The following is a 55,776-nucleotide window of genomic DNA, read 5'->3' on the forward strand; positions in this document are numbered from 1 at the left end:
ATAACGATCTTTCTTATCTCACTGCAAGTTTTACTGGCAAGAAACCATCCATGGTTACCATCTGCCATCCGTCAAATTGGCATAAATCGCGATTCACTGAATAAAGGTATTGGAAAAGCCAAACCGGCGGTAACCCATGTTGATAAACTTCTTATGCCGCGCTGGTTTTTTATGCGGCAGTTTGTTTTCAGAAGTCTCATAGCTCTGAGTTGTGCTATTTGCGGGCTGATGATGGTACCGTTGGAATTGGTCCCTTTTTTAGGATTAATTCCAGCTGTCGCTATTTTCATTATGGCAGTAGGGATGGCGACTGATGATGGCGCCGTAGCACTTTTGGGGTTGTCTATCGCAATACTGGGTATTGTAATGGGAGGACAGCAGCTTATTTCGTTAATGAGTTGACCATCACTGATTCACGGGCTGATAGCAGTGCATCAATTCCACTGGCTGGCGTGGGCTTACCGAAAAAGTAGCCCTGGCCGGTATCGCAGTTTAAACTTCGCAGTAGCGTGACCTGATTCTGCTGCTCAATCCCTTCGGCAACCACGCGGATATCCAGATTATGACAAAGCGTGATCATGGCCTCGACGATGCGGGCATCTTTGGTATTCTCAGCAATGTTCATAATAAATGCGCGATCCAGTTTTATGGTATGCACATTGAGTTCCCTTAAATAAGCAAAAGAACTCATGCCGGTACCAAAGTCATCAATTGACGTTTTCAGTCCCAGGCGGTTGAAGGCATTAATCATCCGCTTGCTCACCGCGACATCGACCATAGTGGCACTTTCGGTTAGTTCAAATTCTAACAGGGAAGGCGTAATACCACTGCTGGCCAGCAAGCGTTCTACAAATGGGACGAAGGCACTGTCCATCAGGTTATAGGCAGACAAGTTCACCGCTACGGGCATCGGGGTGCCCCGATCTTCCCAGGTTTTGATTTGATTAACTGCCCACTCGACCGTATAGCGTGTGAACGCATGAACTATCCCGCTTTGTTCTATCAGTTCAATAAAATGTCCCGGTGGCAACACACCCTCATCGGGATGGTTCCAGCGGGCTATTGCCTCAACCCCTGAAAGCTCGCCATTGGTCAGATTAACCTTGGGCTGATAATAAAGCTCAAATTGTTTTTGCTGAAGCGCGGAGCGCAACTGACTACGAAGTGTCACCTCAACGGTACTATTGTAGGCCAGTCGTTCATTGTAGACCTGAATACCCAAACGCATGCGTTTGGCTCTTAACATGGCATTTTCGGCATTCTGAACCAGAGTTTCCACAAGGTGACCGTGCTCAGGTGCGCACGCTACGCCGATACTACAACCAATCTCGAATGCGCTCTTGCCGATATTAAGCGGTTCCCTGCATTCATACAGTAGCGTAAAGGCACGGTTCATGACTTCATCACTAGGAATGTTGGGGATCCAGATAACAAATTCATCGCTTCTGTAGCGATATAACTGCATGGTATTGTCAGACATCAGCCGTAGTCGCTGGGAGAACGCTTTAAGTAGCTTATCTCCCATGTCGTGGCCCAATGCATCGTTGATGTCTCTGAACCGGTCAAGATCCAGGAACATAAACGCGCCCTGTTTATCCTGTATATCCAGGCTGGTAAGCAGCGCATTGCGGTTATAGAGCTTGGTGAGGTTATCTATCAGCGCCATCTTTTCAAGGTTTCGGTTTGCCGATTCAAACCGTCGCGCAATAAACGCTGACATGATCAGGGCAGACCATACTGATAGCCAGAATGTCAAAAATGCGGCGACAGATAATCGACTGATAACGCGCTCTGATATTTTTTGCATATCAACAGAGCGCCAGATAACGGTAAGCGGCTTGCCGGAAGGAAGGACATTACTGTGCACATAGTATTCCTCACCGCCTTCGTCAAAAAAACCGGATTGCTTTAACGGCTGAAGATACGTTTGCGGCGCCAGACGTGGGTCGCGGTACAATTCCTGATTATCCAATTCGATGATGAGAATATCCTCGGCCAGGATGGATAAATCTCTTGGCACAAGAGAAAGGGAAGAAACGGGGTTGTTATTATCAATAACCGGGGCCAGTAGCGTCTGAACGTCAGCATACTGGTCTTCAAATGCCTGTCGTTCCAGATCTCTTTCCATCTCCAGCAACAGGCTGTAACCGACATAACAAAATATAGTGATAACCAGCAAAGACAGAAGAATTGAGCCGAGCAAAAGTCGCCTTCTCAAACTGCTGTCACTTTTTACCAGCTCTAGATTATCCGGCATGACTCACTCATTGCGGTTGAACATATTTACGCTGCACATGTTCTGACGATAAACGTTATCAGTGTACATCAGATAACATTTTGATACTCGTTGAAAGTCCTGCAACCCGGTAAAGACTGAATCAGCCTTCATAATACGCTCACTGCTTATTGTTTTGTTATATGCTTGTGCCTGTTGTTTATAACGTGAATAGCAATGATCTTCAATCGCTGTGCGATAAAACGGTGGCTGTACCGGGTAACTGCATCGACTGAAAGCGTAACTCGCCGATGAATGCTCTTGCTGCAGGGCCGAGTCTGTCGCCGTCCTGAAAACTTAAATTCAATAACGCTTTTCGGTGACTGCCAGCTGCCAGGGGCAGGGGAGCAAGCTTGTTAGCTTTCAGACTGTCCTGAATCATCGCAATGGGAAGCCAAGCAAAACCGAGCCCACGCTCTATCATATCAATAGACGTGCGCACATGAGACACTGTCCAGCGCTGTTCTGCACCCAACCAACCTACATCGGCACGTCTGTCACTGGAACTGTCACGAACAACAATCTGGCGATGTGACTTGAGATCTTCTGCACTAAGGGTTCTGTTCAGCTCATGCAGCGGATGACTGGGGTGAGCAACGAGGATAAAATCAATTTCGCATAACTCTTCGCTGAATCCATTCGCTAAAGGAAACGGGGAAATCGCGATATCGACTTTTCCCTGTTGCATTAAATCATTGGCGCCGGATAGCACCGTTTCCATGATTTCAATTCTCAATAACGGATACTGGGAAGATACCTCAGATAATACCCGATACAACATCTCGGCAGGTAAGATAATGTCAATGGCAATCGTAAGTTGGGTCTCGACACCATGTTGGAGGCTGGCGGCAACAGCTTCCATTTTCTGTGCTTCTTCAAGTAAAAATGTCGCCCGGCGTAACATCAGCACCCCGGCATCTGTCAGTTTGACCTTACGACCATCATTTTCAAATAACGCTACGCCTAAAGCATCTTCCAACTTGTGAACGGCATGATGAACGGTCGACTGACTCTTGTGGACGAGCTGCGCAGCCTGGTTAAAGCCGCCAGCGTCGACCACCGCTTTAAACATGCGCCATTGTTCAAGTGTCGCCTTCAGCATTATCTTTTAACTTATAAACGATGAAATTATTAAATGGATAATGCCTTGTTTAACAGTGTTTTTCTACTTGCTATCACTGCGCAATTATTGATTAAAAGCATCCTGTATATCTTTTATATCACTGACGATAGCAGACACATTGGTATAGCCCATATTTATCATCTGCTCGGCAGCAAGCCGCGCTCTGACGCCAGTGGCGCAATGCAGGTATAGCGGCTTGTCAGGGTTTTTGAATTGGTCAAGTGCTTTCATTTCAAGCACTCCCCGGGGAATCGTAAAAGAACTACTTACCGGAGAATCAGCCAGCTCCGACGGTTCTCTGACATCAATTAAGGCACCTTTGTTCTCCGCAAGCTCTTGTTTCGCTTCTGTTGCAGTAACAGTGCGTAACGATTCGGGTAACTGCGCCAGCCGTTCCTGAATGCTTTTTAACATACATCCTCCTTCGTTTTTCTTAACCGATAAAGTCATTAGAAAATTCTTATTTGATCAATGTCTAAGCATGATTCAGCCAGATATCTTTAGACTGCTGCTTTTGTGCGATAAATGCACTTGTGCAGCTTGAGTGCTTCGCGTTTCAATATGGCTTTAAACAAATTAGTGTTGCCTTCATGTCTGCTATTTCCGAAACACAAAATAATGAATTCATTTTAGAGTATGTCAGTGAGGCAGAGCAATTCTTCAAATTGCTTGCAAATAAAACACGACTGACAGTGTTGTATTCACTGACCGATCAGGAACTGTCGGTTTCTGATTTACTCACACGAATTAATGTTACTCAACCGGTATTATCCCAACATCTGGCTTTACTTCGCGAAGCTGGCGTTGTCGCTACCCGGCGTGAAGGTCAGGTGATATTCTATCGTCTGACAGATAAACGTGTCCTTCAGACGATAGGCTTGATGAGCGAATTTTTCGACGACTCTTCACAGTAATAATTAAACCAGCTTAGCGGGATCTAACAGCGACTTTAGCTCTTTCTCTTCCAGCGACGTCATTTCTTTCGCAACGTCAAGAATATCCCGCTTTTCGTCATAGGCACGCTTGGCAATCTCCGTGCCTTTCTCATAACCTATCTTTTGATTAAGCGCTGTTACCAGAATAGGGTTTTTAGATAACACTTTCTCAAGCTGCGCTTCGTTAACCGTGAAGGTTTCTATGGCTTTTTCAGCCAGATGCTCACAACTGTTGGTCATCAAGTTGATAGCCAGCAATAAATTTTGCCCGATAAGGGGCAACATTACGTTAAGCTGGAAGTTACCGGATTGACCGGCGACCGATATGGCAGTGTGATAGCCCATAACCTGAGCGCACGCCATGGCAACTGCTTCGGGAATGACCGGGTTAACTTTTCCCGGCATAATAGAGCTGCCAGCCTGAAGTTTCGGCATTTCAATTTCTGCCAGGCCTGCTAATGGCCCACTGTTCATCCAACGCAAATCATTGCTGATTTTCATTAAAGAGGCTGCCAGTGTGTTTAACTGACCAGCCAGCTCAACGGCTGTGTCCTGCGCTGAAATAGCGGCGAAATGATTATCTGTTACAGAAAACGAGATATCGAGCTGTCGACTCAGCGCAGCGCAAACCCGCCCGCCAAACTCTTTGTGAGTATTAATTCCGGTACCTACCGCAGTACCTCCGATTGCCAGCCGGCTTAACCGCAGCAGGGTATCCTCGAGGCGCTGCTGATTCTGCATGATTTGCGCACGCCACCCGGAAAGCTCCTGACTCAACTTCACAGGCATCGCATCCATCAAATGTGTCCGGCCTGTTTTAATAACGTGGTCTAACGCTTTCATACGCGTCTCAATGTGGTCGGCCAAACTGCGCATGGCCGGCAACAGACGTGCCTGAATTTGCATCGCTGCACTTACATGAATCGTAGTAGGAATGACATCGTTGGAGCTTTGCCCCATATTGACATCATCATTCGGGTGTATTTCCTGATTTGAATATCGCGTCGCTAAGGAGGCAATCACCTCATTGGCGTTCATATTGGTACTGGTACCCGAGCCGGTTTGAAAAACATCAACCGGAAACTGCGCATCGTGTTTGCCCGCAGCAACCTCCATCGCTGCCTTGTAGATAGCCTCTGCGGTGTTGTCGTCCATTTTACCCAGTTCCTGATTCGCCGTCGCACAGGCTGCTTTAAGATAACCTAAAGCGTGAATAAAAGGCGCGGGCATCCCGTGCTGACTAATGGCAAAATTCTCACACGCCAGCGATGTCTGTTTCTGATACAAGATTTCGCTCATATTGTTACTCCGCTTTTAACAGAATTGACTCCAGGTAGCTGGCATCTGCCAGTTTATCCATGTCGATTTCTGGTTTTTCCATGAGTTGATCATGCGTGAGATTGACGTGAAGTTTATGGCTGGACCAGTCGATGGTATCGATATCTTTTGGCGAGATCGCGAGCTTTTTGCCTCCGGGCAGCCAGTTGTTCGTATCGATAACCAGTAAACGCAATGCCCACCCGGTATGATCGAAAATAAAGTCAGTAATATGACCGACATCTTCGTCCAGCGTAGCTACGTCGTAGCCATGGACTTCGCTGCATGAGCGCAGATGATTTGCCGGTTCCCCGGCATCTTCGGCCAGTGTTTGCTGCATTTCTTTATCTGCCAGCTCTGTAGGGTGTGCAAAATCGCCCCAGGCTCCCGGACCAATCCAATAGTAGCCATAGCCAAAATATTTAAATAATGTTTCTTCGTATTCTCTTGAGAGCGGCTTATGCTCGTCAATTGAGGGGCTATCCTTTAATTCCTGTGACGACATGTTTATCGCCAGCCACTGTTCGTCAGTGTTAACTTTTGAAACTGAAATTGGCGAAATAACCACTTTACGGCTCATCGGTAACCAGCTATTGGTATCCGCGACCAGGTATCGGGCAACAAAATCCTGATCGTCGAAAAGAATATCTTTACAGCCGCCTATATCACCGTCAGTAGCGTGAATAGAATAGTGAGTAATCTGTTTGTGCGAAATCATGGCTTCAATCCTCCAGATGTCTGAGCGCCTTAAGGAATAAAATGCGGCGCTGAAGCGACTTATGATTGAATTCGTGGCGGCATCCGACAAAGATCACACACAGGCAGTATTAACGCAGGGATTGCGTGGAAGTAAAACGAGGAAGATTCTTTACAGCAGAAAGGATGGATGCGGTCCTGCGGACCGCATCTTTGGTGTACAACAGGAACGCTAACCTGCTACATCATATTCTTCACTGACATAGTCATCGTCGTAATCAGCCTGGTTACTGGCGCTGCTGTGTAACGTATAAAAGTGTCGTTTACCGCGTGCCAGCTGAACGTATTTTTGCCACGCTTTTTCAAGGCTGTTGTGAGCAGGCACCTGGCCTTTGGTAAAAGCAACAAAATGAGACTCATCATCGCCTTCTGGCGCAATGGTTTCATTCTCCAATGCCAACAGTGTATTACCGTAACGGGTAAGCAGGTCAGCTTCAGAAATACTAAAGTCACCAGATTTCCTGAAGCCATAAGGAAATTTGGCTCTGTCCATAAATGGTTTAGGTGCAATACGGATATCAGGTGTGTTCATGTTCATCTCGCATAAAATAAGTTTGCAAGCGAACTTTTAGGTCAAATTTCAAAAAAAATGAAACAAAAATTTTTGTTCTTATCGGGAAAAATTTTTACTTGTCAGTTTTTAGTGGCAAAAGGCACTATAATGCCCTGCGTAGCAGAGCCGAAGGCGATCAGATCAACTGATAAAAAACGTATCAGGTTCGGGAAAAGATTATGATTTATAGAACAAATGTTTTTATCGTTACGATAATTAATATTTGTTTTAAATTTGTACAGCGGCGCAGATAATAACCTTGTCGTTCACTATTTTGAGATTGTAATGAGCAAAGACTATCGTTACCAGCGAGAAGAATGGGACTCGGTAGAAGACGATGACCATTTTGGAAAGAAAAAATCGGTTCGCCGTAACCCAACGAAAGAGCGTCAGAAGCGTGATGAGCTTAGACGCGAAAAGCAGAAAAGATTGCATCAGGAGAGTTATTAGACAATATCCTGACTTTCTTAGCGCTTTATGAGTTTACAGGTTTACAAACCTGAGTATATGTGACAGCTTTACGGGCAGGTTTTACTATTGCCCGTGAAGCATGGACATTCGCTTTTTATCTACCTTTATTGAAGTCGCTAACACGCGGCATTTCGGTAAGGCAGCAGAAAATCTGTTCTTAACACAGTCTGCTGTCAGTGCCCGTATCAAATTACTCGAAGAATATTTTCAGACCACTCTGTTTATCCGGCATCGAAATAGTATTCAGCTAACGCCTGCGGGTGAAAAGTTGTTGCCGTTTGCCCACCAGTTGAGCGACACATTAAAAGAAGCAAAGCGTGAACTTCAGCTTCAGTCAGGTGAATATATTGTCTGCGGTGCGACCCAGCTGGCCAGTGAATTGCAATTAAGCAGTACCTTGTCGGGCATACACGAGCATTTTCCTGACTGGTCGGTAAAAGCTGAAATCCTGACGCTTGATAATCTGTCTCGGCAGTTACATGAACGGGTTATTGATCTTGCTTTTTCATCAGAGCCGCTGAAATCTGAAGAGGTCATTTCACATCAGGTAAGTGCCGAACCTCTGGCCCTATATGTGGTGGGCAGAACGTCTGAAGAAATTGATGCCAATGACTATGTAGCTATCGAGTGGGGCGGTAAGGTCAGAGATCTGATTTGCCAACAATGGCCGCAGTTGCGTGATGCAAAGTTACGGACAAACTCACTCAGGCTTGGTTTAAATGCTATCGAAGAAGATGGCGGTTGTGCGGTTTTTCCTGTGCGCTTTGCACAGCAACTTTCCCATTTGTCTCTGCGCCAGGTCCATGCCCTTGATGACGTTCAGGCGTGTGTTTATCTGAACCGCCTTAAATCGGTCAAAAGGCATGCATTAACGACAGTGGTCGAGACTTTGTTTCCCTCCCATAAGACAATGGCGGTATAATTAGCCATTAACATTCGTGTTGTGCTTCTGTGCTCAGCGTGATCTGAGACCGTTTTTAGAAGTAGAAAGACAATATCGCATTACACAGCGGTTACGCGTTATCGCAAGTTTGCCCTGTCACCAATTGATATCATAGGAATTATTTATGGCTCTAGATGAACATCCCCTGTTGGGAGTGAGTGCCGCATTGCGTTTGCAAGAGACCGTTTCGGGCATCAAAGACAATCAAAAGGTCTGGATTTTGAAAGATGCAGATGGCTGCGTCATGTTAAGTACTGAAGATGAAGATGGCGTACCAGTCTGGCCTGACGCTGGCTTAGCGTTGCTATGGGCGACTGAAGACTGGGCGGATTGCGAGCCAATGGCGGTGACACTGGAAGATTGGCTTAAAAAATGGACACCGGGTCTGATGCAGGATGAACTTTGTGTCATGGTATGTCCTGTTCCCGGCGAAGACGGTGAAGTCATGGAGCCCGATGAGCTTGCTGAAAAGCTGATGTAGTTTGTCGAACGAGGTTATTAAAAGCCACTGAGCGTATCAGTGGCTTTTTTGTTTATCGCATAACGTTGCTGCGCTCTTTCATCAGCCCATGCGCTGAACTTTTTCCGCTCAGGGCCCGTTTATTACTTTTAATACAACAGGATAACGGAGCAGATATGTATACAGAACAACCAACGATGGCAGACTTGTTCACACAGCTGGGGCTTGATTCCAGCGAAGAGGGAATGGATGCTTTCATTGAAGAGCATAAAGGCATGAATCAAAGCCGACATATCGAAGAGGCACCGTTCTGGAATGACTCACAGGCAGCGTTTCTTAAGCAGGCCATCGATGAAGATGCGCAATGGGTGGTCGTCATTGATGAGCTAAATGCGTTATTGCACCATGATCACGCTTAAGCCATAAACCATCGGGACACGATTGATTACGGTAAATTCGGGATGAATTTACCGTGGCAACAAATTTACACATTTTAGTCTGCGGTTTTAGCCTTAAAGACTGGGCGCGTTAGTCATTACACGGTAGTATCACTCGGATGACACTCGAATAAGGAACTGTAATGTCTAAGAAAATAAGCTACCTGGCTGGCGCGATGCTTCTCGCCGGAACAGGCAGCGCACTCGCCAAAGAAGGCATGTTTACGCCTGAACAGCTTCCTCAAATCAGCGCAGATTTGAAAAAAACAGGATTAGAAATATCTCCCGAATCATTAAGTGATTTGACCGACTTTCCGATGGGCGCGATTGTATCGCTCGGCGGCTGCTCAGCATCCTTTGTTTCAGACAAAGGACTGGCCGTTACAAACCATCACTGTGCACGTGGTTCAGTTCAATACAACTCCACCGCTGAAAACAACTATCTGAAAAACGGTTTTCTGGCTAAAAAGATTGGCGAAGAGTTGCCCGCTGCGCCCGGGACGAGGATGTATGTCACCGTCGAATTCTCTGATGTCACAGACAAAATCCTCGGCAAGCTGGACGAAAAGGTAACCGGCAGAGAACGTTTTGACGCAATCGTGGATATGCAAAAGCAACTTATCCAGGAATGTGAATCAGAGCCGGGCTATCGCTGCTCAGTGCCTTCTTTTTATAACGGTAAAGAATACAAGCTGATTAAACAGCTTGAGATACAGGATGTTCGTATTGCCTATGCGCCTGCCGACTCAGTCGGTAAATATGGTGGGGATATTGATAACTGGATGTGGCCGCGCCATACCGGCGATTTTTCTTTTTACCGTGCTTATGTCGGAAAAGACGGTAAGCCGGCTGAGTATGCAGAAGATAATGTGCCTTATCAGCCTGAGCATGTGCTTAAGGTTTCTGCCGCTGGACTTAAAGACGGTGATTTCGTCATGGCTGCAGGCTATCCTGGTTCAACAGACCGCTATGCACGACTGGTCGCAGTTAAGCACACCTTCAACTGGTTATATCCTACCTACATTGACCTGATTGAAACGTGGATCGATACCATTGAAAAGGCGGCGCCAGAAGCCAGCGATGCGCGTATTAAGTATGAAGCGACGCTGGCTGGTCTGAATAATTTTCTGAAAAATACCAAAGGACAGATTGCTGGCGCTAAACGTGTCGGACTTGTTGAGCGACGTGAACAGCGTGAACAAGCGCTCAATAAGTGGCTGTCTTCTGCCGGCATGCGTGAATCGCAACTTGAAACAATTGCAAAGCTGGATGAGGTAGAAAAGCAGCAGTCGGCGTTAAGCAAACAAACGTTCTGGTATCGTAATATCACGCGTCCACAACTACTTAGTGCTGCGCAACGTCTTTATCGCAACGCTATCGAGCAGCAAAAACCTGATGCAGAGCGTGAGCCGGGCTATCAGGATCGCGATCAGAGTCGTTTGAAGGAAAGCATGCAACGCATTGAAAGGCGGTTTGACTCAAACGTTGATAAAGCAGTCTGGGCTACCTTCATCAAACAATACCTGCAACAACCTGCCGATGCGAGAATCGCTGCGTTTGATGAGGCATTGGGATTATCGGCTGATACGTCTTCTGCACAAGTTGACGAGATTCTGGCTGACTATTACAAGCAAACAGAAATGAACCAGGCGGATTATCGTCTTGCGTTAATTGATGCAGCACCGCAGGCGTTCAAAACCAGTGACGATCCGTTTGTAAAACTGGCTGTCGCGTTGTACGACACTGAGATGGAAAACGAAGATCGTGCGAAAAGTCTATCGGGCGAGTCAAAAGCACTGACCCCGGGCTATATGCAGGCAATTATAGACTGGCAGAAGTCGCAGGGTAGTCTGGCTTATCCTGATGCAAACAGTACGTTGCGTGTCACATACGGTAACGTTTTGGGTGGTTCACCAAAAGACGGGTTAATTTATGAGCCTTTCACCCGTCTTCAGGGCATCCTTGAAAAAGACACCGGCGAATCGCCGTTCAATGCACCGGAAAAACAGCTGAAACTGATCCGGGAAGAGACGTTTGGCCCTTACAAAATGGCGTCGATAAACAGTGTGCCGGTTAACTTTTTAAGCGATCTTGACTCTACCGGTGGGAACTCTGGCTCAGCGACGATGAACGGACGCGCTGAACTGGTTGGTCTGTTATTTGACGGCACCTTTGAAAGCGTCAACTCTGACTGGGATTTCGATCCTAAGACCACCCGCACGATTCATGTAGACACCCGCTACATGCTGTGGGTAATGGAATATGTTGATGGTGCAACTAACCTTATCGAGGAAATGGACGTAGTTAAATAAGGCGTCTGTAAGTCTGATAAAAGGCAGAGCGTTGGCTCTGCCTTTTTTATGGCATACAGTACGGCACCGGTATTTCTCTGTCATGTTACACTCACCGTCGACACCGTTTACTGAATATGGGCGTTAAGGAGGCATCTATTTCTACACTTACACCAGGTCCGGACGATTTGTGGTTCATTCCGCTTGGCGGAACCGGAGAAATCGGCATGAATATGAACCTGTACGGTCATAACGGGCAATGGTTGATGGTAGATTGCGGCGTAAGTTTTGATGAGCCATTGGTTCCCCCTTATCAGGACACTTCTCCGTCTGCACGCTTTGATATTGTTGCACCTGATCCCTCATTTATCGCACAGCAGAAAGAAAAGCTTTGTGGCATGGTGATAACGCATGGGCATGAGGATCATGTGGGCGCCGTTCCATACCTTTGGCCGAGATTGCGCTGTCCGGTTTACACCACTGCATTTACTGCCGAAATTTTGCAGCGTAAGCTTGCTCAGACCGGATTAAAAGATAAGGTACCGATCATTATCGTCGATGCGCTTAGTGAGCATCAGGTTGGTCCTTTTTCGCTTAACTGGCTGGCAGTCACCCATTCCATTCCTGAGCCATACGCACTGAAAATATCGACGCCGGCAGGCAGCGTTTTACATACCGCTGACTGGAAAATTGATGCGCAGCCGGTAACCGGTAAACCATTTGATGCGACCCTTTACCGACAGTTGGGCAGCGAAAATATCCTGGCGATGGTTGGCGATTCGACCAATGCCACCAAGCCCGGTTTTTCGGTTTCAGAGCGAAACTGCTTTGACGGCTTACTGGCTACTATCCGGCCCCTCGAAGGGCGTGTGGTGGTAAGCTGCTTTGGCAGTAACGTCGCACGTCTTATCTCGCTGGCACACATCGCTGTCAAAACCGGTCGCTATATGGCATTGTACGGCCGTTCTTTGCTTAATATGTATAGTATCGCGCGAAGGCTGGATGTTTGGCCTGACCATCTGAAACTGATTGATCCCGATCACGCCGGCTATTTACCACCAGCTGAGGTGCTGGCCGTTGCTACCGGAAGTCAGGGAGAGCAGCGGGCAGCTCTTGCTCGTATGGCCCGTGACGACCATCATCAGCTTTCTTTAGATAAAGGTGATACCGTCATTTTTTCCAGTATTGTCATTCCCGGTAATGAGCAACTTGTAGGTGCGCTCATCAGTCAGCTTAACGGGCTTGGTATTACCACAATTACCAGTGAGGATAGCCAGTTGCCCATCCATGCCAGCGGGCACCCCTGCGCAGAGGAATTAAAGCTGATGTATAGCTGGGTGAAGCCGCAAATTGCTATTCCGGTGCACGGTGAGCCAGAGCATTTGGATGCTCATGGGCAGGTCGCCAAATCCGCGGGCGTCCGAAAGCGGTATGTTGGCAGAAATGGTGACCTTTATCGGTTAGCACCTGTGACAGGTATTCGTCGGCAGGTAGTGCGCACCGGTAGGGTGCCTGTAAAAGCCTGAACCTCAAATAATTCTGCAGATTTGTTCATTCTCGACAATAATAAAACATCAGCATTCGCTGATGTTTTATTATCAAGGACTGTGTATGAAGAAGTTAATTAAAATTGCGGCGATAATTAGTACTGGGTTATTATCATTTGGTGCATCGGCACAAAAGGATGTTGAAACAGACTTATCATTTTCGATGAAAACAGTTTGCAAGGCAGTCCCACTTACGTGCGGTGTATTTCCCAGTGGCGATGGATTTGGTAGTGAGATGCCAAAGGATCCACCCAAGAAAGATCCCTGATTCTTAAAGGTAGTTTGTAAAAATTTGGACTTTATATTTCTTGATGTTACCTCTGTATTCTGGCCGTTGTTTTATACAGCGGCCTTGTTAGCGTATTCACTTTCAGTACGCAAAGTTACCCTGTTTTCCTTTATTTTTCTTGGCACTCTGGTGGTTGAGGCGCTTCACTTCGGCATAGAAAACTATGTAAAGAGTCTTAATTCGATGGAGGTGTTCTCCACACTGGGTTTTTACACCTGGTATCTGGGATTCGGAGCCTCTAATTTACTGTTTGCACTGAGCATCCTTTTACTGCGTGGGTATCTGCCGGTTATCCCAGTCCCTGTCACACGCTATTTTATCGCAATCTATACGCTGTTAGGTTTTTTACACTTGTTTACATTGCTTGAGCGCTTATCCTTGCAATCTGCACTGGTGGCAAACAGTTATCCGATGGCGATCGCATTGCTAACGCTGCTTAAGATGGCGGGACTTATCGGTTACGCCCTCTATGAAGTAGGAGCATCGCTTTACCGAAAAAAGCAGCGGGTAGATTTTCGCTATTAACACCGCGCATTCGATTGTGATATAAATCACCTTTTTGTATTAACATAAAGTTGCAGTGACATTGCCTGCAATCTCGTATAGTTTTAAATCAGATGTCGTTGTCTTTCTCACCGTTAAGGTAGCTTGTGATTAGTCCTGATACCGCTAAGCCTGTACAGCTTTGTAATTATCGTCCATTTCTTTACGGCGTAATGGTTGCAGCGCTGTTGTTGTTTGAAGTGGTATTTTCAGGAGCGATTGCCGCCGCACCCGTTATAAAATCTTCATCTATTCCTACCTTATCTACGCGACAGGGACTGAGTCAGGATTCTATTAATGATATTCTTATCGATGACACGGGCTATGTGTGGATCGCCACTCAGGGCGGACTGGACCGGTGGGATGGTCATCATCTGATAAATATCGGTGGTCCTGACAATATACTGGTTAATGCCAGCGTAGAGAGACTTTACCTGGATTCACATGACCAGCTATGGATAAGCTCGCTGGAATCCGGTGTGTTTACTCTGGATTTAACGACCAGTGAAGTTAGTCTGACAATCAACAGACCCGGTCTTTCTTCCTATCAGTGGGTTCAGGCTGCTGTCGATTTTAAAGAGGACAGCCACGGCGATTTATTTGTGGCGCTTGAACATGAGATCGTAAAGGTAAAACGTGAGGCAGGTTCTGAGGTTGTCTATTCACTGCCAGCGTCTTTGCGGCAAAATGAAGATATCATCAGAGCTATTTATCCGGCGTCTGATTATCTTTTTATCGCGACATCTGCCGGGCTTTATGCACTGAATCTTCATCACGACGAAGCGCGGGGAGCTCGTACCACAGAGCAGGAAGACAGGCAGGCGCAAAAAGTTGATTATCTGGGAGATATTCCCGCAGATGTAAACAATCAAAATGCAAAGTTTTTAATGGCCGATCAGCAAAACAGACTCTGGCTTGGTACCGTTAAAGGCTTGTTCAAGATTGATCTGACAACATTGCAAAACGATTTGGTTAATGCACGTCAACCAGAATTTGATGTCGTTAATAGTCAGCAAAATATCTGGCAGATAGTCCCTGATGGGTCAAATTCGTTTTGGCTGGCGACTAACGAGGGATTATTTTCGCTTAGAAAAGAGATATCAGGCAGCTGGCGCAGCATTCATATGCTCGAGGCGCAAAGTGGTGAGCGACAGCTGGCTAAAGCAAAAATTAAAACCATTGCCAAGGATAAACTCAATACGTTGTGGTTGGGAACTGAGATGGGCGGTGCAATGCTGTGGACACCGGACAACCAGAACATTACCCATATTCAGAACCTGGTGAGTGACCCTGAACCGCCACTGACAAATAATATTATCTGGTCATTATATGAAGACGATGAGGATATTTTGTGGGCGGGTACAGGTAACGGATTAACGCGGCTGGATCTAACGACGCTCGAGTCGTCTATGTTTCTTCATGATCCATCCGCGCAGTTTGATGAAGCTGAAATAGCGCAAATTCTGCCTGCCGGGAATAATAAACTGTACCTGAGAACCGCTGGGAAAGTTAAAATTTTCAATAAGTTAACCGGTGAGGCTGGTCCATTGCCGGTGAATAGCCAACAGGCAGCTGATATTCTTAAAGGCTGGATTTATGGCATGTCTGTGGATACACAGGGCCGGTTATATTTTTTATCACATAATTACTATCGCTACGATCCCTCCACACAGACAGTGGAAAAACTGGCGTTTTCAGATCCCCGGCTGCAAGACGGATACAGTGGATATTTTCTCGGAACGGCCGCCGAACTGGATAACAACATGCTGCTTTCAACCTCAGACGGAGTTTGGGCGGTGGATACCCAAACGCTGGAAACCCGTTTACTGTACGAGTACTTACCCGCTGAGAAGGCCAGTGATGCCTCTGCCACGTCGTGGGAAATTCAAGAGGGGATTCTGTGGCTGGGGTTCCCACGCTTTGGTCTGCTGGGGATAGATCTTGACTCGGGCAGAGTCATCCGGCGTTTCAATAGCGATAATCTTCTCAAAACGGATATTGTGTATGGTATTAAGGCTGACAAGCAGGGTAGTCTGTGGTTTAGCTCCCACCAGGGCGTATTTCGTTTTTCTCCGGAAAATCGTCTGATTAAAGAGTTCGTATATGGCCGGGAATTAAATGTATCAGAATTTAATGACGGTGCTGCGCTTATTCTTAATGATGGCAGAATTGCCTATGGTTCGACCGGTGGAATAGCGATCTTCGATCCCAGTGCGCTCAAGGATGGCACAGCTATTCAGCGACCGGAACAGCCCATGGTTATCAGCGGAGTTTCACTGGACTCCCGCGATTTGCCGTTACCGATGAAAAATCTGAGTAACAGTCATCTCGATTTGCATCACGACGATTTTGGGATAGAGATTCATTTCTCCTCGATTCTCGCTAGCTTTGATGCAGCTGATAATTATGTTTATGAGCTGAATCGCAACGGCCGCTTGCTGAGTCAGTCGGTTACCGCAGAAGGTAAAGCTGCGTTCGCATTCCTGGGACCGGGCGAATATCAGTTCAAAGTGGCGCCTACCACAGAGCGTTATGATTACAATGTCACGCCGGGCGTGCTGACGTTTACCATACCGTACCCGCCATTTCAGTCGCCACTTGCCTATACGGTATATGTGATTTTATTTGTTGCTGCTGCATGGGGATATGTTCGCTTCCGGCAAAAAGCGGTGGAACAACTTGCACGTACCGAGCGACAACTAAAAGTCATGGGCGAAGCATTCTCGCAAACCCGGGACTGGGTCATTGTTTTTGATGAGAAAATGCTGCCAATGGCAGTCAACCCGGCGTTTTGTCGTGCTTTGGGATTGTCTGAACATGACACCGCTGACGATGCGTTATCCCAGCTTTACCGGCGCAAACCGGCAATACGACAACAAATCTATGAGCCGCTGTTGTCTCTTGAACCCGGTGGCTTCATAAAGCGCGAAACGACCGTTCATGCTGCAGATGGTCGTCACCATGACGTGATCATCGACATCTCAGCCGTTGCAGACGACAGTAAGCCTGATTGCGTGGATTACTATCTAATGGTGTTCAGTGATATTTCAGAGCAGAAAGAGGCTGAACGTAAGTTGGTGAAAATGGCCAGCTATGACAGTCTCACCGGTCTTCTCAATCGCAATTTGCTACTTGACCGGCTATCACATGCCATCGACAACGCGCAGGAAGATGCCACAAAAGTGGCTGTACTGTTTATCGATCTTGACCGCTTTAAAGGTATAAATGACAGCCTGGGGCATGGCGTGGGGGATAAGCTACTTAAAGTCATTGCTGAGCGGATGATTAGCTTGTCCAGCCATCAGGATACAGTAGCAAGGCTTGGCGGAGATGAATTTGTCATCGTCCGGGAACGGGTTGAATGTACCGATACGCTCAGCTCCTTTGTGGCTCACCTGATTGAAACCGTTGAAACACCCATCGCCATTGATGGTGAAATTCTATGTATTTCCTGCAGTATCGGCATATCATTTTATCCTGACGATGCCGTCACGCCGGCGGAGCTGATTAAACAAGCGGACGTGGCAATGTATACCGCTAAAAAAGATACGGTTGATGGCTTCACGTACTTTACTGCTGAGATGAACGATCGTGCACGACAGCAGATGGTTCTGGAAAATCGCGTCAAACTTGCCTATCAGGAAGACAGGTTTTATAACCAGTACCAGCCAATTGTTGATGCCCTCAGCGGCAACATTGAGGGCGTTGAGCTATTGTTACGTTGCGATATGCCTGACGCCCCTATGACGCCGTGCGAATTTATCCCGGTATTGGAGCAGCTACGGTATATTGTGGATGTGACCCGCATGGCGATTGTGCGGGCGCTGGACGATTTGGCTTGCTGGCAGGAGCAAGGATTTCATGGCTATGTGTCTGTGAACATCTCTGCGCTTCAGTTTAAAGTAGAGCTGCATCTGGATGCGCTTAGAAAAATGATGTATGAGCGTAACCTGACCGAGCGTTCAATGCGTTTTGAAATCACAGAAGGGCTGCTGATGGAAGACAGTGAATTGGCGCAGGCACGCATCAAGGAGTTTCAGGATGCCGGCTTCCTGTTTTCTCTGGATGACTTTGGTACGGGATATTCCTCGCTCAGCTATCTGAAAAAGTTTCCGTTAGATGTGTTAAAAATTGATAAAAGCTTTATTGAGGAAGTCGATGCTGATCCGCAGGCTGCCGCATTGGTAAAAACGACCATAGAGCTGGCTAAAACATTCAATATGGAATGTGTGGCTGAAGGTGTGGAAACCCTTTCTCAGGCAGAAACCCTTCAGTTGTTTGGGTGTTACAATCATCAGGGCTATTATTATTCCAAACCTGTGCCGGCAGACCAGATTACTGCTCTTATCAAGCAGCACTGGTCTGAGGTATCTTCAGTTTAAGCCTTCAGCGTCAGGGGAATTGGCAGCTCATAAATGCGTTTGCCCGTGGCAGCAAATAAAGCATTGGCTAACGCGGGAGCAAAAGGCGGAGTAGGGGGTTCACCCACGCCCCCCGGCGGTGCATCGCTTTGAACAATATGCACGTCAATATTTTCAGGGGCATGTTGCATTCGCGCTACCTGATAATTGTGAAAGTTTGTTTGTGTCACCGCCCCGTCACTGGCGCTGATTTCACCGATTGCACAGCTTAATCCGAAAATGGCACCGCCTTCACACTGAGCCTTTACGTGTTCGGAGTTAACTATAGTGCCTGCGTCTATACAAATATAAGCATTTGGAATGCGCCAGCTACCGCTCTTATCAACAACCACTTCAACGACCGTTGCTACATAGCTTAGAAAAGACCGGTGAACCGCTACTCCAAGATGACGTTGGTTCTTTTCTCTGTTGTCCCAGTCTGCCATTTCCGTGGCCTTATCGAGTACCGCACGCAGCCGCCCTGTATCAATAGGATAGGTTTCGATCGGATCACCATAATTGTCATATTCAGCCCCTTCTTGGGCTAAATCGATATGACGCGGTTTGCCAATAAGCTGTTGCAGGTACGCCTTACTGTCTTTACCTGCTGCATGGGCCAGCACATCGGCAAATGTGTGAATGGCATACGCATGATAAACATTGGCAACCGAACGCAGCCAGCCTATCCGAACATGATTTTGGGCTTTGCCTTTTTCCAGTTGTATGTTTGGAATATCAAACGGATTGTCGATAAAACCTAATCTGAGTTCGCCGCTGCTGGGTGTATTAGCCTCAGTTGAGAAGGTGCTGCTTATGGTGGGAAAGACCGTGTTATGGTGCCACGCCGTCGCGTCACCATTTTGCGCTAAACCTGCGCGGATATGCTGGGCACTGACAGTGTGATAAAAGCCGTGTTGAATGTCGTCTTCTCTTCGCCAGACCACCTTCACGGGGCGCTTGGCCTGTTGCGCAAGCCAGGCAGCTTCGGCAGCAAAATCCGGTTTCGATTTTCTGCCAAAACCGCCGCCCAGCAATGTCACATGGATTGTGACATTTTCAACGGGAATCTTCAGCACCTCGGCAACCAGTGCTTGTGCAGCTTGCGGATTTTGGGTGCTGGTCCAGACCTGGGCGCTATCGCCTTCTACCCGGGCAGCAGCAGCCGGTGGCTCCATCGGTGCCTGCGCCAATAACGGGGCATAATAGGTTGCTTCTACGGTTTTGTGAGCACTTTCAAGCGCTTGCTTTACATCACCTCGCTGGCGAACCACTTCTCCGGTTTGGCGTGCCGTCTCCATGTGCGTCTGCTTTTCTGTCCGGGAGTCATATTGACTATGTTCATTCTCACTCCAGGTGATTTTAAGCGCTTTTACACCCTGCATGGCGGCCCAGGTATTCTCTGCCAGAACGGCAACACCACCCAGTGGTAAAAAATTTGCAGGCGCGCTTGCAGCCGGAAGCGTCATCACCGCTTTTACACCTTTCATGCTGCGCGCTTTTTTATCATCGACCGATTCGGGTTGCGTAAACATGACGGGCGGACGCTGAATGACCGCATAAAGCATATTCTCAATGGTAACGTCCTGACCAAATACTGTGGTACCTGCCTGGACGGCCTGCATATCTATGCTTCTTATCCCTTTGCCGACATAACGCCAGTCCTTACGGGCTTTAGGTTTGACCAGACCCTCTTCCGGCATTGGCAATGTCGCTGCAACGCTTACTAACGCTGAAAAGTCAGCAGTACGCCCGGTCTCAACATGCACTACCTGGTGATTACGGCACTGACAGCTGTCGGGCTCGACATTCCAACCTTTTGCTGCTGCCTGTTTTAACAGCAGTGCGGCGGTGGCCCCCGCCATCTGAAGACGGGCCAGATTGCGCCGTATACTGCGTGAGCCATCCGTATTCTGGTCGCCGTATTTCTCATCGCCGTCGGCCTGTAGTGTTTTAACCCGCTGCCAGTCTGCATCAAGTTCATCGGCAATGATCTGGGTTATGGCAGTTCGGATTTGCTGACCCATTTCTGAACGGTGACAGGTTACCTCCAGCGTGCCATCTTCAGTGATGGCGACAAACACATTGGGAGCCATATGCGCCGGCTGCGTTTCACCGGATGCCGCAAACGTCGCTTTAGGCAGCAAAGTGACACCCAGGGTTAATCCTGTGCCTACTCCCATTTGTTTAAGGAAGTGTCGGCGTTGCGCTGAATACTGGCTCATGACTGACTCTCCTTTGATGCCGCTTTAATTGCTTTGCGGATTCTGGGGTAGGTGCCACACCGACAAATATTACCTGACATACTTTGCGCTATCTCTTCATCTGATGGTGCCGCGTTTTTTGCCAGCAGTGCCGCTGCCTGCATCATCTGTCCGCTCTGGCAATAGCCACACTGGGGTACATCATTTTCTGCCCAGGCGACCTGGACAGGATGAGCATTGTTTTTGTCCAGACCCTCAATCGTCGTTATATGCTTGTCCTGAACCGCTGACATAGGCAATCGGCATGAGCGTGTGGCATCACCGTCGATATGGATGGTGCAGGCCCCACACAGCGCCATACCGCATCCATACTTGGTGCCCGTCAGGCCAATCTCATCGCGTAAATACCATAGTAATGGCATAGTCGGGTCGCCATCATATTTTTGGGCTTGGTTGTTCAGGGTAAATGTGATCATAGTGGGCTACCGTTTATTAGCGTTACTCTATCGGTACACGGTTTAAGAGAAAAATTCAATATAAAACCGGTTAGTCCTGGCCGATCTTTTTATATCAATAGGCCAGACTTATTTGCTTATATCTAAAGGAATTATGCGAATCTGCTTGAGACATAAAACATGCTTATTATATATTTGTAAAATTCGAGTAAATAAAATTGCTTCAAAAAGGAATACTTATGCCTCTGGATGTCGCTAATGAATCTGTATCCGATGTGACGGAAACACCGGTTACAATGCTTTACAAATGGGAAAAGGAGCGGCCAGATTCAGTATTTCTTCATCAGCCCCGCGATGGGCAAATGGACACTTATACCTGGCGTCGGGTAGCTAATGAAGCCCGTCGCGTTGCAGCCCGGCTGCAAAGCATGTCGCTGCCTCCCAGCAGCCGGATAGCCATTTTTGCCAAAAACAGTGCTGAATGGTTTATCAGTGATCTGGGCATCATGATGGCGGGACACGTTTCGGTCCCAATTTTTGGCTCCGCGGGAAAAAGTACTATTGAATATGTGCTAAAACATGCAGATGTTAAACTGGTATTTGTGGGCAAGCTGGATAACGCGTCAGAGCAAATTCCCGCTATTCCGGCGCATTATCATTCTGTTAGCTTTCCTTATGACGGCATTAGCGGCTCGCAAACCTGGCAGGATTTCATCGGCTGCGAGCCGATGTCAGCCTCACCGGAACCGAATCTTGGCTCCATGATGACAATTATCTATACATCAGGAAGTACCGGGCAGCCCAAAGGCGTCGTGCACACGTATCGTTCAATTTGCTGGGCAGCGAAAAACTGTCTAACCGCATTGTCGGTTGGCCATAGCGACCGATACCTGAGCTATTTGCCGTTAGCGCATATTACAGAGCGGGTACTCATTGAGCTGGCTGCTTTTTATGCTGCGCCTGAGGTTTATTTTGTCGAGTCTCTGGATACATTCCAAACCGATGTAAAACGATGCGAGCCCACCTTATTTGTGTCGGTGCCACGCCTCTGGACAAAATTCCAGATGGGAATACTGGCCAAAATCCCGCAAAAGCGTCTTAACTTTCTCCTATCAGTGCCAGTGCTCAACAAGATGATAGCGCGAAAAATTCGTCAGGGGCTGGGACTTGATAAAGCACGCTTCTGGGCCAGTGGTTCAGCGCCTTTGGCACCTGCGGTTATTCGCTGGTTCAGTAAAATCGGTATCAATATTTCCGAAGGGTGGGGCATGACCGAAAACAGCGCATATGGCACCGCCAGCGTTCCGTTTCGTCAGGATAAGATAGGGACCATTGGAAAAGCCTACGATGGGGTAGATATTCGCTTATCAGATGAAGGTGAAATACAGGTTAAATCCCCGTGTAATATGATTGAATATTATCTTGAGCCTGAGAAAACTCTGGAGGCGATGACGACCGACGGGTACTTAAAAACCGGCGATAAAGGCGAGATGGATAGTGAAGGCTACATCCGCATTACCGGGCGCCTGAAAGATATTTTTAAAACCGAGAAAGGTAAATATGTCACGCCGGCGCCGATAGAGGCTGCTTTTATGGAAAACCCATTGATTGAACAAGTTTGCGTAACGGGTACCAATCTGCCACAACCGATTGCACTGCTGGTGCTTAGTGAATCGGCGGTTGATCAGGACCGGGGCGATGTTGAACAGTCGCTCAAAGAAACGCTACAGGCAATCAATGCTGATTTGGAAAGTCACCAACGCATCGAACACGTCGTGGTATTGGAAGAGCCGTGGACGATTGAGAACGGCTTATTAACGCCAACACTGAAAGTGAAGCGCCATGTTCTGGAGTCCCGCTACGAAGATCTTATACACGCGAAGTTCGATAGCCGGGTCGAATTTGTAGACATGTAGTGTATGAAGGCTGGCATTCTCGCCAGCCTTACTTATGGCGAAACCCTGCAAAGTGTATTAGGCTGATTAAAAAACCAGCAGAGAGCAATCATGAACCTCATCAGGGCAGGACTTATCCTTTCTATACCTTTTGCTATTGCCGTACATGCTGCAACGGATTTGAAGATGCATCCACCCGGCTTTGTAATAAGATACAACAATGCGCTTACGATGAGCTGGAGTCGCAGCAACAATTAAATGATGAAATGCGACAGATGATCAACGGTGTTGTGGATTCAATGTGTAAACAATATCTGCAAAAAACTGACCAGCTAGAAGCTGGTGAAACTGAACAAGCCGCGGTCGCCTGTCTTGATTCATTATCAGCCCTAAGCTGCGATACATTGCAGGGTGGTCAGCCTTCTACACCGGCCTGTAAAAAGTATGAACAGATGGCGGGCCAGTCACAACCATAACAATTGGATTGTGACCGGCATCAGGGTTTCATGGTTTCTCTCTGTGGGCGCTAGACGGGATAGCGAAGTCTAAGTCCCTCGTACACATCGTCTGAATAACTGTCGCTGTTCATATCCAATTCATTGAGCACTTCTACCAGGTGCTCATTGTCTTCGCGTTCCTGCCACAACTTTTTATAGGTGCCGTCTTTATAGCCGTGATCCTGGCGGAAAAAATTGAGGACATTTTTACCCACATACTGACGATAGAGTTCTTCAGCAGACAGCTCGCACTGTGTTGCAATAAACATGAACAGTGGTACGCTGAAGCGCTTAGCGGCGCAAAGGCCTGCCATGAGTTCAAGGTTCTCGAGCAAGGATTGTTCCTGCCAATAATACGTTTGCCCGTCAAATTGCAAGCTTTTCTCTGACTGTGACAGGTCATGCGCTAGCGCCGCTGCTGATTCGCTGATATCGCCATTATAGCGGATGATGCAGTCTGAAAGGGCGAAATGCCAGATATCGACAAGTTCCATCTGTAACTGCGCGATATCTTTGGTTTGTGCCTTCCACCACTTCCAGCCATGATGTTCAATGGCTTCTACTGACTCGACCATCGCTGCGCGTAAATAAGCATACCCGGCCTGCAGCCACTGAGGGTTTACCTTGGCATTCATCTTTTCCTGCAGCACCAGCATGGTGGCAATTTGTTGTTCGGACAGCATAAACCTTAATTCCTGATAGATAATTTTCGTGAATTGTACCTATTCCCTTGAAGCGAGGAAAGCACCCTGACCAGCGCGAGAGCCTGGGCATTGAGTCGGGAAAGGCGTGCGCTACTTCGGTGCGTTTGCACTGAAATAGTCTGCATTGGTGATTAAAAATTTCATGCATGAAACTTAAGTTATTAATTTATAAGTCTAAATTTAAGAGTGTGAGATGGCATGCAAACTGAATTGCTCTTATTGTTATTTGTGCGGCGCTCCGGCGTTAACCCGACTGACATGCCAGGCAACGTGTTAATCGGGTTGTCGGTGCGCAGCCCATAACTCTGCCTGTACAGATTTTTCGTGTCCTGAGGTCTGTACAGGCTTTTTTATTCAGACAAAGAATTTCCGTATCTGGATGTCGCGGATTAAATGCCTTAACATGAGTAAAAAAGCACAAAAGAAGCCTGATTTGCTCGCCTTATATCCTTCCAACAAACTCGAACATTTAAGCTACTTGTTAAGTGCGCTGCTAAAACAGCAGCCCGGTGGCGTTCTACAATCTGAAACCATTCTCGTTGAAAGCCCCGGCATGCAGCATTGGTTAAACATGCAGCTAGCCAAAGAGCAGGGCATTGCGATAAACTTTGCGTTTCCGCTGCCCACCCGGTTTATGTGGAATACCGCCCGCACCGTACTGGGTGAGGATAAGGTGCCACAGCAATCTGCTTATCGCCGGGAAGTGCTGGTGTGGCGCATCGACAGACTTATCCAAAGTGCGGCATTCTGTGATCAGGCTCAAACAGCTCCCGTCTGTCGTTACTGGCAATCAGCAGGCAGTGAGGATGAGCAGAACGTCAGACGGTTGCAGTTCGCCGTAGCGCTGGCCGATGTGTTCGAGCAGTACCAGTTGTATCGTCCTCAATGGTTGTTTAACTGGGAGCTGGGCATTGCCAACCTTGAAAACAGCGACGATGAGCCGTGGCAGGCGCTTATCTGGCGAATGCTGGTTGACGAGAACCCACTGCATCCGGCGCGTTTACACCAACAGGCGGTTACTGCGCTCAGCGAGCAGGGTTGTAGTGACTTGCCCGCAAGGATTATCGTATTTGCTATTAATACCATGGCGCCTCAGCTTGTTGAGTTCTTTGATGCATTGGCGCATCACACAGATATACATATTTTTCATCTCAATCCTTCAGTCAGTTACTGGGGGGAGGTGAAAAGCGATCGTGAGCGCGCGTTGGCATTACGCCAGCAGGGTATTGCTGCCTGGCGGGAAAATACGCTGGATAACCCGCTGCTGGGAAATCTTGGCCAGCAAGGGCGCGATCTGTTCAACCTGCTGACCGCGCTGGATACCTTTGAGGTGGCTGCGTTTGACACCAGCGCACCAGAGGAGCAAAACAGACCGCCTTCGTTACTGAGTCAGGTCCAGCAGGATATCTTACATGGCTGTCACCCCGGGCAGGGATTTAGTGCCCAGGCTGGCGACCACAGCATAATGATTGTAAATACACACAGTGCATTACGGGAAGTGCAGGGTTTGCACGACAATCTGTTATATCTGATGCAAAACAACCCTGACATCAAACCCTCGGACATTGTAGTGATGTGTCCGGCTATCGAAGATTATGCACCGCTTATAGACGCTGTGTTCCATCGTGTGGGCACCGCCGCTCCTCAGCGTCAGGATCCGCCGCGCATCGTGTGCTCTATTGCTGACAGAACGCCGCTGGATGCAGATCCGCTGGTTGCCGCGTTTATCAGTTTACTCAGTTTGCCCGACAGTCGCTTTGAAGTAACAAAGATTATGGATTATCTGCGACTGGACGCTATCAGAGCCAAATTCAGTATTGATGCAGATGATTTGACTGTTATGCAATTTTGGCTGGAGCAGGCGCACGTTCACTGGGGCGTGGATGCGTCGCACAAACAGTCGGTATCAGACAATGCAGACGCAAAGTCTATGTTCAGCTGGTATTGGGGGCTGGAACGATTGCTGATTGGAATGGCGCTTAATGATGCCCCAACGCTAACCGGAGAGTTACTGAGTGTGCCTGATGTTGAGGGGCAACAAAGTGTCATACTCGGTAAACTGATTGCGCTGGTTGAGCGGTTGCGCTATTTCGCCAGTGCTTTAACAAAAAGCCGGACTGCTGATGAGTGGCACCTGTTTTTGACTGAACTTAAAGAAGCCTGTTTTATGCCGTCTGCCGAGCAGGCCGATAGCTGGGAAACAATAGGAAAAGCCACATCGGATGTTGCTGCACATTGCCGCGAAGCAGGATATGAAGAAAAATTATCGCTTCGACAAGTTCGCGATATGTTGGTGCGGCGTTTCTCTTCACCGGATGCGGGAAATCACTTTTTGACCGGGCAGGTCACGTTTTGTTCGATGCTGCCTATGCGCAGTATTCCCTTTAAAGTTGTTTGTGTATTGGGGCTTAATGATGGTGAGTTTCCGCGCCAGTCTACACCGGTCAGTATTGACCTGATGACAGAGGCGCCGCGCAAGCGGGGAGACCGGTCACGTCGACTTGAAGACCGGTACCTGTTCCTCGAAGCGATTATTTCAGCCAGGGAGCATCTTTATTTAAGTTATCAGGCCAACAGCGCGCAGGATAACAGCGAACGCCAGCCGAGCCTCGTGTTACAGGAGCTTCTGCGGATCTTAAGAACGGGGTACGGGTTTACTGATGCACACCTGCATCGCCTGTCGCTACATCCATTTAGTCTATCGCGATTCTCCGATGCGCGTCCCGGTTTTGAAAAAGGCTGGTTTCGACTGGCAAACGCGATCGCGACGCGGCATGCGCAGGCCACGCAGCACATAGCACCCTTGCCGGAGGCAAGTATACCTGAGCAGGTTGATGTGACTGCACTGGCCAGAAGCCTGAGTCAGCCACTTCGGCACTTTGCCCGGGAACAATTGGGCCTCAATCTTGATAATGCTGAGCCGGTGCTTAATGATGCAGAACCGTTTTCCGACAATCCGCTAACGCGCTATAAGGTATTAAACGAACTGACCGAGCAGCAGCTTGCCCGGATGTCGACATCACAGACCAAACAAATGGCCAGGTTCAGTGGCGAGTTACCGTCCACGCCGCTGACAACTGCATTGCTGGATAACTGGGAGATGGGGGCGCAATCCGTGTCTGAGGCAATCGATCTTAGCTCTGCACAAGCGCAAATGATGCAGGTCTCTCACCACGGTATTACGCTTAGTGCACGGGTGTGGGTAATGCCTGACAAGTTGGTGCTGTGGCACAGCGGTTCGCAAAATACCAAACGAAAAGTAGAGCAGTTTCTGACGCTGCTGGTGTGGAGTGCGAATGGCGCGGAACTGCCGCTGGAAGTGTATTTTCTTACCTGGGCGAAGGGCGTACCGGCCCCTCGCAAAGCCATTATGGCCCCTGTCGACCCACAACGGGCGAGCCAGCTGCTGGCCCGGTTCGTCGCGCTTTATGCAGATATTCATTGTGCGCCGGTTCCCTGCTACGCCGATGTTGCACTTACCCTGATTAAAAAAGCGCCAGAGCAATCGCTTGAACAGTGGCAACACAATGAGGGCGCGACATTTGAATGGCAGAAATTATGGCAGGGCAGTTTGGCAGCGCCGGGAATAAAAGATGATAACTATGTTAAATGGTTTTTCCCTGATGGCATGTCACTGGATGCGTTGCCGCTTGACACACTCGATGCGTTATACCGGCCATTGTCTGAAAACTACAAAGAGAAAAAAGTATGAGTAAGGGGGGAGAGCAAACCAGCGCCGCGCTGGATGTTGTGGCATTGCCCTTACACGGCAGGCATCTTATAGAAGCCAGTGCGGGTACCGGCAAAACATTTAATATCACCCGGCTTTATCTGCGCCTGTTACTGGAAAAGAAGCTAAGTGTTCAGCAAATTCTGGTAATGACATTTACCAATGCAGCCACTGAGGAAATCCGCGGCAGGATTGCGCAGACGCTGGATGCGGCCTTATCTTACTGGCAGGGACGACGCCAGCACAGCACGGTCGATGACGATCCGGTTTTTGAGCAGTTGTATATGCAATTTGCCGGTGAAGAGGCTGAGCAGGTGTTACAGGGCGCACTGCTTGAACTGGATGAGGCCTCGGTATATACCATCCACGGCTTCTGTAACCGGATCCTGAGTGAACTGGCGTTTTCCGGTGGTGCAGCGATGCAGCTGGCGCTGCAGACAGATACCCGGGAGCTCTATCTTCAGGCGACACGCGACTGGATCCGCTTTATGGCGGGTCAGGCTGAAGAATATGGCTTGCTGGTCAACGCGGGCTGGCATATCCCACAGCAGTTTCTGGCAACTTTTGAAAGTGCTATCCGAAGCAGTCTGACTCCCCACGTTGTTACTGAACAGGATATCAAGGCGCAGGCTGAGGCCGCTCTGTCAGATCAAAAAAATACGTTGCAACCTTTATTTGAACAGGTTCGCAATACGCTTGATGAACAGTATGATGTGATTGCGGATGCGCTGATCGACAATGACAAGAACCGTGCGTTACGAGTGTCACAATTTGAGCAGATTACAGAGTGGCTGGAGAACGCATCAGTTACCCCGGCACCCGCTGCGTTGGGTAAGTTTATTCACGGTAATCGTTTGCGTGGTAAAGATGAGCTCAAAGCATTACTGGCGCCGCTGAAGACGCTTGCGGCAGAGGTAAAGTCGGTTATCGATGCGGTTGAAAAGCAGCGCGACGCGCAACTGGATGCAGCGCCTGCTATGGGGGTGGCAGCGCAGGCTTTTATCTTTATTCGCACACATGTGTCGCGCCAGAAAGCCCAGCAGGGGATTGTTGATTTTGACGATCTTATTACTATGTTGGCACAAAAGACTGACCATGCGGATACGGAACTGGCCAGGGCCCTGCGCCGCAAATTTCCCGCTGCGCTGATTGATGAGTTTCAGGACACCGATGCTAATCAGTATCAAATTTTGTCGAGTGTTTATCCGCCGGGCAGTGAAACCGAAATATTGCTGATGATTGGCGATCCTAAACAAGCCATTTATGGCTTCCGGGGCGGCGATATTTTTACTTACCTAAAAGCCGGTAAAAGTGCAGATTATCGCTGGGTTATGGATACTAACTACCGGTCGGTACCGGCGATGGTGCAAAGTTATAACCGCTTATTCTTCGGCGCGCCGTTAAGCGGACCACCGGCCGAAGTATTTGGATTTGATATCCATTACGATCCAGTTAAAGCAGCGTCCAAGGCCAGCGCGAACAAAACACCGTTATCAGATCCGCAGTGTGACCGCGAGGCGCTGAACTACATTGCACTGGACATCGATCCTGCGCAGGACACGCCAGCTAAATTTGTCATGCAGCAACAACTTGCGCAGTGGATCGCTGCTGAAATCGTACGCTTACTTCAACAGGCCAGACTGGGCGAATCTCCACTTAAACCTCAGGATATCGCTATTCTTGTACGCAGCGCCAGCGAGGCAAAAGTTATACAGCAGGCATTGCAAAAGGCCGGCCTGGCCTCTGTTTTTCTGAGTAACCGGGAAAACCTGTTTGCCGCCGCTGAGGCCAGCGATCTTTACCGCGTGCTGGATGGCATCTGGCATTATAGCGACCACGGGCGATTATGCGCTGCACTGAGTAGCCCCATGTTTGGTTTCTCACATCAGACGCTTATCGACTTGCTTTACCATGAGAATGACCAGCTCTGGGAATCAGTGATGGAAACGGTCAGTCTGTTACGCCGAATCTGGCTACAGCGCGGCTGCATGGCACTAATCCTTCACCTGATGGAAGAGTCATTTACAGCAGGTGGCGATGAGATTGAGCGTCAGCTGACCAATTATCTGCATCTGTCTGAGGTGCTGGAACGTGAAGCCACCACGCGCGCGCAGCCTGAGCAACTTCTGATTTGGCTGCATCGTCAAATCAGTGAGCCGGACAGTGCGCAGGAGCATGTGCAGCGCCTGGAAAGTGATGCACATTTGATTCAGTTAATCACGCAGCACGGTGCCAAAGGACTGGAGTATCCGATAGTCTTTGTGCCGTTTGCCAGCGATTATCGCAATCCGGTCAAAATTGGTAATCAGCAGGTGACAATTTTCCGTTATTTCGATGACACTTCCAAAGCGCTGCGTTTACAGCTGGGCGCAACGCCCAGAGTCAGAGAACGTGTAACGCGGGAGGCCGATGCCGAAGCTATGCGTTTGCTGTACGTCGCGGTCACCCGTGCCGCCCATCGATGCTATCTGGGCGTTGCGCCATTTGAAAACCACCGGCAGTCTTCGCTGGCCATGGCAGCCGGTGTCGCCGGTTACGATAGCTGGGAGCAGGCAATTACCCGAATTAGTGAGGAGCCGGGTACGGCTACGGCGTTAATAACGGCTACCGGACAGTTTCAGTCTGAACTTGCGGGCTTGTCGGCGCATGAAAAGCCCGCGCTTCAGGTGGATACTTTCCAGGGAGATGTCAAAGAAGCATGGCGTCTGTACTCATTTTCAGCGCTGGCAAGAAAAGAAAGGGTGGTAAATCAGACACGGCGCGAGGCTGAATTGCAGGAAGTGCTGGTGCAGCCGACTGCGCTGCCTGAAACACTGCAAACGCGATTTGCCTTTCAAAAAGGCGCCGCTGCCGGCAACTTGCTGCACGATATTCTGGAGGTCACGGACTTCAGTGAACCTGACTGGTATGGTGCGTCGCAGACGGCCGTATTGGGTCCTGTAACCCAGCTTTTTGGTCTGGATGAAACGCAGAGTGAGGCGCTTTTCAACTGGCTGCAGGAGGTGCTCGATACGCCACTGAACAGTGATGGACTGACCCTTTCTTGTCTCAGTAAGACCGTTACGTTGCGTGAAGCTGAGTTTTATTTTCCTATGGCAAATGTCAGTCAGCAGCAACTCAATCAGTTTCTGGCCGATTACCGTCAGGAACAAGACCACGGGGCCCGTTTTTTTCCTGCGTTTGATACACATCAATTAGAAGGCATGATGCATGGCTTCATTGATTTGATCTTTGAATATGAAGGCAGATACTTTGTGGCTGATTACAAGTCTACTTATCTGGGCGATACGTTTAGTGATTATTTACCGGACAAGTTACGTCAGAACAATCAGCATCACCTTTACGACCTGCAATATCTGATTTACAGCGTAGCGTTGCACCGTTATCTGCAAAACAGCTTGCCTGATTACTCACCGCAGCAGCATTTTGGTGGCGTGTATTATCTGTATGTGCGGGGCATGCATCCGGCTAACAAAGACTTTGAGGGGGTGTACTATACATCCCTGTCGGTATCTCGGTTGCAGGCGCTTGACGACCTGTTCGCCAGCCAGGTAAATCAAGACAACACAGGAGAAGACGTATGCAACTGATTGCTTTTCCTGATACGTTCACCCAACTTGCTGATGTCGAACTTATCGATGGCTATTTTGCCTCGCAGTTCAGCTGTGACTCAGATACCGCGCATCAGCATTTGTGGTTTATGATTTTGGTGGCGCTGTCCTGTTATCAGCGTCAGGGACATACCTGCCTAAAACTCGACTTATTAGCGGATACCTGTCTTTTTGCGGACCGGGAAAGCGAACTTGAGGGCTGGCGGTTTCCCGCCCGGGATGTGCTTAATGATGCAGTTGAACACGCTGTAAACCAGTGCCGGTTTAACGAGGCGTTACGTGTCGAGGCCGGGCGATTATATACGCTGAGGTACTGGCAGTTTGAACATGATATTGCCGCTGTGCTTAGCAAACGCATCACGCGCGTGACGCTGGAACAGGAGCATTACGACCGGTTACAGTCGGTGTGGCCGGTTTTGTTCCCTGAAATTCAGGCTCAGCAACAAGACTGGCAGCAGATTGCGACAGCCGCAGCATTGCAGCAGCGCTTTACGATAATCAATGGTGGGCCGGGGACGGGAAAGACCTACACGGTTACACGGTTGTTGCTGGCGCTACAGTGTATGAATAGCCATGCACTGAAAATTCAGCTGGCTGCACCAACCGGAAAGGCTGCGCAGCGGATGAATGAGTCAGTGACCGGTGCACTAAATCAATTACAGGGGCGCCTTTCAGCTGATTTAATCAGCAGTGTGTCCACGGATGCGGTTACCCTGCACAGGCTGTTGGGCATTTCCCGTTATGGTGTGCATACACGGCATCACGAGGAATCGCCTCTACCATGCGATGTGTTAATCATTGATGAAGCGTCGATGGTCGACACCGCGTTGATGGCGCGCATTGTCAGGGCGCTGCCTGCGCATGCCTCGCTGGTACTGGTCGGCGATGCAGATCAGCTGCCGGCTGTGGAGTCAGGCAATGTGCTGGAGGCGCTTATTCATGGTACGCAGAATAACGGTATTTCGCCGGCGTTATCGACCCACCTCAATCATTTGAATCCGGCGTTGCCTGCACTCGCCGTCAGCGACCAGGCGCGCGACTATGTGCAAACCCTGAAAGTCAGTCAGCGCTTCAGTGGTGACCTGTCAGCGGTAGCAGGGGGGATCCGTCAGGGAAGTGCCGATGAAGCAATGGCTGCCATTTCGCGGCTAAATCCACTACCTGATAACATCATGACCGTTCCGGATGGGGTGAGCATGGTGTCGCCGGATAATTTTGAGAGTAAATTAAGCGTGATGGCGAAGCAGTGTTTTTCTGCTATTGCCCAAAGCAGCAGCGTTTCACAGGCATTGGAGGCTATGCAGGCATGCCGTTGGCTGACCTCAACCCGACGCGGTCCGCTGGGCGTTGAGCAACTCAACCTGCGCATCGAAGAGGCGCTGGGTGTGAGTACTGCAAATACGGGGAGTCGTCACTATAAGGGGCGGCCTGTCATGGTGACGCAGAATAATTATGCACAAAAGCTATTTAACGGCGACGTGGGTATCATCTGGCCAGATGATAATCATCAGTTAAAAGCATGGTTTGACACTGAAACGGGGTTAAGAGCGGTTAGCCTGAGTCGATTGCCAGCCGTGGAAACCGTTTACGCGATGACAGTGCATAAATCCCAGGGATCTGAATTTGCCAGAGTGCTGATGATTTTGGCGCCACCGCTCAGTAGCCAGATGGCAGCGCTTAATACGCGGGAGCTTCTGTATACAGGGCTTACCAGGGCCAAGCAGGCCTGTACGCTGGTTTGCACACAATCGCAGTTTACGCAGGTGGTGAAAACCCGTGTGCAGCGTCATTCAGGACTGGCTTCACTGATGGCCGATGCTGCTGCAAAATGAACACTGCAATCTGGCTGACAGTGAAAAGCAAAACAAATGCGATGTGTAATCTAAGCGATGACACCGAAACAACGTCATTGCGCGGGTCGGGGAAAGTATGAGCTGCCCGGTACTGAATAGCGTTGATAGTCTGATGGTTGTTCCCTGCAAAAAAAGACTGGCGCAGAGATCAGCTGCCAGCCATGCCAATGGCTGGCCGGCACTAACAAAAGCCATGGACTGATTAGCCCAATTTTCATTAAGTGTAATATCTGCACCGAATACCGGCTTGTCGGCAACCAGGACGGTAACCGGTATGTGACACTGTACCGAAGGCAAAACCAGTGGTACGGCTGTACGACCTGATTGAGCTAACTGGCGACCTCGTGATGGCAGAGGTCGAGGGGGCCGGATGCTGCGCATAGCTGTTACCCGAATAATAATGACCTGTTAAGCGTAAGCATTTTCCAGTGGTGTTGCGTTGATACAGATCAACCCTTTCTACCGCCCAGAGCTGAAGAGGCATATCGACTTAGTCGTGGACAGCTTCATAACAAATCCGCTAGGGTAGATGAAAAGCTGTTCACTCTGTCCACATCAAAGAAAACACAATTAAAAAGGATGATTATGTTGCGACAACAATCAGGACTTCGATCTGTATTGCAGTGCGTGCTTCTGGTAACAACCCTGACGGTAAGCGCAGGGGCGTTCGCAGAGCGTAAGGACCTGCAGTCATTTACTGAGACAATGACTGCTCAGCAAGGCTTCGTGCCTGTTTATTACGATGATGAAAGCGGGAAGCTGTATCTGTCAGTCAATAAATGGAATACGCCGATGTTGTTTCATTCAGCGCTGCCACATGGCATTGGCTCCAATGATATCGGTTTAGACCGAGGACAGTTGGGTGACACGCGCCTGGTACAGTTTGAGCGCCACGGTAAGCAGGTTTTTTTACGGCAGTTAAATACAACATTTCGGGCAAGTGCTGATAACCCGGCAGAAAAACAGAGTGTGACAGAAGCGTTCGCTGACTCTGTTATCGCCGGATTCGAGATTGTCGCGCAGGATAACGACACGGTGCTTATTGATTACACACCGTATCTGTTAAGTGATATCCATCAAATTGCCAAGCGTTTGAGTGATACCGATCAGGGTAACTATTCTATCGATAAAACGCGCAGCAGTGTGTTTATGCCGCGCACCAAAGCCTTTGACTCCAACACCGAACTGGAATCGATTGTCACATTCACCGGCACCGATGCCGGCGAATTTGTGCGACAGGTCACGCCGTCCCCCGACAGTATAACCGTACACTTGCATCACTCGTTTCTTGCCGCCCCGGATGATAACTATCAGCCCCGGGCGTTTCATCCTTACTCTGGTTTCTGGAAAACCCGGTTCTTTGATTATTCCGCCGCAATCAATGAACCGATGGAGAAAAAATTCATCACCCGGCATCGCCTTTTCAAAAAAGATCCGACTGCCAAAGCCAGTGAGCCGGTAGAGCCGATTATTTATTATCTTGATCCGGGTATTCCCGAGCCTGTTAAAACGGCACTGATGCGTGGCGCCAGCTGGTGGGATCAGGCGTTTGAAGCGACAGGTTATAAAAATGCATTCCAGGTAAAGACACTGCCGGAAAATGCCGACCCGATGGATGCGCGCTATAACGTGATTCAGTGGGTACACCGGGCAACGCGGGGCTGGTCTTATGGCAGTTCCATTGTTGACCCGCGAACAGGGGAAATTATCAAAGGTCATGTCACGCTGGGCTCGCTTCGTGTCAGGCAGGATTACCTTATTGCACTGGCGCTTAGCAGTCCGTTTTCTGACGAGCAGGCAGATACCTCAGCACAGCAGCAAATGGCACTGGATCGTATTGCACAGTTGTCAGCGCATGAGGTGGGGCACACTCTTGGACTGGCGCACAACTTTGCGGCCAGTGAAAATGACAGAGCCTCGGTGATGGATTATCCGCATCCGATGTTACGAGAGAAAAATGGTCGTATCGATTTTTCTTCAGCGTATGACACCGGTATGGGCGTATGGGATAACCATGCTATTGAATACGGCTATCAGGACTTTGGTGAAGACGCGAACACAAAAGAGGCACTGGCGCAGATCATTCAACGTGCGCAGGATAAAGATCTGTCGTTTAAAACGGATTTTGACACCCGCTCGGCGTCTTCAGCCTCAGCCAGCGGTCACATGTGGGATAACGGCGAGGATGTCCTGAACGCCTACGGACAAATCGTGGGGTTGCGCAAGAATGCACTACAGCGAATGGGTAATGCTACCCTGGAAGAGGGCCAGACCTATTCATCGTTAGAAGATAAACTGGTGCCGGTTTACCTGCTGCACCGCTATCAGCTTGCCGCCGTGGCCAAACAGGTGGGCGGGCTTAATTATCGCTACGAATTAAAGCAGTCCGGCAGTGAACCGGCGGGGCAAATAGTGGTACCCGCACAACAGCAAAAAATGGCGATAAAAGCCCTGATTACGGCGTCGTCACCGGCATTTCTGCAAATGCCTGAAAATCTGTTGTCACTCATCACGCCCACGGCTTTTGGCGATGATATAACCCGGGAACATTTTAACGGACGAATGGGAACACCGCTCGATCCTGTTTCTGCAGCTGAATCTGCTGCCGACTACAGCCTGCGTCTGTTATTGGATCCACAACGGTTAAACCGGTTGTCCTGGCAAGCCAGCCAGCAGCGTGCGCTACGCGGCGTTACCGCCGTTATTAATCGGATATTGCAACAACACTGGTATGAGCCTGAAGCGGACTATGGATTAAACCAACGTCTGGCAATGGTGTCACTCAATGCAATATTTAATTCGCTGTCATCGGAAACGTTGGCGCCGGAGGTGCGTGCTGATATTGACGTTGCCCTGATGAAATTCACCCGCTGGCTGGAAAAGGACAGCAAGCTGGCACAGGCAGACGTATTGCATGCTCATATGCAGCAATACTGGCGTACCGGAACATGGCCGCTGGCCTTTTCAGTAAAACCGCTACCGCCGGGCTCACCTATTTAACACTAAGGGGCAGTTATTGCCCCTTTTTTTATTCACTGGTAATGTCAAAGTACCGGGTAAACGCTTTGTACAGCTGCGTGCCACTGAGTACCGATGCAGAAGGAAAATGCAGTATCGGGATCATGTCGCATGGGGCGCTCACAGTAAATGTCGCATGCTCGTTATCTAGCTCATCAATATTCAGCACCCGGGCAAGTGTATCGCCGGTGCTGATCTTTTCACCGGGCCGGGCCACATACTCCACCATGCCGCCCCACTGTGTGTACAATGTGCGGTAATCTCTCAGGTAAACGCCAACCCGCCGCATCGTTAACGGCTGATACGGACAGTCTTCAATGACGCCGCGCTTACCCAGATAAGACAAAATGCTTTGCGCATCCTGCTTGCCGTCTTCAAACGCAATCACCTCCTGACTGCCCATTTCCAGTGTCATGGCTTCTACATTACAGCTCACCGTTTCCTGACGCTGGGTTGAAATAAGCGATTGCAGCGTCCACCACGGACAAAATGTGGCTTCGTCAAGCGCGCCGGCGAATTGATTCGGAATGAGAATGGTATGTGGGATATTGAGCAATTTGGCCGCATCAGCAGCATATTCGGGCAGGTAAACGTGACGGGTAGAGACCGGCCCGTTGTGTAAATCCAGTACAATATCCGCATCCACAGCGAGTAGCTGAAGTTTCAGGTTAAGCTGCTGGGCAAGACCCAGGCCCCAGCCCGACTGCAATTTTTCATTGATTGCTTCACGCCAGAAGTCCCTGAAGCGCTGCTTTACAGACGCTATACTTTCCTCGGCCGATACTGTTTCGGCAAAGGCGTGGACTTTTTGCTCATCGTAAAAGTAACCGCGGTTCCAGTTGGTGCCGTTGACCGGATCAAACCGACCCAGGGTATATTCACCAGCCTTGATATTTGTGCCTACCGGATTGCAGTTTGGTACCAGAATGATGTCACCACACACATCAAGCTGCTTCAGATATTGTATAAGCTGATAGATGACAACATTGCCCTGAACTTCTGCGCCGTGGATAGAGCTTTGTATGTACACGGTAGGGCCGGGTCGGCTGCCGGTAATGCGATAGACAGGAACGTTCATATTACGTCCCGATGCATTTTGTGCCACCACCATGTGGGACTTAACGATACTATTTTGCGTCATGGGAATCACTTTTTCTGACAAATGGGGCAATCTGATTTACGCGGGACCTGATACTGTTGCCACTGACCAGACAGGCCGTCAAACAGCTGTAAACTGCCGATTGGAGGCTGACCAATGCCGGCAATAACCTGCATGGCCAGAAGCGCCTGCTGTGCGCCAATAATTGCTACAACAGGTGCAAAAATGCCGGCTTCGGTACAACTAAGTGGCTTGTCATTTATCAATGCGCCCAGGCAGGCATAGCATGGTGAGTCAGGCGCATAGCAGGTAACAAACAACTGCCCTTCAAAGCGGATTGCCGCGCCACTGACCATGGGGGTTTTCACAGCAGCGCAGGCCTGATTTATTTCCATACGGCTGGCGAGGTTGTCGGTACAGTCAATCACAATATCATGCATGCTGACCTCATGGGCGAGGGCTTTTGCCGTCAACCGGTGATCTGTTGTATTAATCTGACAGTGAGCGTTTAGCTGTAACAGCCGATCCTTGGCCGCGACGACTTTAAGACGACCGACATCATCGTCGCCAAACAGAATCTGTCGCGGCAGGTTTGTCACCGCGACACTATCGTCATCCACCAGAGTCAGGTGACCAATACCAGCGCTGGCCAGAAGCTGGGCGGCACTACAGCCAAGACCGCCCATACCGATAATCAGTACACGGGCGTTGAGTAACTGCTCCTGACCGTCTATATCAATTTGAGGCAATACAATCTGACGGTTATACCGTAGCGCCTGTTCACGACTGATGGGATTTGTCATAGTGAAAAAATAAAATAGTGAAATAATTCAGAAAAACAAACGTATATGCGTTTGATTGGCATTCGTTTACGATACCATAATCTCATTCGTTCACAGAATCACTTTGCGAAGGGCTACATGTCTGAAACCATTACTTCATTAAATATTGCGGTGCTGACCGTGTCGGATACCCGCACTGTCGACAGCGATAAATCAGGGCAATATCTGGTCGAAGCGATCGAAGCAGCAGGGCACCGGTTAATTGACCGTGCGCTGGTAAAAGACGATATTTATAAACAACGCGCGGTGGTCTCTGACTGGATAGCCAGAGACGACGTGCATGCAGTCATTTCAACCGGGGGAACGGGCTTTACCTCGCGCGATGATACGCCGGAAGCCCTGCGGGTTTTATTTGATAAAGACGTCGATGGATTCGGTGAGCTGTTTCGTCAGATTTCCTATGAGGAAATCGGCACCTCGACTATCCAGTCCCGGGCGGTGGCCGGTTTTGCCAACCGTACCGTTATCTTTTGTCTGCCCGGGTCCACCGGAGCCTGTAAGACTGGCTGGACGAAGCTTATCAAAAGCCAGCTGGATGCGAGTTATAAACCCTGCAATTTTGTCGGACACCTTACCGGAGCCATGTCATGACAGGCTTCAGTCACCTTAATGCGAAAGGCGAGGCGAACATGGTCGATGTCTCGCAAAAAGATGTGACCGTTCGCGAGGCCACTGCAGCAGGCTACCTGTATGCCAGTGATGAGGTATTGTCAGCCATCGCGGATGACCGGATTGCCAAAGGTGACGTTTTTGCTGTGGCGCGTATTGCCGGTATTCAGGGGGCAAAGCGCTGCGCCGATCTTATTCCGCTGTGTCATCCTCTGGCGTTGTCAAAAGTGGATATTCAGTTTGAGGTGCAACCTGAATCAAAGCGCATCGAAGTGCGGTGTTTATGTAAACTGGCGGGGAAGACTGGTGTTGAGATGGAAGCACTGACGGGCGTTAATATTGCGTTGCTAACGCTTTTTGATATGTGCAAGGCGCTGGACCCGGGCATGCAGCTGGATAACATTCGTGTGCTCAACAAGCAGGGTGGAAAAACAGGCCTGTGGGAGAATCCATCAATATGATTACAGTTAAGGCGTTTGCCCAGGTCAGGGAAGTCGTTGGCAAGGAGACATGGCAGGTAGCTGGTGCGCATAATCAAACCGTGGCTGATGTGCTGGATAACCTGTGTGAGCTCGATTCACGCTGGCGAGCGGCAATGGATGATGAGCTTCTGGTTGCAGTTAATCACACGATGCGCGATAGCAGCTTCACCGTCAATGACGGAGACGAAGTTGCTTTTTTTCCTCCGGTGACCGGAGGATAAATGTTCGCCAGAGTCAGTGATACCGATTTTAACCAACAACGCCTTTACGATGAGCTGGTGGCTGGCTGCGCAGCATCACCAGGCGGTATCGTGACATTTACCGGTCTTGTCAGAGATTTCAATGATAACGGAAAAATCGACGGACTGAGTCTTGAGCATTATCCGCCTATGACTGAACACGCGATGAGATCGCTGGCCGAACAGGCCATCTCGCGCTTTGCATTAACAAATGCAGGTATCGTGCACCGCGTCGGGCATCTTAGTAATTTTTCACAGATTGTCTGGGTAGGGTGTGCCGCATCCCATCGCGCGTCCGCCTTTGATGCCGCTTGCTACATAATGGATACGCTCAAAACTGCAGTACCGCTGTGGAAAAAAGAGTTTCAAAACGGCACGGGGCACTGGGTAAAAGCAAAAGCATCCGATGCGGATGCATCACTGGCATGGATGAAAGACAACGACAGATGAAGCTATTTCTGCCCATTCTATTATGCTCTCTGGTAATGATAGTTTCTCCAATTGTTTACGCTGAAAAAAAGCCGCTGCGACTGGCCGTATCGGCAAATTTTGCGCCGGCACTGAATGAAGTTGTCCGGGAGTTTTCTGCCCGTACTGGTATTCCTGCCACGGTGACTGTTGCATCAAGTGGCACGCTATTCGCGCAAATCAGGAAAGGAGCACCTTTTGATGTGTTTTTATCGGCTGATGCTCGTCGACCCCATCAGCTTGTCAGTGAGCATCTGGCCGACGCTGATTCATTGATAACTTACGCCGTCGGTCAGCTGGCATATGTTTCAAACGATAAGAATATCAACGATGTAGATAGCCTGATTGCCGCGCTTAGCCATAACCCGATGCGACTGGCCATAGCGCATCCTGATTTGGCGCCCTATGGCAAGGCGGCGCAGCAGTTTCTGCGCTCCGGTGGGTTAGAGGACGACTATGCAGGTCGCCTGATACGGGGAAAAAATGTGTTGCAGGCGTGGCAGTATTTTGAAACGGGGAACGTCAGTCAGGCCTTAATCGCAGCATCGCTGGTAGCAGATATACATAAGGGTAAGGTGATCATCCCTTCTTATTTGCACGATGACATTACGCAAAAGCTGGTTATTCCGCTTTCATCTGACAGAAAAGCTGATGCGATGCGCTTTATCTGCTTTCTGGTCTCTGAATCTGTGCAGAAATCCCTACAGGAAACTGGTTATAAACCTGTCAATAAGCCGGAAGTGTGTACGTGAGTGATGATGTAGGGGCAATCTGGCTAACGCTAAAACTGGCGGCGATGACCAGTATTATCCTGTTGATCATTGCCACACCGCTGGCATGGTACTTATCTTGTTGGCAGCACCGACTTAAAAATATCGTGCTGTCGGTTATTGCACTGCCACTCATTCTGCCTCCCACAGTACTTGGATTTTATCTGCTTCTGGCGTTTGCCCCCGACAGCTGGCCGGGTCAGTGGTGGCAAACCGTGTTTGGTACCTCTCTGGCATTTTCATTCAGTGGTCTGGTTATCGGCTCTGTGATTTATTCGCTGCCATTTGCCGTACAGCCCTTGTATACCGGTTTCACACAACTCGACCGTCGTTATCTGGAAGTGGGTAAAACATTTGGCATGGGACGGTTTTCGCAATTCTCACGGATTGTTGTGCCGCTGTGTCAGTCTTATTTTTTTGTGGCGCTGGGTCTGACCTTTGCTCATACCATTGGTGAGTTTGGTGTGGTATTGATGATTGGCGGCAATATTCCCGGGCAAACACAGGTTATCTCTATTGCGCTGTATGACCATGTCGAAATGGGACAGTATCAGCAGGCCCACTGGCTGGCAGCAGGATTAATGCTCTTCTCATTCTTGTTGTTGTGCCTATTATACTGGGCCAATCGCGGAGGAGGCCGGCAATGGAGTTTTCGGTAACACTACCGCGCACTACCGAGTTCACACTGAACGCGACTGCCTCTTTGCTGAATTTTTCCATGGTGGGGCTGACTGGTCCCTCCGGTGCCGGCAAAACGTCCTTATTCAGAGCGCTGGCCGGCCTTGAAAAAGACGCGCAGATTCAAAGCCGCTTCAGACAGGGGGCATTAAATCGTCACCGCGTCGGTATGGTATTTCAGGAGCCTTTATTGCTGCCACATCTTACCGTTGCGGGTAATCTGCAGTTGGCCACACGGTACAAAGCATCGAAGCGATCCGTGCAGCAGGATGATGAAGCGATAATCGCGGGTTGTCATTGTCAGCATCTGTTAGCGCGATCACCTAGTGCATTATCAGGCGGCGAGGCACAGCGTGTCGCATTGGCAAGAGCGCTGCTCAATCAGCCGGAATTGTTACTGCTTGATGAGCCATTGAGTGCCGTGGACCAGTCTACCCGGGCAAGTATTATGCAGTGGCTCCGGCAAGTTGCCGAACAGGGCCTGCCAATGATTCTGATTAGTCATGATATCAGCGATCTCTGGCTATATTGTCAGTCTTTATTGCTTATGCAGGACGGTGAAATCGTACGTCATGACGTTCCTTCAGAGGTGATCCATGCCATGTATCAGCAAAGTGCAGATAGCAGAGTCCGGCATGTTGCGATACTCAGCGGCCCGGTCAGAATGGGTGACACAAATGACATGTGGACTGAATTTGAGTGTGAGGCGCAGCCCTTGTATACGTGTCGTCACGCAGCCGGTGATGCAAAGGCGACACTGAGTGTTGCCGCCCACACCGTTGTCATTGACAAAGATGGTCAAGTACCAACCAGCTTGGATAACCAGTTTATGTGTGAGGTTCAAAGTATCGGGCAACCCTGTAACGGCGAGATCACCGTGTCGTTGCAACGTGGTAGTGCCCGGTTGTACGCGACAATCTCTGCTGCTGCGGTCAGCAGATTGCATTTACGCATTGGCGATACCGTCCGGGCCAGCTTTCCGGCATAACCACGCTATATAACACGGGAGTAACGGTGGGTAATGTCAGGCTGGTTAAGATAAGCATCGAATGTGCTGCAGATAGTACGAATCAGCAATCGGGCGGTCTCACTGACCCGGATGCCATCATCGCTAAGCATTACCAAATTATCCTCGACAAAGGGCGCCAGCCGGGCCAGCTCGTCGGCTAAATAGGTAGTGGGGCAGATGGCAAACTTAGCTGCTAGCTGGGCGTAAGATAAACGCAAGTTACACATCAGTGACTGAATGACAAAGCGTCTTATTTTATCATCATCGTTAAGACGGTAACCTACCGGAGATAGCGGCTTACCGGCATCCAGTTGTGCATAATACGCGTTGAGCTGTTTGGGATTCTGGCTGTAGACATCGGCTGTTTCGCTGATAGCAGATACCCCCAGACCGAGCATATCCAGGTCATCGTGGGTAGTGTAGCCCTGAAAGTTCCGGTGTAACGAACCGTTTTCCTTTGCTTTACATAATGCATCGTCAGGCCGTGCAAAGTGGTCCATCCCGATCATCACGTAGCCGGCATCGGTGAGTGTCTTAATGGCCAGCTCCATCAGCGTCAGTTTTTGCTCCGCTGAGGGTAGCCAGACATCTTTGATTTTTCGCTGCGCCGCGAAGCGTGCCGGCAGATGCGCATAGCTGAAGAGCGAAATTCTGTCAGGCGCCATCACGAGCACATCCGCCAGCGTTGCCGCCAAAGTTTCAGTATTCTGTCTGGGCAGGCCATAAATCAGATCCAAATTAACGGACGACATGCCAATCATTTGTGCGTGTTTTACCAGCGACGTGATGTGTCCGGTGTCTTGGACCCGGTTGATCGTGTGCTGCACCTGGTGATCAGTATCCTGAACCCCGAAAGAGACCCGGTTATAACCCAGTTGCATCAGCCAGCCCAGATAAGATTTATCGGTGTGTCGGGGATCAAGCTCTATGCTTATCAGAGCATCCTGTGCCACATCAAAATACTGCCTTAACATTGCCATTAGCCGGGTATGCTGCGCAACGGTCAGGAAACTGGGAGAGCCACCTCCCAGATGGATTTGTCTGACCTGTCTGCCAGTGGTTAGAACACAGCGTTGTCGAATTTCTTTTTCTAAATAATCGAGATACCGTTCGGCGCGATCCTGATGTCGCGTCACAATCTTGTTGCATCCGCAGTAAAAGCAAAGGCTGTGACAAAAAGGAATATGCATATAAAGTGAAAAATCCCGGTCACCTGGCATATTTTCCACAGACAGTAGCGTTTTATCATCATAGGCTCTGAACTGAAGGGCTGTGGGATAAGATGTGTAGCGCGGACCATTGATATTGTATTTTGCAGCTAGTGTGCGATCGATGATGGCTGATTCAGACATATTCTGGTCTCTGTGTGATGATTGGCCGAAGTCTAGCCGAAAGACGGCCGACGCACTTTGCGCCAGATCAATAAGCCCTTGTAAAGCAGCGTATTTACAGTCAGGGGCATGGCTATAATTGCTGTGGGCCCCAGCCGAATAAAGCCGCCTGATAATTTCATGCGTATGCAACTGCCTATACGTATTAATGCGCTCAGGGTCCTTTCCACACCTGTTTGCAGCCGGTAGTCCAACGCTTTATATGCCATTGCACTGCCTATCAGAACGATGAATAGGCGCGCATTCACAAGAGTAATTACACTTGTCCATCGCGTTTTTCTACTATGGTATCAGTGAAAAATACAGTACGGATTGTTATGACAGAGATTTATCTGGTTAGGCACGGTCAGGCCTCCATGGGGCAGGATAATTACGACGTACTCAGTGCTTTAGGCGAACAACAGGCACAATGGCTTGCCGATTATTTTGACGAGCATGAAATGCAATTCGACCAGCTTTACTGCGGTACTCTGCAACGCCAAATCAAAACCATTGAGCCCGTCTTTAGGACACTGGCCGCTAAATCAGCTTCGCTTGCCAGCCCACAACAACTACCGGCATTTAATGAGTTTGATTTTATGCAGATAATTCGGGAGTTTTTAAAGCACAATCCTGAATACCACAGGGATTCGCCTACCGCCAAATACTGGTTCAGACTGTTAAAACTCAGCATGAATGCGTGGGGCAATAATGCGCTTCCCTATTCGCCGGAAACTGAGCAGTGGACGGACTTTGTAAACCGTGTCAAAGCCGGACTGTCGACATGTACCGAAAATGATCCTAAGCGGGTTTTAGTGGTTTCATCGGGAGGTGTGATTGCGTGTGCAGTTGGTATCGTGCTCGGTCTGGAATCTCAACAAATAGTGCAACTGAATTTACAAATACAAAACGCCAGCATAACGCGTCTGTTTAAGGGGCGCGAAGGCTGGTCGCTTCATTCGTTTAATGCGCTGCCACACATGAGCTGTGCTTCACGCGCTGACAAGATAACCTATGCCTGAAAAAGGAACGAGCATGCATTTTGAGTATAACGACAAAACAACCACTCTTGCTAAAAAGCTCAGTGCTTTTATGGATAAGCACGTTTACCCGATAGAACAACGCTACACCCAAAGTTTCTCATCCAGTCCGACGCCGTGGAAAACGCCGGACATTATTGATGAACTTAAGAAAAAGGCTAAGGCCGAAGGGTTATGGAACCTCTTTTTACCCGAAGAGTACCTGCCTTATGGGGCAGGTTTGACAAATCTGGAGTATGCCCCGCTTTGCGAGATAATGGGGCGGGTACCGTTTTCATCAGAGATCTTCAATTGCAGCGCCCCTGACACCGGCAATATGGAGGTACTGGCAAAATACGGGACGGACGATCAAAAATCGAAATGGCTGGAGCCACTTCTTGAAGGCCGTATCCGGTCAGGCTTTGCGATGACTGAACCTGATGTCGCGTCAAGTGATGCCACAAATATCGAAACATCCATTCAAAAAGCGCAGGACAACTACGTTATCAATGGTCATAAATGGTACACCAGTGGTGCGATGAATGAAGACTGCAAAATTATGATTGTGATGGGCAAGACTGACCCGGATGCGCCCAGACATAAGCAGCAGTCACAAATACTGGTCCCCATGGAGACGCCAGGGGTGACCGTAAAGCGTCCCATGGCAGCCATGGGCTACCTCGATGAGCCTGTTGGTCACGCCGAGATTGTTTTTGATAATGTCACGGTGCCAGCCGAGAACATTATCTTAGGTGAGGGGCGCGGCTTTGAGATTGCGCAGGGACGACTCGGGCCGGGCCGTATTCATCATTGCATGCGCTTAATCGGGTGTGCGCAGCGCGCGCTTGATATGGCATGCCAGCGTGTCAATGAACGCGAGGCGTTTGGAAAACCACTGGCAAAGCAGCAATCTGTACGTGAGTCTATTGCCGAAATGCACTGTGACGTCGAGCAAGCGCGCTTGCTGACACTGAAAGCAGCAGATCAGATGGATCGTCATGGCAATAAGGTTGCCAAAGATCTTATCGCTGCCATAAAAATCGTCGCCCCGGCAATGGCGTGCAAGGTGATCGATGAAGCGATTCAGATGCATGGCGCACTGGGAACCAGCCAGGACACACCGCTGGCTGGCATGTACGCCTATGCACGAACCATCAGACTGGCAGACGGGCCAGATCAGGTGCATATGATGCAATTAGGCAAAAGTCTGATAGAACGGCATCAAAAGGAGGGAGCGTAATGAGCGTAAACCAGCTGGATATTGATGCCTTAAACAGCTACCTCAGCCGCAGCGCCAACAGTATTGGCGAGGTGACGGATTATAAGAAGTTTTCCGGGGGGCAGTCGAATCCCACATTTTTACTGACAACGGCATCGGGTAATGTGGTATTAAGGCGGCAGCCTCCGGGCAAGCTCTTAAAATCAGCGCATGCAGTGGATCGTGAATACCGGGTAATCGAAGCATTGCAGGATACCCGCGTTCCAGTGCCGGCGGTGCATCATTTTTGCAGAGATACTGAGGTGCTGGGCAGCATGTTTTACATCATGGAATATGTTTCAGGCGACATATTCTGGGATGCTGCACTTAAAGATATACCTGACAACCAGACTCGCGCGCACATGTATGACAATATGAATCAGGTGTTAGCTGATCTTCACGACGTCGATATTACCGCTGTGGGCCTGGATGATTTCGGAAAACCCGGCAATTACTTTGCACGGCAGGTAGAGCGGTGGACCCAACAATACCGGGCATCGGAGACAACGCCTCAGCCGGAAATGGAAAATTTAATTGATTACCTTAAGCAGAATCTGCCGGAAGATGATGGGCAGATATCACTGGTTCACGGGGATTTCCGGCTCGATAATATGATGTTTTCTGACCAGCGCGCTATTAACGCGGTGCTGGATTGGGAGTTATCCACCCTCGGCCATCCGTATGCCGACCTTGCTTATCAGTGTATGCAGTTAAGGCTACCGGCAAACCTGCCTCAGGCGCCAGGACTGGGAGGCCTGGACAGAGCTGCACTGGGCATCCCCAGTGAGCAAGATTATGTAGCTAAATATTGTGACAGGCGTAATCTGGCAGAGATAGATCGCTGGCCGTTTTATCTGGCTTTCAGTTTCTTCCGCTTAGCCGCCATTATTCAGGGCGTAGTCAAACGGGCACAAGAGGGGAATGCGTCCAGTGATAAAGCCAGAGAACTAGGCTCGATGGTCGCGCCACTTGCTGGTATGGCATTGAAAATTATAAGAAAGGAATAAAGCATGTCTGAACAACAAATGAAGGCAGTGGTCTGTCATGACTTCGGTCCACTTACAGACTTAAAGGTAGAAGAGATTGCGATCCCTGAAATTAAGCCTGAGCAAGTGCTCATTGAGGTAGAGGCTGCCGGGGTGAACTTTCCGGATGCACTGTTGGTTCAGGGCCTGTATCAGATTCAGCCTGAAACCCCGTTTACGCCAGGCTGTGAGGTTGCGGGGAAGGTGGTTAAGGTCGGAGACAGGGTTACGCATCTAACCCCCGGGCAGCGAGTTGTCGGGGTGTGTCAGATAGGGGGCTACGCGGAGCAGGTGGCTATCAATGCTGCACAAGTGATGCCCTTGCCTGACTTTATCCCGTCAGAAGAAGCGGCTGCGCTGGTAACTGCACACGCCACCGCACATCACGCGCTGAAACAACGCGCCCAGCTTCAGGCCGGCGAAACGCTGGTGGTTACCGGCGCTGCAGGTGGTACCGGTTTAGCCGCAGTCCAGATTGGCAAAGCGATGGGCGCGCGGGTAATAGCGGTGTGCTCCAGTGCACAAAAGCTGGAACTGGCGAAACAGCATGGAGCCGACGAGGGTATCAACTACACTGAAGAAGATCTTAAAGAAACGGTGAAATCCCTGACTGACGGGAACGGGGCCGATGTGGTTTATGAGTGTGTGGGCGGCGATAGTTTTGATGCGATGAGCCGCGCCATGGCGTGGGGTGGCCGGTTATTGGTTGTCGGCTTTGCCAGTGGTCAGATCCCGCGATTACCGGTCAACCTCACCTTAGTCAAGGGCTATTCTGTGGTAGGTGTGTTCTGGGGCGTTTTTACCCAAAAACAGCCTGATGTCTTCGCTAGTAATATGAAGGAGCTTATGCACTGGTATCAGCAGGAACAGGTTAAAGTGGTTATTGATAAGCGGTTTTCACTGGATGAGGCTACGCAGGCATTGCAATATATGACTGACAGAAAAGTGAAAGGAAAGGTTATTCTAACGATGTAACTTTGTCGGAAACAAAAAAACAGCCCCCTGAAGGGGACTGTTCTTCCATGCAGATGATATCTGCAAAACATACTGGCACGGCATCCTGCCATTTTAATATGTAAGTCGAAGCATCGGTAACAGCGACCCTGAAGAATTATCTGCAATAACACGATAATTGTGACGAAATCGTATTATTGATTGGGCGCTGCGAGATGCCCTTCTATTAAAGCTAGTTTTTCCGAATTAGGAAAGTAAGATGGTCATACTAAGGTATTATAAAAAATACCGTATTCTGCCAGTCTTTTGCTACCAGGCGCTCATCGCGCCATCGATAGCAACAGCTTGTCCACTCATAAATGAGTTTGCAGGAGATAACATCAACACCATTGCACTGACAACTTCCTGGGGATCAGCCATTCGCTTCATTGGACTTCCCATAACCAGCTGTGCGCGGCTTTCTTCTGAGGTAAATCCGCCTTTATCCAACAAGCTTGTCGGGCTGAAAAACGGGCAAATTGCGTTTACCTGAATATTTTTACGACCATACTCTACCGCCGCCGTTTTGGTTAATCCGACCACGCCATGTTTGACCGCTGAATAGGGGGCGGCTTTGGGGGCGCCCCCCAGTCCTGCCATTGAACTGACGTTAAGAACGTGCCCTTTACCGTTACTTAGCATAGCAGGAATCTGATGTTTCATTCCCAAAAACACGCCCTTGAGATTCACATTGAACTGCTCATCAATAGTCTTTTCATCCAGTGTGTGCAAGGCGCCGGGGATATGTGCGATGCCGGCATTATTAACCGCTATATCCAGTTTCCCGTAACTTTCCACTGCCAGTTCAACGAGTGCTTTATGCGACGCTTCATCAGAGACATCAGCTGTCATACAGACGACATCGCCGCCAGCTTCGCGCAAATCTTTTACCGCCGCCGCCAGCAATTCTTCATTGATATCGGCAAGCACCAGTTTACAGCCGCGATAGGCGAGGGCATCTGCCAGCAGACGACCAAAACCATCTGCTGCGCCAGTGATGATCGCGACCTGGCCCTGAAAGTTAAGAAGTGGATCCATGCTCATTCCTTCTTCATGTTGATTATCATTAAGTAAATTTTTACTGCTTACTTAGGAGAAAGTTTATTTAACGTTTCAGCAGTGATACTTCAGCATAACGCCGATAATGCGTCGGAGTATCAAAATTAGTGATAGTTGGCTATTAGCTCAATCAACTTGGCTGATTTGCTCAGCTTACTTACTATCTGACTATCCGGTGTCTCAGCACCATGGTCTGTAAGCACAAACAGGACTCACTATGGAAAACTATCGTTCGCCGCAACGCGATGCGGCCTTTGTAGCCTATGAGCTATTCGACTTTCAATCTCATTACGACGCGTTGGATCTGGAAGATGTCAGCCCTGAGCTGGTTAAAGCGATTCATGCCGAAGCAGCAAAGTTTGCTGATAACGTACTGGCGCCTATCAATCAAAGTGGAGATCAGGAAGGATGTCGCTGGGAAGATGGTAAGGTAACCACGCCAAAAGGCTTTAAGGAAGCGTATCAACAGTACGTTGAAGGTGGATGGCCGAGTATGTCACACCCGACAGAGTGGGGCGGACAGGGTTTGCCTTATTCACTGGCCACATCCATTGCTGAATTTTTCTCCGGCGCGAATCATTCCTGGGCGATGTATCCGGGCTTGTCGCAAGGCTGTATCTCTACCATTCTGGCGCACGGCACGCCGGCATTGAAGCAGCGTTTTCTGCCTAAGCTTATTGAAGGGAACTGGACGGGGACGATGTGTCTGACTGAAGCTCATTGCGGTTCAGATTTAGGTATGTTGCGGTGCAAAGCCGAGCCAAATGAAGATGGTTCGTATTCTATTACGGGCACCAAGATTTTTATCTCTGCCGGTGAGCATGACTTTGCAGACAACATTGTTCATATTGTTCTGGCCCGATTACCTGATGCGCCCGCCGGAACAAAAGGAATTTCGCTGTTTATTGTGCCAAAAGTTAATGTGAGTGAAGATGGTGAGCTGGCTGAACGTAATCAGGTGGAATGCGGTAGTATCGAACACAAAATGGGGATAAAGGCCAGTGCTACCTGTGTGATCAACTTCGACGGTGCAAAAGGTTATCTTATTGGTGAACCGAATCGTGGCCTGAACGGAATGTTCACGTTTATGAATATTGCTCGTATCGGTACAGGTCTGGAAGGCATGGCAGCGTCAGAAGCAGCGTTACAGGGCTCATTGCGGTATGCCAAAGATCGCACGCAGTTTCGTTCACCGACCCAAAGACAGGGGGAGCGCACCGCCGATCCTATCATCGTACATCCTGATGTCAGGCGCATGTTACTGACCCAAAAAGCATTCGCCGAAGGTAGCCGGGCGCTGGCTTACTATTGTATGCAGCAGGTCGATATTTCGCAGCGCAGTAAGGAGCCGGAATCTGTCCAATTGGCTGAGGCAAGATTGGCGTTACTCACGCCGATTGTTAAAGCATTTTTCACCGAAACTGCGCAGGAGGCAACCAGCCACGGGATACAGGTTTACGGTGGTCATGGTTATATCAGCGAATGGGGAATGGAGCAGCTGGCACGCGATACACGAATCAGCAGCCTTTACGAGGGCACTACAGGGATCCAGTCGCTGGATTTACTTGGTCGCAAGGTCCTCGGTTCAAAGGGCGAATTATTGGCTGTATTTTTAAAGGAAATCAGTGCGTTCTGTGACGCGTTAAACGCCGATGAACAAACTGATTTGTGGCGTAAACAACTAGGGCAGGCCATGCAGCAGTGGCAAACGTTAACTGCCAGTGTGGGTAAGGCTGTAGGGACCAATCCTGACGAACTGGGTGCTGCATCTGTCGATTATCTCATGTTCTCCGGCTACGTTACGCTGGCATACTACTGGCTGAGAATGGCGGTAGTGGCAAAACAAAAACTGGCTGAAGGCGCATCAGAAACCGACTTTTATCAGGGAAAAATTGCCACGGCAAAGTTTTACTTTTCCCGCTTGCTACCGCGGGCGCAGGCCCATGCGGCAGCGATAGAAGGTGGCGCAGATAGCCTGATGGAAATTGGTGAAGACATGTTCAAAGCGCAGTAATGTCTGAATACTAAAATCAAGGTCACCGGCGGTGGCCTTTTTTGTGCGCGTCACAAACACAGGTTTCTGCGCTAACGGAAAAACCACCCGAAGGTGGTTTTAGAATGAAGTCGCGGCCCCAGGGAGGGGGCCGCAGTGCGGGCGTTACCCCGCAACCATGTTGAATTGGTACATGGCTAATGTAACTGGTTTAGATACGGTCTGAAAGCTCATTGGCGATAGGGCTGCTCTGAAAACCATTTTCAGCAATCCACGCCTGAAGCGTTTTACCGTCAGCTTCTGGGTTTTGAAGTTCACGAGAAGGCATTTTCTTTACAAGCAGCGTGCCTACATCAACAGCATTGCTTTCAATTGCAGTGCGGATAAGGCTTTTACCGTTGCAGCTCACACCGGCATAGTAATCGTGCAGCTTCAGGCGGTAATCCGACTGAACGGCGCGCATTTTCTTGCGTAATTCGCCTTTATCGTTTGCCTGTACAATTGTACAAATATTTGCCAATGCGTCCTCAACGCCTGCCTGAGCAGTACCTGAGAAGATGAATGAAGCAGCAGCAACAGCTAAAGAGGTTTTAACGATTTTCAACATGGTTTCTTCCTAAATGCTTTGTTTTACCGAGCGGTTTGTTTGTTCGAGAGCAATTAAACAAGAATAAGTTGATTGAAAAAACAGCAAGAGTAATACTTTGGTATTTAAATATATACTAAAAGAAGGGTTTTTGATTACTATTTTAAGTTAACTTTATGATTTTTAAAATATTTTTATTTATACGTAAAATAGTGCTAGATTGATGCTTTTTGCTCAATTACGCGGTCAGGTGTAAGCGTATGCGATACGCATTAATGCGTATCACAGGGTAAAGCTGCAAACCGATCACAGCGCGTCTGGGCACTAGACTCCGTATCACCCATACAAAAATTGATTCGGAATTGCTTCACTTCATCACTTTTTTCAGCACCGGGCGGAACCTGCCACTTTATCAGCTTAGCGGGTTGTAAAAGCGTACTTGTCTTTAGGGTATCAGGCACTGAGCGTACGACATTGAGCGCCTTAACCTCACCATCTTTACTAATCCTGGTCTGGTACACTGCACAACCCTCTACACCCTTTAACGCCATAGATCTTGGATAGAGCAGGGGATGGAAATTTGCCCGTTGCCAGGATGTCGGCGAAGTAGCTTCCTGAGACGCCTGTGCTGAAGCTTCCTTATCAAGGCTTGATGATAATTCCTGATAATGGGTCACCCCTACGCCTTGCTGAGCCATTGCCGGTGTTGCGCAACATATCAGCATTGCAGGAATTAATAAGCTGCTAAGTTTTAGCTTTAAGGCTGGCATCCTGTAACTCCGGTATTCTGGGTAAGTCTCGACTATAACGTTGTGCCGGTGCAGATCGCAACAATCAAAATATAAGATTAAAGCGGTCAGTTAGCACCGGTACTTGGTGCTAATGAGGCTGATAGACTTTTGCTACTTCAAAGATTTGTTCACGCATCCACAGATGTGCTTGATCGTGATCTGCGCTGACGTGCCAGTATAAAAAGTACTCGACGGCTGGTAGATCCAAGGGTAAAGGGTAAATCGCCAGATCATAATGCTTCGCCAGGTGGTAAGGCATACAGGCTATCAGGTCAGTTTTTACGATAGCACTGGGTACTGTCAGAAAATGTTGACCCCGCATAACTACACGCCGCTTTTTGCCCAATTTATCCAGTGCAATATCAATCGGACCAGGCCCGCTCTTTCTGTGCGATACATGAATATGACCAAGCTTCAGGAAAGTGTCCAGGTCCAGACCATCGGTCAGTAAGGGATGGTCCGATCGTGCCAGCACGACAAACTGGTCTTCGGCAATTTTTTGTTTGCACAGGTGAGGATCTGTAAAGGTTGATGCATCGGCAAAAAAGTCCAGGCTTCCACTGGCCATTGCCGATACCACCTGGCTGCGACTAATTTCGTAATTGGTAACACTGATCCCCGGTGAAACCTCCTGTAATCTGCCAATAAGCCGGGGCATGATGCTTACCTCCAACAAATCGCGACTGGCAAAATTAAACGACTTTTCGGACGTCAGGGGATTAAATGTGTGGCTTTCCTGCACGCTGGTTCGCAAGAGCCGAAGTGCTTCTCTGGCTGGAACAATAATATTCTGTGCAACCGGCGTGGGTGTCATACTATGCCCGGTTCTGACAAATAATGGATCGCTCAGCATATCCCGTAATCGGGCCAGCGAGTTACTTACTGCTGGCTGAGTGATGCATAGCACATCTGCTGCCTTTGTCAGGCTACCCGCGGTATAAATGGCATCAAACACTGCAAACAGATTAAGATCAATTCGGTTAAGATTGATTGGCAGGGGTTGTTTTTCGCTGGACAAAAGCTGCTCCGTCAGGTTTAAATAACTATATCTTATAGATAAATGATTGCTGTATTCAACGTGTTTATAGCGGGATGGTTGTTTGAAGCCATTCTACCAATAAAAAAGGCCGCATCAGCGGCCTTTTAAATCTTTGAAGCGCGATTAGTTAGAGGCGTCTTCTGCGGTGTCTTCAACGGCTTCACCAGCTGACTGAATATCTTCACCAGCACCTTCGACGGTGGCGCAGCCGGTCAGCAGTGAGCCAAGAAAAGCCATCAGGATAACCAGGTAACGTGCATTTGTTGCTACTTTCATACTATTTCCTTACTTTTGTTTGTGTTTAAGCATGGTCGGCCCCGTTGCCCTCTCCGGGTGCATCAGCGCGTCCTGCTGACTGAGTACTTCCGGGCTTTTGGCCAGGTTTGTCTTCGCCACCCTCGGATGACGATTTCTTTTCTGCAGATTCAACTGCATTTAACATGCCATCAAGTTGTTTACCCCCTTTGGCATCAAAATCGAGTGTGCGGATGGGAAATGGAATAAGAATGTCATTGTCAGCCAGCGTTTTTCTGACGGTGACAATAGCGTCATGTCGCACCTTCATAAAGTTGTGTTCGCCAGGATATTTTATCCAGAACCACAACAGTAAATTTACGCTGCTGTCGCCGAAAGACTCAGCATAGACATCGGTCTCTTCATTTTTAATGACATAATCCCGCTGATTTATCGCTTCAACGATGACGTCTCTTGCTTTCACCGGATCATCGGCGTACGAAATGCCTACCGGTACTTCAATGCGACGGTAACCCAACGCGCTGTAGTTGGTAAGTATATTTCTGAAAAGTATCTTGTTAGGGATAATTTCCAGCTGGCCATGAAACGTCTCAACCAGCGTATTGCGCAAATTAATAGACCTTACATTGCCAAATACACCGTTTGCTTCAATCACGTCACCGATCTCGAAGGGCTTGCGAATCCCCATTGCAATGCCGGCGATAAAGTTCTCGGTCAAATCCTGAAAAGCAAAGCCGATAGCCAGGCCGACAATGCCGGCACCCGCGAGCAGTGAGGTGACCGTTCCCTGAAGGCCAACAAAGTCAAGTGCAATGAAGATACCCGCAATAGTGATGAACGCTTTGGCAATGGCAGTAATGAGATCGGCAATCTGGCGTGATTCGAAAGCCCGGCGCAAAATACGTTGAAGCGCACTGCCTGCTGCCTTGGCAATAAGTCCAAATGCAATCGCAATGACAATTGCCACTACCATATTAGGCAGATGCTTTATGCCTTCTTCCAGCCACGTTTGTAACTTACCGTTTATAAGCTTGTAGACCTCGTCAAGTTTAGGTAAATCCATAGTGATTCAGCTGTACTCCTGATTTAGGTATGTGAAAGTTAAGCCGCTAATTTCAATACAAATATAGTTAGCAGGAAGTTCATTTGTAATTGTTGCCCCGACCAGAACGCTACTAACAGAAAAGTGAGTAAAAACTACTTAGTTGTTGAAAAACAGACACAAAATTACACTGTAAATAATCCTGTGCGGATAAATGAAGAAAAAAGTGCATCTTAAGTCTTTCTGAACGGGCTTCCATGCTAATGTTTGATTTATCGCTAACAGAAAATAAGGGAACGGTTGTGGCAGAGAAATTATCAGATGAACAGGTCAAATCAGCGCTTGCCGAATTAAATACATTAACGGGCGACTCAGGAGAGTGGGTGCGTGAAGGCGATAAAATCTCCAAGACATTTGAATTTAAAAGCTTTATTCGCGCTTTCGGATGGATGAGCCAAATGGCGATTTGGGCTGAGAAACTGGTGCACCATCCAGAATGGTTTAACGTATATAATAAGGTTGAGGTTACGTTGACCACCCACGATGCCGGCGGTTTAACAGAGCTTGATTTTAAGATGGCTGAAAAAATGGAAAAATTTCGATAAGCAACAGTAGACGGCTTGGCTGCAGCAAAAATAAGCAGATCGCCTGTTTATCCATCGTTTAGTCAAATAAATGAAATATTGTCTGTTGAGAGCCTTGTCATTAAGTCGGCGCTATGTATAATACGCACCACTTGAGCAGGCCCAGAACACTTGCTTAAGATAGTACAGTCGCGGGATGGAGCAGTCTGGTAGCTCGTCGGGCTCATAACCCGAAGGTCGTTGGTTCAAATCCAGCTCCCGC

49 protein-coding genes and 1 tRNA gene (1 of these 50 running past the window's edge) are annotated in these 55,776 nt (G+C 49.0%); 31 read left to right on the top strand and 19 right to left on the bottom strand.

Features of this window, described 5'->3' with window-relative positions; translation table 11 throughout:
* Nucleotides 1–402, top strand: the 3' portion of a protein-coding gene (locus tag HHX48_RS00495) for an exopolysaccharide biosynthesis protein (protein WP_223857947.1). 195 nt of this gene lie to the left of the window's left edge; 402 of the gene's 597 nt are visible here — the last part of the coding sequence; the start codon falls outside the window, past its left edge; its stop codon occupies nt 400–402.
* Here the strand turns inward: HHX48_RS00495 and HHX48_RS00500 are convergent.
* The 3 genes from HHX48_RS00500 to HHX48_RS00510 form a co-directional block, all read right to left on the bottom strand.
* A complete protein-coding gene (locus tag HHX48_RS00500) occupies nt 383–2,257 on the bottom strand; it encodes a putative bifunctional diguanylate cyclase/phosphodiesterase (RefSeq protein WP_191021691.1) in 1,875 nt (624 codons plus the stop codon). The genes HHX48_RS00495 and HHX48_RS00500 overlap by 20 nt on opposite strands.
* 202 nt (nt 2,258–2,459) lie before the next feature.
* The gene (locus HHX48_RS00505) at nt 2,460–3,377 is read right to left on the bottom strand and encodes a LysR family transcriptional regulator (RefSeq protein ID WP_191021692.1); all 918 of its coding nucleotides are present in this window, start codon (nt 3,375–3,377) and stop codon (nt 2,460–2,462) included.
* An 84-nt stretch (nt 3,378–3,461) separates the two neighbouring features.
* Complete coding sequence (locus tag HHX48_RS00510) at nt 3,462–3,812, bottom strand: rhodanese-like domain-containing protein (RefSeq protein ID WP_191021693.1); 351 nt, start codon at nt 3,810–3,812, stop codon at nt 3,462–3,464.
* Nucleotides 3,813–3,988: 176 nt separating this feature from the next.
* On the opposite strand from HHX48_RS00510, the gene HHX48_RS00515 reads away from it, so the two are divergent.
* The gene (locus tag HHX48_RS00515) at nt 3,989–4,312 is read left to right on the top strand and encodes an ArsR/SmtB family transcription factor (protein ID WP_191021694.1); all 324 of its coding nucleotides are present in this window, start codon (nt 3,989–3,991) and stop codon (nt 4,310–4,312) included.
* A 3-nt stretch (nt 4,313–4,315) separates the two neighbouring features.
* Here HHX48_RS00515 and HHX48_RS00520 read toward each other — a convergent pair whose 3' ends face one another.
* The 3 genes from HHX48_RS00520 to maoP all read right to left on the bottom strand — a co-directional run bounded on the left by HHX48_RS00520 (nt 4,316) and on the right by maoP (nt 6,938).
* Nucleotides 4,316–5,632 (bottom strand): class II fumarate hydratase, encoded by a 1,317-nt coding sequence (locus HHX48_RS00520; protein ID WP_191021695.1) that lies wholly within the window; start codon nt 5,630–5,632, stop codon nt 4,316–4,318.
* A 4-nt stretch (nt 5,633–5,636) separates the two neighbouring features.
* Nucleotides 5,637–6,368 (bottom strand): PRC-barrel domain-containing protein, encoded by a 732-nt coding sequence (locus HHX48_RS00525; protein WP_191021696.1) that lies wholly within the window; start codon nt 6,366–6,368, stop codon nt 5,637–5,639.
* A 210-nt stretch (nt 6,369–6,578) separates the two neighbouring features.
* The gene (gene maoP / locus HHX48_RS00530; RefSeq protein ID WP_191021697.1) at nt 6,579–6,938 is read right to left on the bottom strand and encodes a DUF413 domain-containing protein; all 360 of its coding nucleotides are present in this window, start codon (nt 6,936–6,938) and stop codon (nt 6,579–6,581) included.
* Nucleotides 6,939–7,244: 306 nt separating this feature from the next.
* Here maoP and HHX48_RS00535 point away from each other — a divergent pair, with 306 nt between their 5' ends.
* The 9 genes from HHX48_RS00535 to HHX48_RS19000 all read left to right on the top strand — a co-directional run bounded on the left by HHX48_RS00535 (nt 7,245) and on the right by HHX48_RS19000 (nt 18,322).
* Entirely contained in the window at nt 7,245–7,409 is a 165-nt protein-coding gene (locus tag HHX48_RS00535) for a hypothetical protein (RefSeq protein WP_191021698.1), read from the top strand.
* A 100-nt stretch (nt 7,410–7,509) separates the two neighbouring features.
* Nucleotides 7,510–8,352, top strand: coding sequence for a LysR family transcriptional regulator (locus tag HHX48_RS00540; protein ID WP_191021699.1), 843 nt, complete (start codon nt 7,510–7,512; stop codon nt 8,350–8,352).
* Between the two features lie 145 nt (nt 8,353–8,497).
* Nucleotides 8,498–8,854, top strand: coding sequence for a DUF2750 domain-containing protein (locus tag HHX48_RS00545; protein ID WP_191021700.1), 357 nt, complete (start codon nt 8,498–8,500; stop codon nt 8,852–8,854).
* Between the two features lie 155 nt (nt 8,855–9,009).
* A complete protein-coding gene (locus tag HHX48_RS00550) occupies nt 9,010–9,252 on the top strand; it encodes a DUF2789 domain-containing protein (RefSeq protein ID WP_191021701.1) in 243 nt (80 codons plus the stop codon).
* A gap of 161 nt (nt 9,253–9,413) precedes the next feature.
* Nucleotides 9,414–11,582, top strand: a complete 2,169-nt coding sequence (locus tag HHX48_RS00555; protein WP_191021702.1) for a S46 family peptidase — start codon at nt 9,414–9,416, stop codon at nt 11,580–11,582.
* Between the two features lie 116 nt (nt 11,583–11,698).
* Entirely contained in the window at nt 11,699–13,087 is a 1,389-nt protein-coding gene (locus HHX48_RS00560; protein WP_191021703.1) for a ribonuclease J, read from the top strand.
* An 85-nt stretch (nt 13,088–13,172) separates the two neighbouring features.
* Entirely contained in the window at nt 13,173–13,376 is a 204-nt protein-coding gene (locus HHX48_RS00565) for a hypothetical protein (RefSeq protein ID WP_191021704.1), read from the top strand.
* A gap of 24 nt (nt 13,377–13,400) precedes the next feature.
* Entirely contained in the window at nt 13,401–13,922 is a 522-nt protein-coding gene (locus HHX48_RS00570; protein WP_191021705.1) for a hypothetical protein, read from the top strand.
* Between the two features lie 125 nt (nt 13,923–14,047).
* Nucleotides 14,048–18,322 carry an EAL domain-containing protein gene (locus tag HHX48_RS19000; protein WP_191021706.1) on the top strand — a complete coding sequence of 1,425 codons (4,275 nt, stop codon included), beginning with the start codon at nt 14,048–14,050 and terminating at the stop codon, nt 18,320–18,322.
* Here HHX48_RS19000 and HHX48_RS00580 read toward each other — a convergent pair.
* The gene (locus tag HHX48_RS00580) at nt 18,319–20,562 is read right to left on the bottom strand and encodes a xanthine dehydrogenase family protein molybdopterin-binding subunit (protein ID WP_191021707.1); all 2,244 of its coding nucleotides are present in this window, start codon (nt 20,560–20,562) and stop codon (nt 18,319–18,321) included. The two genes, HHX48_RS19000 and HHX48_RS00580, sit on opposite strands and share 4 nt — an antisense overlap.
* Nucleotides 20,559–21,017, bottom strand: a complete 459-nt coding sequence (locus tag HHX48_RS00585) for a (2Fe-2S)-binding protein (protein ID WP_191021708.1) — start codon at nt 21,015–21,017, stop codon at nt 20,559–20,561. The genes HHX48_RS00580 and HHX48_RS00585 overlap by 4 nt, the downstream gene beginning before the upstream one ends.
* Nucleotides 21,018–21,235: 218 nt before the next feature.
* On the opposite strand from HHX48_RS00585, the gene HHX48_RS00590 reads away from it, so the two are divergent.
* Entirely contained in the window at nt 21,236–22,912 is a 1,677-nt protein-coding gene (locus tag HHX48_RS00590) for an AMP-binding protein (RefSeq protein WP_191021709.1), read from the top strand.
* 245 nt (nt 22,913–23,157) lie between these two features.
* A complete protein-coding gene (locus tag HHX48_RS00595) occupies nt 23,158–23,367 on the top strand; it encodes a hypothetical protein (RefSeq protein WP_191021710.1) in 210 nt (69 codons plus the stop codon).
* A 50-nt stretch (nt 23,368–23,417) separates the two neighbouring features.
* Here HHX48_RS00595 and HHX48_RS00600 read toward each other — a convergent pair whose 3' ends face one another.
* A complete protein-coding gene (locus HHX48_RS00600) occupies nt 23,418–24,071 on the bottom strand; it encodes a dUTP diphosphatase (protein WP_191021711.1) in 654 nt (217 codons plus the stop codon).
* Between the two features lie 424 nt (nt 24,072–24,495).
* Here HHX48_RS00600 and recC point away from each other — a divergent pair, with 424 nt between their 5' ends.
* Genes recC through recD form a run of 3 tightly spaced genes read left to right on the top strand, consistent with a single transcriptional unit; the run spans nt 24,496 to nt 33,265 of the window.
* A complete protein-coding gene (gene recC / locus HHX48_RS00605; RefSeq protein ID WP_191021712.1) occupies nt 24,496–27,804 on the top strand; it encodes an exodeoxyribonuclease V subunit gamma in 3,309 nt (1,102 codons plus the stop codon).
* A complete protein-coding gene (gene recB, locus HHX48_RS00610; RefSeq protein WP_191021713.1) occupies nt 27,801–31,412 on the top strand; it encodes an exodeoxyribonuclease V subunit beta in 3,612 nt (1,203 codons plus the stop codon). The genes recC and recB overlap by 4 nt, the downstream gene beginning before the upstream one ends.
* On the top strand, nt 31,403–33,265 hold the full coding sequence (gene recD, locus HHX48_RS00615; protein WP_191021714.1) for an exodeoxyribonuclease V subunit alpha: 1,863 nt from the start codon (nt 31,403–31,405) through the stop codon (nt 33,263–33,265). The genes recB and recD overlap by 10 nt, the downstream gene beginning before the upstream one ends.
* Here recD and HHX48_RS00620 read toward each other — a convergent pair.
* On the bottom strand, nt 33,236–33,667 hold the full coding sequence (locus tag HHX48_RS00620; protein ID WP_191021715.1) for a hypothetical protein: 432 nt from the start codon (nt 33,665–33,667) through the stop codon (nt 33,236–33,238). The two genes, recD and HHX48_RS00620, sit on opposite strands and share 30 nt — an antisense overlap.
* A gap of 204 nt (nt 33,668–33,871) precedes the next feature.
* On the opposite strand from HHX48_RS00620, the gene HHX48_RS00625 reads away from it, so the two are divergent.
* Nucleotides 33,872–36,286 carry a zinc-dependent metalloprotease gene (locus HHX48_RS00625; RefSeq protein WP_191021716.1) on the top strand — a complete coding sequence of 805 codons (2,415 nt, stop codon included), beginning with the start codon at nt 33,872–33,874 and terminating at the stop codon, nt 36,284–36,286.
* Between the two features lie 28 nt (nt 36,287–36,314).
* On the opposite strand, the gene HHX48_RS00630 is transcribed toward HHX48_RS00625, so the two are convergent.
* Nucleotides 36,315–37,445, bottom strand: coding sequence for a M14 family metallopeptidase (locus HHX48_RS00630; protein ID WP_191021717.1), 1,131 nt, complete (start codon nt 37,443–37,445; stop codon nt 36,315–36,317).
* Nucleotides 37,446–37,450: 5 nt separating this feature from the next.
* Nucleotides 37,451–38,206 carry a HesA/MoeB/ThiF family protein gene (locus tag HHX48_RS00635; RefSeq protein ID WP_191021718.1) on the bottom strand — a complete coding sequence of 252 codons (756 nt, stop codon included), beginning with the start codon at nt 38,204–38,206 and terminating at the stop codon, nt 37,451–37,453.
* 117 nt (nt 38,207–38,323) lie between these two features.
* Here HHX48_RS00635 and moaB point away from each other — a divergent pair, with 117 nt between their 5' ends.
* From moaB to HHX48_RS00670, 7 genes are read left to right on the top strand one after another with little or no spacing between them, the layout of a single operon-like run.
* Nucleotides 38,324–38,836 carry a molybdenum cofactor biosynthesis protein B gene (gene moaB / locus HHX48_RS00640; RefSeq protein ID WP_191021719.1) on the top strand — a complete coding sequence of 171 codons (513 nt, stop codon included), beginning with the start codon at nt 38,324–38,326 and terminating at the stop codon, nt 38,834–38,836.
* A complete protein-coding gene (gene moaC, locus HHX48_RS00645) occupies nt 38,833–39,315 on the top strand; it encodes a cyclic pyranopterin monophosphate synthase MoaC (RefSeq protein WP_191021720.1) in 483 nt (160 codons plus the stop codon). The genes moaB and moaC overlap by 4 nt, the downstream gene beginning before the upstream one ends.
* Entirely contained in the window at nt 39,312–39,557 is a 246-nt protein-coding gene (locus HHX48_RS00650; RefSeq protein ID WP_191021721.1) for a MoaD/ThiS family protein, read from the top strand. The genes moaC and HHX48_RS00650 overlap by 4 nt, the downstream gene beginning before the upstream one ends.
* On the top strand, nt 39,558–40,025 hold the full coding sequence (locus HHX48_RS00655; RefSeq protein WP_191021722.1) for a molybdenum cofactor biosynthesis protein MoaE: 468 nt from the start codon (nt 39,558–39,560) through the stop codon (nt 40,023–40,025).
* Nucleotides 40,001–40,795 carry a molybdate ABC transporter substrate-binding protein gene (gene modA / locus HHX48_RS00660; RefSeq protein ID WP_191021723.1) on the top strand — a complete coding sequence of 265 codons (795 nt, stop codon included), beginning with the start codon at nt 40,001–40,003 and terminating at the stop codon, nt 40,793–40,795. Before HHX48_RS00655 ends, modA begins: the two co-directional genes overlap by 25 nt.
* Nucleotides 40,792–41,472 (top strand): molybdate ABC transporter permease subunit, encoded by a 681-nt coding sequence (gene modB, locus HHX48_RS00665; RefSeq protein ID WP_191021724.1) that lies wholly within the window; start codon nt 40,792–40,794, stop codon nt 41,470–41,472. The genes modA and modB overlap by 4 nt, the downstream gene beginning before the upstream one ends.
* Nucleotides 41,457–42,479 (top strand): ATP-binding cassette domain-containing protein, encoded by a 1,023-nt coding sequence (locus HHX48_RS00670; RefSeq protein ID WP_191021725.1) that lies wholly within the window; start codon nt 41,457–41,459, stop codon nt 42,477–42,479. Before modB ends, HHX48_RS00670 begins: the two co-directional genes overlap by 16 nt.
* A gap of 5 nt (nt 42,480–42,484) precedes the next feature.
* Here the strand turns inward: HHX48_RS00670 and hemN are convergent, their stop codons facing one another.
* Entirely contained in the window at nt 42,485–43,852 is a 1,368-nt protein-coding gene (gene hemN / locus HHX48_RS00675; RefSeq protein ID WP_191021726.1) for an oxygen-independent coproporphyrinogen III oxidase, read from the bottom strand.
* A gap of 356 nt (nt 43,853–44,208) precedes the next feature.
* Here hemN and HHX48_RS00680 point away from each other — a divergent pair, with 356 nt between their 5' ends.
* Genes HHX48_RS00680 through HHX48_RS00695 form a run of 4 tightly spaced genes read left to right on the top strand, consistent with a single transcriptional unit; the run spans nt 44,209 to nt 48,147 of the window.
* Nucleotides 44,209–44,892, top strand: coding sequence for a histidine phosphatase family protein (locus tag HHX48_RS00680; protein ID WP_191021727.1), 684 nt, complete (start codon nt 44,209–44,211; stop codon nt 44,890–44,892).
* A 13-nt stretch (nt 44,893–44,905) separates the two neighbouring features.
* The gene (locus tag HHX48_RS00685) at nt 44,906–46,129 is read left to right on the top strand and encodes an acyl-CoA dehydrogenase family protein (RefSeq protein ID WP_191021728.1); all 1,224 of its coding nucleotides are present in this window, start codon (nt 44,906–44,908) and stop codon (nt 46,127–46,129) included.
* Entirely contained in the window at nt 46,129–47,154 is a 1,026-nt protein-coding gene (locus HHX48_RS00690) for a phosphotransferase family protein (protein WP_191021729.1), read from the top strand. Before HHX48_RS00685 ends, HHX48_RS00690 begins: the two co-directional genes overlap by 1 nt.
* An 18-nt stretch (nt 47,155–47,172) precedes the next feature.
* Entirely contained in the window at nt 47,173–48,147 is a 975-nt protein-coding gene (locus HHX48_RS00695; protein ID WP_191022560.1) for an NADPH:quinone oxidoreductase family protein, read from the top strand.
* Between the two features lie 288 nt (nt 48,148–48,435).
* Here HHX48_RS00695 and HHX48_RS00700 read toward each other — a convergent pair whose 3' ends face one another.
* Entirely contained in the window at nt 48,436–49,203 is a 768-nt protein-coding gene (locus HHX48_RS00700; protein WP_191021730.1) for an SDR family NAD(P)-dependent oxidoreductase, read from the bottom strand.
* 238 nt (nt 49,204–49,441) lie between these two features.
* Between HHX48_RS00700 and HHX48_RS00705 the strand changes: the two genes are divergently transcribed.
* A complete protein-coding gene (locus tag HHX48_RS00705; RefSeq protein ID WP_191021731.1) occupies nt 49,442–51,238 on the top strand; it encodes an acyl-CoA dehydrogenase C-terminal domain-containing protein in 1,797 nt (598 codons plus the stop codon).
* Between the two features lie 190 nt (nt 51,239–51,428).
* Here HHX48_RS00705 and HHX48_RS00710 read toward each other — a convergent pair whose 3' ends face one another.
* The 5 genes from HHX48_RS00710 to HHX48_RS00730 form a co-directional block, all read right to left on the bottom strand.
* Nucleotides 51,429–51,824 (bottom strand): DUF3718 domain-containing protein, encoded by a 396-nt coding sequence (locus HHX48_RS00710; protein ID WP_191021732.1) that lies wholly within the window; start codon nt 51,822–51,824, stop codon nt 51,429–51,431.
* A gap of 251 nt (nt 51,825–52,075) precedes the next feature.
* Entirely contained in the window at nt 52,076–52,573 is a 498-nt protein-coding gene (locus HHX48_RS00715) for an energy transducer TonB (RefSeq protein WP_191021733.1), read from the bottom strand.
* Nucleotides 52,574–52,682: 109 nt separating this feature from the next.
* Complete coding sequence (locus HHX48_RS00720; protein WP_191022562.1) at nt 52,683–53,585, bottom strand: LysR family transcriptional regulator; 903 nt, start codon at nt 53,583–53,585, stop codon at nt 52,683–52,685.
* 171 nt (nt 53,586–53,756) lie between these two features.
* Nucleotides 53,757–53,870, bottom strand: a complete 114-nt coding sequence (locus HHX48_RS00725; protein ID WP_397541057.1) for an entericidin A/B family lipoprotein — start codon at nt 53,868–53,870, stop codon at nt 53,757–53,759.
* Nucleotides 53,871–53,934: 64 nt separating this feature from the next.
* Entirely contained in the window at nt 53,935–54,951 is a 1,017-nt protein-coding gene (locus tag HHX48_RS00730) for a mechanosensitive ion channel family protein (RefSeq protein ID WP_191021735.1), read from the bottom strand.
* 281 nt (nt 54,952–55,232) lie between these two features.
* On the opposite strand from HHX48_RS00730, the gene HHX48_RS00735 reads away from it, so the two are divergent.
* Together HHX48_RS00735 and HHX48_RS00740 are read left to right on the top strand one after the other, a co-directional pair.
* Entirely contained in the window at nt 55,233–55,535 is a 303-nt protein-coding gene (locus HHX48_RS00735; RefSeq protein ID WP_191022564.1) for a 4a-hydroxytetrahydrobiopterin dehydratase, read from the top strand.
* 169 nt (nt 55,536–55,704) lie between these two features.
* Nucleotides 55,705–55,776: transfer RNA gene (locus HHX48_RS00740), tRNA-Met, on the top strand.

Origin of the sequence: Salinimonas profundi (assembly GCF_014750655.1) — a bacterium.
GTDB lineage: Bacteria > Pseudomonadota > Gammaproteobacteria > Enterobacterales > Alteromonadaceae > Alteromonas > Alteromonas profundi_A.

Bases quoted from the DNA above. Each gene is read 5' to 3' on its own strand.
- HHX48_RS00580 (WP_191021707.1), bottom strand. From the start codon at position 20,562: ATGAGCCAGTATTCAGCGCAACGCCGACACTTCCTTAAACAAATGGGA.
- recD (WP_191021714.1), top strand. From the start codon at position 31,403: ATGCAACTGATTGCTTTTCCTGATACGTTCACCCAACTTGCTGATGTC.
- hemN (WP_191021726.1), bottom strand. From the start codon at position 43,852: ATGTCTGAATCAGCCATCATCGATCGCACACTAGCTGCAAAATACAAT.
- moaB (WP_191021719.1), top strand. From the start codon at position 38,324: ATGTCTGAAACCATTACTTCATTAAATATTGCGGTGCTGACCGTGTCG.
- HHX48_RS00715 (WP_191021733.1), bottom strand. From the start codon at position 52,573: ATGCCAGCCTTAAAGCTAAAACTTAGCAGCTTATTAATTCCTGCAATG.
- HHX48_RS00635 (WP_191021718.1), bottom strand. From the start codon at position 38,206: ATGACAAATCCCATCAGTCGTGAACAGGCGCTACGGTATAACCGTCAG.
- HHX48_RS00695 (WP_191022560.1), top strand. From the start codon at position 47,173: ATGAAGGCAGTGGTCTGTCATGACTTCGGTCCACTTACAGACTTAAAG.
- HHX48_RS00545 (WP_191021700.1), top strand. From the start codon at position 8,498: ATGGCTCTAGATGAACATCCCCTGTTGGGAGTGAGTGCCGCATTGCGT.
- HHX48_RS00730 (WP_191021735.1), bottom strand. From the start codon at position 54,951: ATGGATTTACCTAAACTTGACGAGGTCTACAAGCTTATAAACGGTAAG.
- HHX48_RS00585 (WP_191021708.1), bottom strand. From the start codon at position 21,017: ATGATCACATTTACCCTGAACAACCAAGCCCAAAAATATGATGGCGAC.
- HHX48_RS00690 (WP_191021729.1), top strand. From the start codon at position 46,129: ATGAGCGTAAACCAGCTGGATATTGATGCCTTAAACAGCTACCTCAGC.
- maoP (WP_191021697.1), bottom strand. From the start codon at position 6,938: ATGAACACACCTGATATCCGTATTGCACCTAAACCATTTATGGACAGA.
- HHX48_RS00590 (WP_191021709.1), top strand. From the start codon at position 21,236: ATGCCTCTGGATGTCGCTAATGAATCTGTATCCGATGTGACGGAAACA.
- HHX48_RS00725 (WP_397541057.1), bottom strand. From the start codon at position 53,870: ATGGCTTTTCTTGGCTCACTGCTGACCGGCTGCGCCACCGTCGAAGGT.
- HHX48_RS00705 (WP_191021731.1), top strand. From the start codon at position 49,442: ATGGAAAACTATCGTTCGCCGCAACGCGATGCGGCCTTTGTAGCCTAT.
- HHX48_RS00680 (WP_191021727.1), top strand. From the start codon at position 44,209: ATGACAGAGATTTATCTGGTTAGGCACGGTCAGGCCTCCATGGGGCAG.
- HHX48_RS00520 (WP_191021695.1), bottom strand. From the start codon at position 5,632: ATGAGCGAAATCTTGTATCAGAAACAGACATCGCTGGCGTGTGAGAAT.
- HHX48_RS00625 (WP_191021716.1), top strand. From the start codon at position 33,872: ATGTTGCGACAACAATCAGGACTTCGATCTGTATTGCAGTGCGTGCTT.
- HHX48_RS00550 (WP_191021701.1), top strand. From the start codon at position 9,010: ATGTATACAGAACAACCAACGATGGCAGACTTGTTCACACAGCTGGGG.
- modA (WP_191021723.1), top strand. From the start codon at position 40,001: ATGGATGAAAGACAACGACAGATGAAGCTATTTCTGCCCATTCTATTA.
- HHX48_RS00540 (WP_191021699.1), top strand. From the start codon at position 7,510: ATGGACATTCGCTTTTTATCTACCTTTATTGAAGTCGCTAACACGCGG.
- HHX48_RS00700 (WP_191021730.1), bottom strand. From the start codon at position 49,203: ATGGATCCACTTCTTAACTTTCAGGGCCAGGTCGCGATCATCACTGGC.
- HHX48_RS00710 (WP_191021732.1), bottom strand. From the start codon at position 51,824: ATGTTGAAAATCGTTAAAACCTCTTTAGCTGTTGCTGCTGCTTCATTC.
- HHX48_RS00600 (WP_191021711.1), bottom strand. From the start codon at position 24,071: ATGCTGTCCGAACAACAAATTGCCACCATGCTGGTGCTGCAGGAAAAG.
- HHX48_RS00500 (WP_191021691.1), bottom strand. From the start codon at position 2,257: ATGCCGGATAATCTAGAGCTGGTAAAAAGTGACAGCAGTTTGAGAAGG.
- HHX48_RS00505 (WP_191021692.1), bottom strand. From the start codon at position 3,377: ATGCTGAAGGCGACACTTGAACAATGGCGCATGTTTAAAGCGGTGGTC.
- HHX48_RS00515 (WP_191021694.1), top strand. From the start codon at position 3,989: ATGTCTGCTATTTCCGAAACACAAAATAATGAATTCATTTTAGAGTAT.
- HHX48_RS00650 (WP_191021721.1), top strand. From the start codon at position 39,312: ATGATTACAGTTAAGGCGTTTGCCCAGGTCAGGGAAGTCGTTGGCAAG.
- HHX48_RS00655 (WP_191021722.1), top strand. From the start codon at position 39,558: ATGTTCGCCAGAGTCAGTGATACCGATTTTAACCAACAACGCCTTTAC.
- recB (WP_191021713.1), top strand. From the start codon at position 27,801: ATGAGTAAGGGGGGAGAGCAAACCAGCGCCGCGCTGGATGTTGTGGCA.
- HHX48_RS00510 (WP_191021693.1), bottom strand. From the start codon at position 3,812: ATGTTAAAAAGCATTCAGGAACGGCTGGCGCAGTTACCCGAATCGTTA.
- moaC (WP_191021720.1), top strand. From the start codon at position 38,833: ATGACAGGCTTCAGTCACCTTAATGCGAAAGGCGAGGCGAACATGGTC.
- recC (WP_191021712.1), top strand. From the start codon at position 24,496: ATGAGTAAAAAAGCACAAAAGAAGCCTGATTTGCTCGCCTTATATCCT.
- HHX48_RS00535 (WP_191021698.1), top strand. From the start codon at position 7,245: ATGAGCAAAGACTATCGTTACCAGCGAGAAGAATGGGACTCGGTAGAA.
- HHX48_RS00525 (WP_191021696.1), bottom strand. From the start codon at position 6,368: ATGATTTCGCACAAACAGATTACTCACTATTCTATTCACGCTACTGAC.
- HHX48_RS00555 (WP_191021702.1), top strand. From the start codon at position 9,414: ATGTCTAAGAAAATAAGCTACCTGGCTGGCGCGATGCTTCTCGCCGGA.
- HHX48_RS00630 (WP_191021717.1), bottom strand. From the start codon at position 37,445: ATGACGCAAAATAGTATCGTTAAGTCCCACATGGTGGTGGCACAAAAT.
- HHX48_RS00685 (WP_191021728.1), top strand. From the start codon at position 44,906: ATGCATTTTGAGTATAACGACAAAACAACCACTCTTGCTAAAAAGCTC.
- HHX48_RS00565 (WP_191021704.1), top strand. From the start codon at position 13,173: ATGAAGAAGTTAATTAAAATTGCGGCGATAATTAGTACTGGGTTATTA.
- HHX48_RS00670 (WP_191021725.1), top strand. From the start codon at position 41,457: ATGGAGTTTTCGGTAACACTACCGCGCACTACCGAGTTCACACTGAAC.
- HHX48_RS00595 (WP_191021710.1), top strand. From the start codon at position 23,158: ATGCGACAGATGATCAACGGTGTTGTGGATTCAATGTGTAAACAATAT.
- HHX48_RS00560 (WP_191021703.1), top strand. From the start codon at position 11,699: ATGGGCGTTAAGGAGGCATCTATTTCTACACTTACACCAGGTCCGGAC.
- HHX48_RS00620 (WP_191021715.1), bottom strand. From the start codon at position 33,667: ATGCGCAGCATCCGGCCCCCTCGACCTCTGCCATCACGAGGTCGCCAG.